At 33.6% G+C, this 57,671-nt stretch carries 39 protein-coding genes (2 of these 39 running past the window's edge); 32 read left to right on the forward strand and 7 right to left on the reverse strand.

Going from position 1 to position 57,671, the window contains the following annotated elements; genetic code table 11:
* Positions 1–1,705, reverse strand: partial view of a glycoside hydrolase family 38 N-terminal domain-containing protein gene (locus BMY96_RS08140; RefSeq protein WP_092851189.1) — the 5' portion only. The gene continues 1,892 nt to the left of window position 1, outside the view; only the first 1,705 of its 3,597 coding nucleotides appear in the window; it begins with the start codon at positions 1,703–1,705; the stop codon falls past the left edge of the window.
* 423 nt (positions 1,706–2,128) lie between these two features.
* On the opposite strand from BMY96_RS08140, the gene BMY96_RS08145 reads away from it, so the two are divergent.
* The 20 genes from BMY96_RS08145 (at position 2,129) to BMY96_RS08240 (ending at position 32,618) form a co-directional block, all read left to right on the forward strand.
* Positions 2,129–3,331: a CaiB/BaiF CoA transferase family protein gene (locus tag BMY96_RS08145; protein WP_092851191.1), complete on the forward strand. Its 1,203-nt coding sequence runs from the start codon at positions 2,129–2,131 to the stop codon at positions 3,329–3,331.
* A gap of 28 nt (positions 3,332–3,359) precedes the next feature.
* Positions 3,360–6,053 (forward strand): GH92 family glycosyl hydrolase, encoded by a 2,694-nt coding sequence (locus tag BMY96_RS08150; protein ID WP_092851193.1) that lies wholly within the window; start codon positions 3,360–3,362, stop codon positions 6,051–6,053.
* A 43-nt stretch (positions 6,054–6,096) separates the two neighbouring features.
* Positions 6,097–8,427 carry a GH92 family glycosyl hydrolase gene (locus BMY96_RS08155; protein ID WP_092851195.1) on the forward strand — a complete coding sequence of 777 codons (2,331 nt, stop codon included), beginning with the start codon at positions 6,097–6,099 and terminating at the stop codon, positions 8,425–8,427.
* Between the two features lie 122 nt (positions 8,428–8,549).
* Entirely contained in the window at positions 8,550–9,569 is a 1,020-nt protein-coding gene (locus BMY96_RS08160) for a LacI family DNA-binding transcriptional regulator (RefSeq protein ID WP_092851197.1), read from the forward strand.
* 218 nt (positions 9,570–9,787) lie between these two features.
* A complete protein-coding gene (locus BMY96_RS08165) occupies positions 9,788–10,492 on the forward strand; it encodes an RraA family protein (protein ID WP_092851199.1) in 705 nt (234 codons plus the stop codon).
* A gap of 37 nt (positions 10,493–10,529) precedes the next feature.
* Positions 10,530–11,990, forward strand: a complete 1,461-nt coding sequence (locus BMY96_RS08170) for a sugar porter family MFS transporter (RefSeq protein ID WP_139205232.1) — start codon at positions 10,530–10,532, stop codon at positions 11,988–11,990.
* Between the two features lies 1 nt (position 11,991).
* Entirely contained in the window at positions 11,992–12,408 is a 417-nt protein-coding gene (locus BMY96_RS08175; protein ID WP_092851203.1) for a hypothetical protein, read from the forward strand.
* Positions 12,409–12,419: 11 nt separating this feature from the next.
* The gene (locus BMY96_RS08180) at positions 12,420–13,217 is read left to right on the forward strand and encodes an SDR family NAD(P)-dependent oxidoreductase (RefSeq protein ID WP_092851205.1); all 798 of its coding nucleotides are present in this window, start codon (positions 12,420–12,422) and stop codon (positions 13,215–13,217) included.
* 17 nt (positions 13,218–13,234) lie between these two features.
* Positions 13,235–14,323 (forward strand): lactonase family protein, encoded by a 1,089-nt coding sequence (locus BMY96_RS08185; RefSeq protein WP_092851207.1) that lies wholly within the window; start codon positions 13,235–13,237, stop codon positions 14,321–14,323.
* Positions 14,324–14,352: 29 nt separating this feature from the next.
* Positions 14,353–15,507 (forward strand): extracellular solute-binding protein, encoded by a 1,155-nt coding sequence (locus tag BMY96_RS08190; RefSeq protein ID WP_092851209.1) that lies wholly within the window; start codon positions 14,353–14,355, stop codon positions 15,505–15,507.
* Positions 15,494–16,273 (forward strand): enoyl-CoA hydratase/isomerase family protein, encoded by a 780-nt coding sequence (locus BMY96_RS08195; protein WP_092851211.1) that lies wholly within the window; start codon positions 15,494–15,496, stop codon positions 16,271–16,273. Before BMY96_RS08190 ends, BMY96_RS08195 begins: the two co-directional genes overlap by 14 nt.
* Positions 16,263–17,450, forward strand: a complete 1,188-nt coding sequence (locus BMY96_RS08200) for a CaiB/BaiF CoA transferase family protein (protein ID WP_092851213.1) — start codon at positions 16,263–16,265, stop codon at positions 17,448–17,450. The genes BMY96_RS08195 and BMY96_RS08200 overlap by 11 nt, the downstream gene beginning before the upstream one ends.
* 6 nt (positions 17,451–17,456) lie before the next feature.
* On the forward strand, positions 17,457–18,527 hold the full coding sequence (locus BMY96_RS08205) for a mannonate dehydratase (RefSeq protein ID WP_092851214.1): 1,071 nt from the start codon (positions 17,457–17,459) through the stop codon (positions 18,525–18,527).
* 452 nt (positions 18,528–18,979) lie between these two features.
* Positions 18,980–20,911, forward strand: a complete 1,932-nt coding sequence (locus tag BMY96_RS08210; RefSeq protein WP_092851215.1) for an endo-beta-N-acetylglucosaminidase — start codon at positions 18,980–18,982, stop codon at positions 20,909–20,911.
* Positions 20,912–21,553: a copper homeostasis protein CutC gene (locus tag BMY96_RS08215; RefSeq protein ID WP_245750568.1), complete on the forward strand. Its 642-nt coding sequence runs from the start codon at positions 20,912–20,914 to the stop codon at positions 21,551–21,553.
* Positions 21,554–22,586: 1,033 nt separating this feature from the next.
* A complete protein-coding gene (locus BMY96_RS08220) occupies positions 22,587–25,268 on the forward strand; it encodes a glycoside hydrolase family 3 protein (RefSeq protein WP_092851217.1) in 2,682 nt (893 codons plus the stop codon).
* Between the two features lie 40 nt (positions 25,269–25,308).
* Positions 25,309–28,464, forward strand: coding sequence for a SusC/RagA family TonB-linked outer membrane protein (locus BMY96_RS08225; RefSeq protein ID WP_092851218.1), 3,156 nt, complete (start codon positions 25,309–25,311; stop codon positions 28,462–28,464).
* Positions 28,465–28,484: 20 nt separating this feature from the next.
* Positions 28,485–30,002, forward strand: a complete 1,518-nt coding sequence (locus BMY96_RS08230; RefSeq protein WP_084063154.1) for a RagB/SusD family nutrient uptake outer membrane protein — start codon at positions 28,485–28,487, stop codon at positions 30,000–30,002.
* A gap of 9 nt (positions 30,003–30,011) precedes the next feature.
* Positions 30,012–31,142 (forward strand): IPT/TIG domain-containing protein, encoded by a 1,131-nt coding sequence (locus BMY96_RS08235; protein WP_139205233.1) that lies wholly within the window; start codon positions 30,012–30,014, stop codon positions 31,140–31,142.
* Between the two features lie 69 nt (positions 31,143–31,211).
* Positions 31,212–32,618 (forward strand): endo-1,4-beta-xylanase, encoded by a 1,407-nt coding sequence (locus BMY96_RS08240; RefSeq protein ID WP_245750570.1) that lies wholly within the window; start codon positions 31,212–31,214, stop codon positions 32,616–32,618.
* A gap of 160 nt (positions 32,619–32,778) precedes the next feature.
* On the opposite strand, the gene BMY96_RS08245 is transcribed toward BMY96_RS08240, so the two are convergent.
* On the reverse strand, positions 32,779–35,010 hold the full coding sequence (locus tag BMY96_RS08245; RefSeq protein WP_092851220.1) for a beta-glucosidase family protein: 2,232 nt from the start codon (positions 35,008–35,010) through the stop codon (positions 32,779–32,781).
* Between the two features lie 979 nt (positions 35,011–35,989).
* On the opposite strand from BMY96_RS08245, the gene BMY96_RS08250 reads away from it, so the two are divergent.
* The 3 genes from BMY96_RS08250 (at position 35,990) to BMY96_RS08260 (ending at position 43,165) form a co-directional block, all read left to right on the forward strand.
* Positions 35,990–39,055, forward strand: coding sequence for a SusC/RagA family TonB-linked outer membrane protein (locus tag BMY96_RS08250; protein ID WP_092851222.1), 3,066 nt, complete (start codon positions 35,990–35,992; stop codon positions 39,053–39,055).
* Between the two features lie 44 nt (positions 39,056–39,099).
* The gene (locus BMY96_RS08255; RefSeq protein ID WP_092851223.1) at positions 39,100–40,647 is read left to right on the forward strand and encodes a RagB/SusD family nutrient uptake outer membrane protein; all 1,548 of its coding nucleotides are present in this window, start codon (positions 39,100–39,102) and stop codon (positions 40,645–40,647) included.
* 301 nt (positions 40,648–40,948) lie between these two features.
* Complete coding sequence (locus BMY96_RS08260; protein ID WP_092851224.1) at positions 40,949–43,165, forward strand: FUSC family protein; 2,217 nt, start codon at positions 40,949–40,951, stop codon at positions 43,163–43,165.
* 13 nt (positions 43,166–43,178) lie between these two features.
* Here BMY96_RS08260 and BMY96_RS08265 read toward each other — a convergent pair whose 3' ends face one another.
* A complete protein-coding gene (locus tag BMY96_RS08265) occupies positions 43,179–44,237 on the reverse strand; it encodes a LacI family DNA-binding transcriptional regulator (protein WP_092851310.1) in 1,059 nt (352 codons plus the stop codon).
* Between the two features lie 116 nt (positions 44,238–44,353).
* On the opposite strand from BMY96_RS08265, the gene BMY96_RS08270 reads away from it, so the two are divergent.
* The 5 genes from BMY96_RS08270 (at position 44,354) to BMY96_RS08290 (ending at position 49,632) form a co-directional block, all read left to right on the forward strand.
* Positions 44,354–45,400, forward strand: a complete 1,047-nt coding sequence (locus BMY96_RS08270; RefSeq protein ID WP_092851225.1) for a sugar kinase — start codon at positions 44,354–44,356, stop codon at positions 45,398–45,400.
* A gap of 88 nt (positions 45,401–45,488) precedes the next feature.
* Complete coding sequence (locus BMY96_RS08275; RefSeq protein ID WP_092851226.1) at positions 45,489–46,157, forward strand: bifunctional 4-hydroxy-2-oxoglutarate aldolase/2-dehydro-3-deoxy-phosphogluconate aldolase; 669 nt, start codon at positions 45,489–45,491, stop codon at positions 46,155–46,157.
* Positions 46,158–46,328: 171 nt separating this feature from the next.
* The gene (gene bamJ / locus BMY96_RS08280; RefSeq protein WP_092851228.1) at positions 46,329–47,030 is read left to right on the forward strand and encodes a BamJ family beta-barrel-assembly machinery protein; all 702 of its coding nucleotides are present in this window, start codon (positions 46,329–46,331) and stop codon (positions 47,028–47,030) included.
* A 121-nt stretch (positions 47,031–47,151) separates the two neighbouring features.
* Positions 47,152–48,033 (forward strand): GTPase Era, encoded by an 882-nt coding sequence (gene era / locus BMY96_RS08285; RefSeq protein ID WP_092851229.1) that lies wholly within the window; start codon positions 47,152–47,154, stop codon positions 48,031–48,033.
* 81 nt (positions 48,034–48,114) lie between these two features.
* Positions 48,115–49,632, forward strand: a complete 1,518-nt coding sequence (locus BMY96_RS08290) for a choice-of-anchor I family protein (RefSeq protein ID WP_092851231.1) — start codon at positions 48,115–48,117, stop codon at positions 49,630–49,632.
* Positions 49,633–49,680: 48 nt separating this feature from the next.
* Here BMY96_RS08290 and BMY96_RS08295 read toward each other — a convergent pair whose 3' ends face one another.
* The gene (locus BMY96_RS08295) at positions 49,681–50,193 is read right to left on the reverse strand and encodes a GTP-binding protein (protein WP_092851233.1); all 513 of its coding nucleotides are present in this window, start codon (positions 50,191–50,193) and stop codon (positions 49,681–49,683) included.
* 167 nt (positions 50,194–50,360) lie between these two features.
* On the opposite strand from BMY96_RS08295, the gene der reads away from it, so the two are divergent.
* From der to BMY96_RS08310, 4 genes are all read left to right on the forward strand, one after another.
* Complete coding sequence (gene der / locus BMY96_RS08300) at positions 50,361–51,665, forward strand: ribosome biogenesis GTPase Der (RefSeq protein ID WP_092851235.1); 1,305 nt, start codon at positions 50,361–50,363, stop codon at positions 51,663–51,665.
* Between the two features lie 175 nt (positions 51,666–51,840).
* Positions 51,841–53,460, forward strand: a complete 1,620-nt coding sequence (locus BMY96_RS16195) for a carboxypeptidase-like regulatory domain-containing protein (RefSeq protein ID WP_349267202.1) — start codon at positions 51,841–51,843, stop codon at positions 53,458–53,460.
* A gap of 93 nt (positions 53,461–53,553) precedes the next feature.
* Entirely contained in the window at positions 53,554–54,624 is a 1,071-nt protein-coding gene (locus BMY96_RS16200; protein ID WP_349267203.1) for an outer membrane beta-barrel protein, read from the forward strand.
* A 90-nt stretch (positions 54,625–54,714) separates the two neighbouring features.
* Positions 54,715–55,719, forward strand: a complete 1,005-nt coding sequence (locus BMY96_RS08310; protein WP_092851236.1) for a sugar kinase — start codon at positions 54,715–54,717, stop codon at positions 55,717–55,719.
* 109 nt (positions 55,720–55,828) lie between these two features.
* On the opposite strand, the gene BMY96_RS08315 is transcribed toward BMY96_RS08310, so the two are convergent.
* The 3 genes in view from BMY96_RS08315 to BMY96_RS08325 are tightly spaced (at most 9 nt apart) and all read right to left on the reverse strand, a layout consistent with a single transcriptional unit that may run on beyond the window.
* Positions 55,829–56,671 carry a TPM domain-containing protein gene (locus BMY96_RS08315; protein WP_092851238.1) on the reverse strand — a complete coding sequence of 281 codons (843 nt, stop codon included), beginning with the start codon at positions 56,669–56,671 and terminating at the stop codon, positions 55,829–55,831.
* A 9-nt stretch (positions 56,672–56,680) separates the two neighbouring features.
* Positions 56,681–57,124, reverse strand: a complete 444-nt coding sequence (locus tag BMY96_RS08320) for a TPM domain-containing protein (RefSeq protein WP_092851239.1) — start codon at positions 57,122–57,124, stop codon at positions 56,681–56,683.
* Positions 57,125–57,129: 5 nt separating this feature from the next.
* A protein-coding gene (locus tag BMY96_RS08325) for a LemA family protein (RefSeq protein ID WP_092851241.1) crosses the window boundary here: on the reverse strand, positions 57,130–57,671 show its 3' portion. It continues 46 nt past the right edge of the window; 542 of the gene's 588 nt are visible here — the last part of the coding sequence; the start codon falls outside the window, past its right edge — the gene reads right to left on this strand; the stop codon is at positions 57,130–57,132.

Consider the following 57,671-nt stretch of genomic DNA (forward strand, 5'->3'; position numbering starts at 1 on the left):
GTAGTGGTGTTTGTACTTTACCATCTTCAAAGTTCTTCTCCCAAAACTTTATTTGTTCAGCACCATATTTTATTTTAGAGTTCATGTCGCCTCGCCTTAGCATAGTTTCATCAACACCATAATGCCCAGGGGAATATGTAAAAACAGAACTTCCATCTGGACTTGCCCAATGAAACATCCCTCTAGAATGTCTACTAATTACCATATAATCTACACCTGCTTTTTTGAGTATTTGTGGTAGTTGTAGCGTTTTTCCGGGTACATCTACGTTCCAGTATACCTTAGAATTGTACCCCCCAAAGGTTTTTTTAACCCATTTTTTACCAAGATATAATTGACGTACTTGATCTTCGGCATCATACATATCTTCGTACGGGCAATTGTATGTAGCGCCAACAGAGATTAATTTGTTATTTAAAAGTGTTGTAATTTTTTCTTGAGATTCTGGGTGTCTATTAAGATATTCTCTTAGCATTAAACCATCTTCAATATCAAAACCATAATCGTCTCTTATAAAAGCATCTTTAATAACAGGTGTTAAAAGCATCGTATCTCTTAATATAATGCAAACTTCTGGCCTGTCTACCCATGCAATGTCTTGATGACTAGAGTTCATGATGGAAATCCCTCCATCTGCATATTTTTTATCAAAGAAATCGTCGTACGTATCAAAATATTCTGGACGATACATTTTTGTTAAAGAAGCTCGCCAACCATTTTTATAGTTAGTTTTATTATGGTATAAATAATGCCCTTCAATATCGGTTTTTGATGTTGTACCATCGTTGTTTTCAAAAAGTAAAGACAGAGCTTCATTTCCATAAACAATTTTGAAGTCATTTTTAGGAGGCGCGATAGTGAATGATGCTTTCGATTGTTCGCCCAACACCTCAAATGTTTTTACTTTACTTTTTAGACCGTCGCTTATAACGTATACTTTTTTACCAGAAAAATGTGCTGGAGCGTCTACATAAAGTTTTCCATTTTTTTCTTTAATATCAAAAGCAGCTTCTGTATTTGCCGATTTTTTAATATGCTCTACAGCATCAATAGCTGTAAAAATCATAAGCCACGCATTATCGTTTTTTCTAAGGCCTTCTATTTTAATTTTTGCAGATTCTCCTTTTTCTAAAAACGAAATTGGTATGGTTAGTCGCATGGCACCATAACCATCTCCATTACCATCACGCTTAGATAAAACAAATTCAGCCTTGCTTTTGGATATATTATCTGTAATATCTAAAGTTCCATCTTCATTGGCTTTGAACGTAAGTAGAAAGTTGTCGTTAACATGTACCTTAAAATGGTCTCTATGCTTTAGAGAAATATTACTTAACATAAAAAAAGTAACGGTCTCTTTATTATAATCTACAGGAACTGTACTCGTCAAAAAAACAATAGGCTCATCGTTGCTATTGGACCGGGTAAATAGTGAGCTATACAGCCCATCCCTAATTGACCCATAAGCTCCAAATTCTCGTCCGTTTAAAGATTTGCTATAACCCTCAATATCATTTTTGCAAATATTGAATAGCTTATAATTCATGTTCAGCTCTTGTATGTGGCTATTACCATTACCTTCATGAAATTCTATTGTAGTTTTAGTTATGTTAGGTTTAATTCCATGAGCATGAATATTAACTACCAAAAGCAGTATAAAACTAAGCTTAAAATAATTATAAAGTTTTTTAATATTCAAGTGCATAATTAATTAAATTTGAACAAATTTTTTAATAAAACTAAATCGGTTTAGTTATCAAATATATTAAATAATTTTAGTTTTTTAGCATTGTAAACGATAAGTACTTGCTTTATTTATAGCTATTTATAAGGTATATTTAAGTTTTTAGGTTTTTTGTAGCTTTAAAAGTGTTATTTAGGTATTTCAAGGAGGTGTTCGTCGAAATGTTAATTTTATTAAATATTTGAAAATTATATTTAGATAATAAACTATAATTCGTAAAAACTAGTAATAAATGGAATTTTAGGAGTATTTATTTTATTCTGCTTTAGTTAGAAATGAAGTTAAAATAGTAATTAAATATCTCAACAATGAAAATTTGAGCGAAGCTTTAAAAGTTTTTAAAATTAAGATTTTACATTAATATAAAATTATAAAATTACAAAAATGCAAGAAGCACTAGAAGGCGTTAAGGTTTTAGATTTTTCGCAATTACTGCAAGGGCCTTATGCAACCCAAATGATGGGTGATTTAGGTGCAGATATAATAAAAATAGAAAGAAACGGAACTGGAGATATTTATAGAGGTATGACATTTTTAAACAAATGGATTGCTAAAGATGAATCGCCTTGTTTTATGGCGTGGAATAGAAACAAACGCTCATTATCTATAGATATTAAATCTGAAGAAGGAAAAGAAATTATCTACAAACTTGTTAAAGATGCAGATGTAGTAGTTGAGAATTTTCGCCCGGGAGTAATGGCGCGTTTAGGTTTTGGATATGAAGACCTAAAAAAGATTAACCCAAGTATTATTTATTGTTCAGCAAGTGGTTGGGGTGCAGATGGCCCTTATGTAACTAGACCAGGGCAAGACTTGTTAGTGCAGAGTGTTAGTGGTGCTGCGATGACTAGTGGAAAAAAATCTGATAGCCCTGTGGTATTAGGAACATCGCTTTGCGACCAAGTAAACGGATTGAATTCTGTTTATGCTATTCTTGCAGCATTATATTTTAGAGAGAAAACAGGTAAAGGACAAGAAATAAAAACAAATTTATTGTCGTCTGCTATAGCTTTTCAAATGCAGGATTTTTTTGCAATTCAGAACTTAAATACCCCTTTTGTACGACCAGAATCAAATATAGGACACCCAGGAAGTGGAGCACCATTTGGAACATATAAAACAAGCGATGGCTATTTAACAATAGCCATGAATCCTTGGGCTAAGTTAGTTAAGGCATTAGGAGAACCTAAGCTCATGCAATATGATGATGCGCAAGTACTTTATGATAAACGTGATGAAGTTCATGCAGCTATAGAAGCTGTAACAATAACCAAAACTGCAGATGAGTGGTTAGATATTATGTTGGAAATGGATTTGTGGGTGGCCAAAGTACACGACCAATCTGAGGTAGAACATAATCCGCAAGTTATTCACAATAAAACATTTGTAGAGGTAGAGCACCCTAAGGCAGGAAAAGTAAAGGTTACTAATATTCCTTTTTATATGAGTGAAACACCTGGGCAAATAAAACGACCATCGCCAATGTTGGGCGAACACGGAGAAGAGATTTTAGCAGAATTAGGACTGAGTAAACAAGAAATTCAAGAGTTAATTGATAAGAATGTTATAACAATTGAGAGGCTTTAAAAGCAGTTTGTTAAACCTTTAGAAATATATGAAAAGCGTAACCTTTACAATATCCTCAAAATTAATATATACATTAGTAATAGGTACGCTTTTAACAGTAAGTTGTAATCTTAATAAAACTCAAGATTCACTTACCGAAGTAAATTCTCCAATAGATTACATTGATACACGAATAGGAACAAAATCATGGTCTGGTAAATCTACCTTAAGTCAAGCCGAATTACCGCAAGGGCATGTTTATCCTGGTGTTGGAGCGCCTTTTGCAATGACGCAGATTAGCCCACAAACCACAAAAAAAGATATTCCGTATTGGTGGGAGCATGAAAAAATTCAAGGATTCCGGAGTACACATTATCCAAACGGAGCCTCTATGTCTGAATATGGTCCGCTAACTATAATGCCTATGGTTGGAGATTTAAAAATTACGCCAGAAGAACGCGCATCCACATTTAACCATGCAAATGAAATAGCAAAACCACATTATTATTCGGTTACTTTAAACGATTACAATATTAAAGCAGAATTAACTGCTGTTGCTAAAGCCAAGTTTTTACAGTTTAGCTACCCAAAATCTAATGCATCTCATATTGTTATAGATAATCCCTTTGCACATGGTTATTTTAAAGTGAATCCAGAAAAAAACGAAATTGAAGGCTACACAGATAATTCAGGTAGAGCAGGTAATATGGGCTATACAGGTAGAGAATTTGCATCGTATTTTGTGGCAAAATTTAGTAAGCCTTTTGATAGTTTTATGATAGTACCAAAACCTGACATAACAAAGACACCTCTTCTGTTTCCTGAAGGATTTACAGGTAAATTTTATAACAATCTAAACTTATCTGGTAAGCCAAGTGTTACAAGAAATGATGCTATTATAGATTTTGAATGGAGCGAATCTCCTGCAAAAGGTATAAAACCCAATCAATTTTCAGCAAAATACATTGGTGAACTCGTAACAACACAAGCAGGAGTTTATACATTTTATGTTACTAGCGATGATGGCGTACGATTATTTTTAGATGATAAATTAGTTATAGATTCTTGGTATAATCGAGGTGCAACTACTAATACGTATAGTGTTTCTTTAGAAGCCACTAAAACATATAGCATTAAAATTGAATATTTTGATAGTGGTGGCGGTGCTACATTAAAGTTTGGTTGCGCACCTCCAGTAACACATACGCCAGAACAAATTAGTCTAATGGCAACTAAAGGTGCTCAGGCTAATGCGGTTCATGTATCTTTTAAAACTAATAAAGACGAAAAAGTACAAGTTAAAATTGGGACTTCTTTTATAAGTATAGACCAAGCAAGAAAAAATCTAAATAGTGAAATTAATCATTGGGATTTTGAAAAAACAGCAGAAGAGACTAAAAATAAATGGAATCAAGCATTAAGTAAAATCAAGATTGAAGCCTCAGAAACAGATAAGAAAATTTTCTACACCGCTTTACAACGTTGTATGCTTTTACCAAGAAATATAACAGAAGATGGGTATCATTATAGTGCGTTTAATGGCAAAGTAGTGCCAGGAGTTATGTATACTGATTTTTCATTGTGGGATACATTTCGTTCGGAACATCCACTGCTTATACTTCTTGAACCTGAAAGGGTTTCAGTAATGATTGAAGCGTTGCTTAACTCTTACGATGAAGGCGGTTGGATTCCAAAATGGCCAAGTCCAGGCTATTCAAACATTATGCATGGTACACATGGCGATGCTGTAATTGCGGATGCATACATAAAAGGAATCAAAGGCTATAATGTTGATAAAGCGTTTGAAGCCATGATTAAAAATGCAACTACTAAAAGTACTGGTCGTTATGTGGCGCGTGCAGGAATTTTAGAGTATCAAAAATTAGGGTATGTACCTACTGATAAATATGGAGAATCGGCAATAAGAACCATGGAGTTTGCCTATGATGATTATTGTATTGCACAAATGGCGAAAGCTATAGGTAAAACAGATGTCTATAATGAATTCATAAAACGTGCTCTATATTATAAAAATATGCTAGACCCCGAAACAAAATTGGTTAGAGGAAGAAATTCCGATGGTTCTTGGCGAGATGCTAACGACCCATCAATTAGTGGGTGGGCGTATGGAAGCGACAAGGACAGAGAAAATTATTTTAGGAACATTACACTTTTTGCCCCGCATGATGTGCAAGGATTAGCCAATTTTATGGGAGGCAATCATAAACTAGAGGAATACTTAGACCATTTCTTTAAAAACGACTTCTATTACGTAGGCGATGAATATTCGATGCATTCCCCATATTTATACAATTACGTTGGAGCGCCATGGAAAACTCAAAAGCTTATCCGAGAATTAATTAATGATAATTTTGAAGAGACACCTGGTGGCTTACCAGGTAATGAGGACTGTGGACAAATGTCATCATGGTATATTTTTGGAGCCATGGGATTTTATCCTACCTGCCCAGGTAGTCCTACTTATCAAATAGGAAGCCCCGCTTTTAATAAGGGGAGTATTAATCTTGCAAATGGTAAAGTCTTTACTATAATAGCGAATAACAACTCAAAAGAAAATGTGTACATACAATCTGCGACTTTAAATGGAGAAGCTTACACAAAATCTTGGATTCATCATGATGCTATTATGAACGGTAGTACTTTAGAATTTGAAATGGGGCCAAAGCCTAATAAAAATTGGGGAGACTTGAAAGGAGATAGACATGTTTCAATTAGTGAATAATTGAAGCGAAAAAATAGTATTGTTTATAATTAAAAAAACTTTTATGAAGACTAGAATAATAAATATAAAACTCATTTTATTGATGGTTTTTTTCGTGTCGAGTTGCACAAAAAAATCAAAACAAAAAGCACCAATTCACGCAGTGGATTACACCCAATATGTAAACCCATTTATAGGAACCCAAAACGAAGGACATACATTTCCAGGAGCAACAACGCCCTTAGGAATGGTGCAACCAAGTCCAGAATCTTATAATATTCATTACAAAGGCTATGAAATGGATCATATTGCTGGTTATCAGTACAACGATCCCTGGTTAATAGGCTTTACTCAAACACATTTAAATGGGGTTGGGTGTCCTTCTATGTCCGATATTTTATTACAACCTTTAAATACAGATACTATTAATAGTGAATCTAGATTTAACTATAAATCTACATACACCAAAGACTCTGAAATAGCCAAACCAGGTTATTACAAGGTGTATTTAGATAATTTTAAAGTGCAGGTAGAGTTAACTGCTACAGAACGAGTGGCGTATCATAGGTACACTTATGACAATGAAAAAAATGCAAAACTATTGATAGATTTACAATACGGCGTCTCTTGGGATATCAATGAAATTCCTTTAAATATTTTAGAAGCTAATCAACAATTTGAAGACGACTATACGTTAACTGGCTATAGAAAAGCTAGGGTATGGGCGCCCAGAGATTTGTATTATGTAATCAAATTCAATAAGAAAATTGTAAAAAAGCAAGAGCTAACACCACCAGAAAACAAAGGTGAAAAGGCACCACGCTATATTCTTGATTTTGATATGCAAGGTGCTACAGTTCTTGAAGTAAAAATTGGAGTATCTACAGTAGGAATAGCAGAGGCTAAAAAGAACTTAGATACAGAAATAAGTACATGGAATAGTTTTGATTCCATTAGAGCAGCAACCAACAAAAAATGGAATGACATATTAGCAAAGTTTCACTTAAAAGCAAACGAAGATAAAAAAGTAGCGTTTTATACTAGCTTGTACCATCTTTATATTCAACCTAATAATATTGCAGATGTAGATGGAAGATTTAGAAGTGCCGATTCGGGTGTGCAAAATGCAGCCAGTGGTAAATACTATTCAACATTGTCTCTCTGGGATACGTATCGTGCGGCAAACCCTATGTACACAATTCTTAGTCCAGATTTAGTAAGCGATATTAATACCTCTATGCTTGATAGTTATAAATTTATGACTGTTGATTCATTAAATCCTAAAGAAGCTAATAAATACTTACCAAGATGGCAACTTTGGGGACAAGAAACACATACTATGGTTGGTAATCATGCTGTACCTGTAATTGTTGATGCTTATTTAAAAGGCATAAAACCAAAAGGTTATAGTGATCAGGAAATTTTTGATGCTGTTTGGACATCTTTAACCAAACCACATTATCGCAATCATGTAGAATTGATAGATTCCTTTGGATACATTCCTTACGATGTTAAACTGTCTAGTATTGATGATGGTAGAGAAACGGTGTCACGTCTTTTGGAGAATACATACGACGATTATGCAGGGGCTTTACTTGCTGAAAAACTAGGAAAACAAAAAGAGGCTGACTTCCTTAAAAAAAGAGCTACTTATTATAAAAATGTATATAATAAAGAAAGTGGTTTTATGCGAGGTAAAAATGCTAAAGGAGAATTTAAAAAAGACATAGATTTATCTGAGGTGGTTGGCGAATGGCTAAAAGGTTCAGATTTTACAGAAGGTAATGCATACCATTATCAATTTCATGTCTTACACGATATTTCAGGTTTGGTTGATATTATGGGGGGTAAAACAGAATTTGGAAAAAAACTAGACAATCTATTTTATTCAGAATTTAAGCCAGAGGTTAAAACTCTGGTTTGGAATATTCATGGTACGTACGGGCAATATTGGCATGGAAATGAACCTTGTCACCATTTGCCTTATTTGTACAAATATTCAGATAAACCCTATAAAACAGATAAAATCATAAAAACACTAATTGATGAATATTATTACACAAAACCAGATGGTTTGATGGGGAATGACGATTGTGGGCAAATGTCTGCATGGTATATGTTTGGTGTACTTGGTTTTTATCCAGTAAATCCAACTGGAGGACAATATATTTTAGGAGCACCGCAGGTAGAGCAAGTGAAAATTAACCTTCCAAATAGAAATACATTTACCATAAAAGCTAAAAATTTAAGTGATACCAGTTTTATTGTTGAATCTGTAACCCTGAATGGGGAGGTATTAAATAGAAATTATATCACCCACGAAGAAATTATAAATGGAGGCGAGTTAGTATTTGAAATGACAGAGGAAGCCCCTTTGCTTAAATATTTAAATTAATAAGCAATAATATTTAAGGTGTTAGATATGAATAAGTTAAATTTAAATACATTTTTTTGGGAAATTAAAATCAAATTTACTTTATTTGTATAACTTTAACTAAACCGTTTTAGTTCTACTTAATGAAAAAAGTGTACCTTAAGGATATTGCAAAAGACTTGAATGTTTCCAAGACAGCTGTTTCGCTAGTTTTGAATGGTAAAGGAAACGAAAATAAAATAAGTCAAGAGACACAACAAAAAATTATAGAATATGCTAAAAAGCATAATTATATACCAAATCAGTTGGCTCGAGGCCTTAGTAGAGGTAAAAGTGAAACTATAGGTTTAATTATTCCTAATATTTCGGATACGTTTTATTCCAAAGTAGCAGGTGTAATTGAAAGAAAGGCTAAAGAAAACGGATATACGGTGCTTTTTAGTAGTTCTTATGAAAATCCTGAAAAGGAGGGAGAATTGATACAATCTATGTTGAATAGGCAAGTAGATGGGTTAATTATAGCTTCGACGCAACAAAACCAAAAAGAGATTGATTTTTTGAAAAAAGAAAAATTTCCGTTTGTTCTTTTTGATAGACATTACCCTAGTAAGAATACGGATTATGTGGTTGTAGATAATTACGATGGAACTAGAAAGATTACAGAGCACCTTTTAAATCTTGGGAGAAAAAAAATAGGGCTAATTACGTTAAAACCAGGTTTAGAGCCGATAGCACAAAGGTTATTAGGTTATAAAGATGCATTAGCTACATTTAATATAGACCTAGATAAAGATTATATTTTCGAAATTGAACGCGAAGAATATATACATGAGATTGAAAAGGCTATACAAAGTTTAGTTTTAGGTAAAAATCCTATAGATGCGATTGTTTTTTCAACTCATTATTTGGCATCTCAAGGTCTAAGATTACTTAAAAAATTAAACATAAGCGTACCAGAAAAGGTTGCTATTGTAAGTTTCGACGAACTAAGTGCTTTTGATATTGTAGATCCACCTATTACATCTGTAATTCAGCCTATTAATAAAATAGGTTGTTCAGTAATAGATATTTTGTTAAATAAAATAGAAGGAATTTCAGAACAAGGAACTAAAGGCATCGTTTTAGAAACAAAACTCGAAATTAGGCAGTCTTGTGGTCAATAAGAACGGTAAATCAATAATTTTAAACCTTAACTAAACCGATTTAGTTAAATGTAGGTTATTTTTATGAAAGCTTATAAAATAAGGATGTAAAAGCATTTTTAGAAATTTAGAACTATAGCTAGAAGTTAATAATGTAAGTCTTAAAATTAGAATTAGTGTTATTAAACCTTCTATAATAATATAAAAACAACTAAGTAACATTTCTTAATTAAACTAATATGAGCAGTACAAAGAAAATATGGAAAAATGATAAAGAGCTATTCAGTATAGCTAAATCAGAATTATTCGTTGCCTTAGTAGGCGATATTTTAGATACACTTGGTTATCAACATCAATTTCTTCCACCAAGTATAAAACCTTTAAATACAGATTTTGTTTTAATAGGAAGAGCTATGCCTGTGCTAGAAGCGGATGTTTTTGAAGAGTCTTCTAAAAATACTAATAACCCTATGATGAAAAAGCCTTTCGGGATTATGTTCGAAGCTTTAGACGATTTAAAGGAAGATGAAGTTTATATCTGTTCAGGGTCGTCTCCAAGATACGCACTTTGGGGCGGGTTAATGAGTACAAGGGCTTTAAAGCTTAAAGCAGCAGGTGCTGTACTTCATGGCTATTCTAGAGATACTAATGAAGTTTTAGAACTTAATTTTCCAACCTTCTCTTATGGCGGGTATGCACAAGATCAAGGACCACGAGGAAAAGTGATAGATTATAGAGTGCCAATTGAAATTGAAGGTACACGCATAAATCCAGGAGATATTATTTATGGAGATAGGGATGGTGTAATTGTAGTGCCTAAAGCTGTTGAAGAAGAGGCATTTATGGGTGCTATAGGAAAAGCTAGAGGCGAACAGTTAGTTAAAAAAGCTTTAGAAGAAGGTATGAGTACTGTTGACGCTTATAATAAATTCGGCATTATGTAAAGTAAAATGCAAACTAACTAAACTAAAACCACATATTATGAGTACTAAAAAATCTAATTATTTATTAGGTATCAGTTTTGTGTCTACCATTGGAGGATTTCTGTTTGGATACGACACAGCTATAATTTCTGGCTGTAATTCGTTTCTAGAACAGCATTTTCAATTGTCTGCAGCCATGTTAGGTTGGGTAGTATCATCAGCACTATTAGGAACCATTTTGGGCTGCGTAGTGGCAGGGTCTATAACAGATAAATTTGGAAGGAAAAAGGCACTTATTTTAGCGGCACTTTGTTTAACAATATCTGCTTTTGGTTCCATGTTGCCGCCACAATTTTTAGGTAATTTGGATAACAATTTTTGGATAACATCAGATGTTACTACATCTTTTAATTTCTTAATAGTAGTCAGATTAATAGGCGGTATTGGTGTTGGTATAACATCTGTAGTGGCACCAATTTATATTTCAGAACTTTCTAAACCAGAGAATAGAGGTAAAATGGTGTCTTTATATCAGTTGTCCATTACTTTAGGTATTTTATTAGCCTTTTTAATAGATTGGATTGTATTAAGTAGTGCAGGCGATGCGGCAGGGGTGATTACTAACGAGCCATCTTCATTTTGGAACTGGTTATTTGTAGATGAGTTATGGCGTGGTATGTTTGGTACAGAAGTGCCTATTGCATTACTATTCTTAGGCTTACTTTTTATAGTGCCAGAAACCCCTAGATGGTTAATTACTAAAGGGAGAAAAGTTGAAGCGTTAGCGATAATGGAAAAGATACTTGGAAAAGAAGAAGCACAACTGGAGATGAAAGAAATAGAGGCTCTAGAAAAAGAAGAGACAGGAGGTTTTAAAGAATTATTTCAACCGTTTTTAAGAATTCCACTTTTAATAGGTATTCTACTTCCAATGTTTGCGCATTTAAGCGGTATTGCAGCAATAATGTACTATGCACCAAATATTATTAACGAATCTGTAAAAAGTGTAGAAAGTGCTTTTTTAGGTGCGGTTTTAGTGGGGGTTGTTAATAGTGCATTTACGTTTGTAGCCATTTCTCAGATTGAAAAGTTTGGTAGAAAAAAACTACTACTTATAGGAGTTGTAGGCGCTTTTATTTCACTATCTGGTGTTGGTATATTGTTCGCTATGGGGTCACAATATGTTATCATACCGTTACTAATGTACGTTGCAAGTTTCGCATTCTCATTTGGTCCAATTGTTTGGGTTATTATTAGTGAGATTTTCCCTACTAGAATACGAGGTTTAGCGGTATCTATCGGAAGTTTCTCATTAATGGTTACTGGTTTTGTAGTCACGCTTACCAATCCTGTTTTAATAGAAACTATTAATGCTTCTGGAACCTTCTTTTTGTATGCCTTTTTAACCATGCCAGCCATTTGGTTTATATGGAAATTTGTTCCAGAAACAAAAGGAAAAACTTTAGAAGACATAGAAAAACACTGGCATTCATTAATTAAGTCTAGAAACAAATCATAATATGATAGAAATATATAAAATAGAGGGCGATGGGTACCATCCTTTTTTAATACGAGAAGGATGGCAAGTAGCTCAGCTTAACTATCAGGAAGAACAGCATATTGATAATATAAAAAAACTAGATGTTCATCTAGAAACAGATGAGGTTTTTGTTTTAACAAAAGGAAACTCAGTATTAATTGCTGCCAAAATAGAAGATGGAGAGCCCGTTTTTGAATTGCAACTCATGGAACAACATAAAGTTTATAATATCCCACAAGATATGTGGCATAATATAGCCATGGAAAAAGGTAGTGAAGTTATAATTATAGAAAAATCGAACACACACATTTCTGATTTTGAGTTTTTTCCATTAAATAACGATAAACAAATTGAATTAAAGGAAAAGGTTAAAACTCTTTTTAATACAGTAAAGTAAACATAAGCAACATGAAACATATTGATTTAGCTGGAAAAACAGCTTTAATTACTGGGGGAAGCCAAGGTATAGGAGCCGAAATTTGTAAGCAACTAGCAGCTTGTGGTGCAAATGTTTTTATAAATTATTACAGTAATAAAGAAAAGGCAGAAGTTGTTGCCGAAGAGATAAGAAAGTCTTTTAATGTAAAAGTAGCCATAGGTAGAGCAAACGTATCTAAATCTAAAGAGGTTAAAGCTATGTTTAATAAACTAGATGAAGAACTTGGCAGTTTAGATATTTTAGTAAATAATGCTGGAAGTGAAAGCGTAGAGCATGTTTTAGATTTAGAAGAAGACGAATGGGATAGAGTGCTTAATATTAATTTAAAAGGTCCTTTTTTGTGTGCTAAAGAAGCGGGGCGAAGAATGGAATTAAAAAAATCTGGGGTTATCATAAATATTTCATCCATTCATGATGCTGTACCAAGAAAAGGATTAATTCATTACTGTTCTGCAAAAGCGGGTTTAAAAATGTTTTCAAAATGCTTGTCTCTAGAATTAGCAGAAAGTAATATAAGAGTGGTTTCGGTAGCTCCCGGAGCTATAGAAACTAATATGAATAGAGAAGAAATTAACAAATTTGGTCGAGAAAAATTCAACAATTGGATTCCATCTGGTCGCGTTGGCAATGTTACAGAAGTTGCAAATACTGTAGCCTTTCTTGCTAGTGATATGGCAGCCTATATAAATGGTTCAGACCTTTATATAGATGGTGCGTATATGAATCATACCATACAGTATGACCCCAGACCGCCACGTAAAAAATAATAAATCATAATTTATTTATGAAACTGATTCTCTTAACATTAACGCTACAAAGTATGGCAATATTCTATACAGGAAGTTACACGCAAGCGGGTGCACCTGCCGAAAACCCAACAGGTAAAGGTATAGGGTGCTTTCAACTAAATTTAGAAACAGGAGAAATTAAAAACCTGCACTATACAAAACAGCGTAATCCTAGTTATCTTACAATTTCTGAAGACAAAAAATATCTATATGCTCTTGAGGAAATGTTTGAAAACTTAAACCCTAAAGTGTATGCGTATAAAATTGAAAAAGATGGGGCATTAACGCTTTTAAACTCACAAAAAATAAATGGGGATTATGCATGTCATTTAGATATAATTGAGGATAAACTAGTGTTAGCTAATTATGTTTCAGGAAATTTATTGTCTTTTCCAATTTTAAACGATGGGAGTTTAGCACCTTGTTCGCAAGAGATTAAACACAAAGGTACAGGGCCTAATACAGAACGACAGGAAGCTGCACATGCCCATATGGTATATCCTTTTGGAAAAGATAAAATGTACGGAGTAGACTTAACTTTAGATACGGCCAAGGCATATCAACTAAATCCTATTTCTAAAAAATGGGAGGCTAAGCCAAATCTTGATATTACCATTGAGAAGGGTAGCGGTTCAAGGCACATGGTTATGGATAACACCGAAGATTTTGCTTATATATTAGGAGAGTTAACAGGTGGAATTTCTGTGGCTAATCTACAAGGAAGTAAACCCGAAATTGTGCAAAAACTAAGTTTTATTCCAGAAAATCATACAGGAGCTATTGGTGGCGCAGCTATTAAAATGCATCCAAACGGCAAGTTTTTGTACGCTTCAAACCGAGGCTCAGAAACTATTACAATATTTAGAATTGATGATACCTCTAAACAATTGAGTTTATTAGGATATCAACCTACTTTAGGAAAAACAGCAAGAGATTTTAATATAGATAAAACTGGAAATTGGCTTATTGTAGCAAATCAAGATTCAAATGTATTGGTAGTATTTCAAATTCATTCAAACACTGGAATGCTTAAAGAAAAATCTAAGCTAGAAGTACAAACACCAGTAAATATTTGCTGGTTGTAAATTAAAAAATTAAATAATCATAATATAAAATGATTGAACTTAAAGGTATAGCATGGGACCACCCACGAGGGTATGAACCTCTAATTGCAGCATCAAAGGCATTCAAAAAAGTAAATCCGATGATAAACATCCAGTGGGATGTGCGCTCGCTAAAAGAATTTGGTGACATGCCGATAGAGGATTTAATTGGTAAGTACGATTTTATAACTATTGACCATCCTTATATGGGGCAAGCCGATAAAAATGGATTGTTACTTAAATTAGAAACATGTGTATCTTCAGAAGCATTAGAACTATTAAAATCTGACGCTTTAGGTAAATGTTATGATATTTACCATTACAATAGCTGTTTCTATGCAACGCCTATAGATGCGGCGGCTTTAGTGGCTTCATATAGAAAAGATCTTCTTAAAAACACAGGTTTAAGCTTGCCAAAAAACCGTGATGAACTTAAAGGGTTTTATAAAAAACTACCATCAGAGTTTTCAATAGCATGGGCACTATGTCCAACCGATATTTGGTGTACATTTCTAAGCCTTTGTGCTCAGAATTATGGTAAAGATTTTATTCAAAATCAACATATAAATTCGCAAGTTGGAGTGGAGGTATTAGACGATATAAAATTTCATGTAGCGCATAGTCATCCAGAGTCTTTAAATTGGAATCCTATTCAAATATTAGACAGCATGGGTAATGAAGATAAAATCATTTATTCACCCTATTTATTTGGATACACCAACTATTCCCGAAAAAGTTACACCAAAAATATCGTGCATTTCACCAATAGTCCAGTTGGCCAGCAGCAAAACGTGTCAACGATAATGGGAGGTGTAGGACTAGCAGTATCAGCTTTATGTAAGCAACCTTCTTTAGCTGCAAATTTTGTCATGTATGCGGCAAGTGCAAATATTCAAAAAGGTGTTTTTACTTTAAATGGGGGGCAACCTGCAAGTAAAACTGCTTGGGAAAATGCAGAGAACAATGAGCTATGTAATAACTTTTTTAAAGACACTAAGTTAACTATTGAAAACGCTTATATACGTCCACAGCATCCAGGGTGGAATCAATTTCAGGAGCATGGTGCAGACATTATTCATGAAGGGATATTGAAAAATATCAGCTCTGAAATTATTATGAAAGACTTAAACGAACTTTATAAATCAGTTGGTAATGAAGACATTTAAAACTATAAAGGTTGAAACCACAGGTAAAATAGCGGTGTTAAAATTTAACCGCTCCTTACAATTAAATGCCATGAATCGGCTAATGATGGATGAAATTGTTGAAGGTATTAAATGGATTAATTCAAATAATGAAGTAAATGTCGCTGTTATAACGGGAGAAGGAAGAGCGTTTATGGCGGGAGCCGATATAAAAGAGTATGGTAGTCAAACTGCAGAAGAGTTTGATGCATTTCAAGAAAAAGGGATGCAATTGTATGATGCTATAGAACATGCATCAAAACCATGGATTGCTGCCGTAAACGGTTTTGCGCTAGGGGGCGGCTTTGAAATTGCTTTGTCTTGTGACATGATTGTAGCTTCAGAAGATGCCAAAATGGGATTACCAGAAGTGTTTTTAAGTTTAATTCCTGGTGGAGGTGGCACACAACGCCTAATTCAAAAGGTAGGCGTTAATCGAGTTAAAGAAATGTTGTTTTTAGGAGGGCAATATGATGCTAAAACTTTAAACAATTGGGGTGTTGTTAACACTATATTTCCAAGTGATAATTTTCAATCTCAAGCCATGGATTATGCAGGTAAATTATCAAGGCGACCACAACAATCTATTGCGCAGTTAAAACGCTTAGTAAACTTAAGTATGACGGCTACCCCTTTTGAAGAACGTATAAACAATGAAGCACGCACCGTTAAAAAATTGTACTTACATGATGATGCTCAAAAAGCTATTCAAAATTTTATAAAAAAATCAGAAAACAATGGAAAATAACGGACCATTAAAAGGATTGGTTGTTGCCGATTTTTCACAATTAGCACAAGGCCCTTGGGCAACGCAGATGTTAGGAGACATGGGTGCAGAAATCATAAAAATAGAGCCTCCCAAAGGCGATTGGATGCGTCACTATGCTTATGGAAATCTGTATCCAAAAGGCGAAAGTATTTCATTTATTAGTTTCAACAGAAATAAAAAAAGTATTGCACTCGATATCAAAACAGATGAGGGCAAACAAATAGCAAAAGACATTATTGCTAAGGCCGATATTCTTTTAGAAAATTTCCGTCCAGGAGTTATGGAGCGTTTGGGTTTAGGCTATGACAATATGAAAGTACTAAACCCTAAATTGGTGTATTGTTCAAGCTCGGGTTACGGTGCATCTGGCCCTTATTTAAAACGACCAGGACAAGATTTACTGGCGCAATCTATAAGCGGTGGCCCATTTTTAAATGGAAAAAAAGGAGATTTACCAGTAGTGACTGCCGTTGGACAAGCAGACTTATTAACGAGTTTGTTTATTGTACAGTCGGTTTTGGCAGCTATTTATTCGCGTAGCGTTACAGGAAAAGGTCAAAAAATAGAAGCTAATTTACTGAGTTCGGCAGTAGGGTTTCATACTCAAGAAATTACGGCGTTTTTACATAAAGGCGAAAACCCTGAACGTAGTGAAAGTGGTATTCCAAATCCTTGGCTTGGAGCGCCTTATGGATTGTACGATACAAGTGATGGCTATATTGCTATAGGCATGAATACTGTGCGCAAATTAGCCCAGGTCATCGGTTTGGATAAATATGATAACGAAGCATTTAATTCAAATAATATTATAGAAGGAAGGGATGATATTCGTAATGATTTCAATGCTGTTTTTAAAACAAAAACTACTACCGAATGGTTAGATATATTATTAGCAGAAGATATTTGGTGTTCCCAAGTTAATAGTTTTAAAGAGATGGTAGAAGATCCACAAATAAAGCATAATAATATGATTTTGGAGTACGAACACCCAACAATAGGTAAAGTAAAAACTACAGGTTTTCCTGTGCAATTTAGTGATACGCCACAAAAAATTGATAAACCTGCTCCACTATTAAATCAACACGCCGAAGAGATATTACAACACTTTAGTAGCTATACAGATGAAGAGATTAAAGCATTTTTAAAACAAAAATAGTATAAGATGAAATTAGGATTTGGATTATACCGTCACATGCTCAATGAGCAGCATTATAAGTTTGCAAAACAATGTGGTGCTACACATTTAGTGGTACACATGGTAGATTATTTTGGTAATACAGACAACAGTAAATCTAACGCCAACCAGCCTATTGGTGGCGATAGAGGTTGGGGTAAAGCAGGTAATGGCGAGCTATGGACTTTAGAAGACCTTCTTAAAATTAAAAAAGAGATAAATAGTCACGGTTTAGAATGGTATGCTATAGAAAATTTCGACCCTTCTATTTGGCATGATATTCTTTTGGATGGCCCCAAAAAAGAAGCACAAATAGAATTGGTTAAAGAGCAGATTCGTATAGTTGGAAAAGCAGGAATACCTGTTTTTGGATACAATTTTTCTTTGGCTGGCGTATCTAGTAGAGTTGAAAAACCATTTGCTAGGGGAGGCGCTGTTTCTGTTGGGATGGAAGGTTCAGTAGACGAAAAACCAATACCCAATGGCATGGTTTGGAATATGGTTTACGATGAAAATGCGCCAGAAGGCACCGTAGAACGCGTATCTCATGATACACTATGGGAACGCTTGCAGTATTTTCTAGATGAAATTATTCCTGTTGCAGAAGAAGCGGGTGTTAAAATGGCTGCTCACCCAGATGACCCACCAATGCCCTATGTTAGAAACACACCACGATTGGTATACCAACCAGATATGTACCAACGTCTTATAGACATGCAACCTAGCGAAAGTAATAATCTTGAATTTTGCTTAGGAACCATTGCAGAAATGACCGATGGTAATGTATACGAAGCAACAAAACAGTACAGTAAACAAAATAAAATTGCTTATATTCATTTTAGAAATGTAGTAGGCAAAGTACCTAATTATAAAGAAGTATTTGTGGATGAAGGAGATATAGATATGTTTAAAATATTAGAAATTTTAAAACAGAATAGTTTTGAAGGTATTCTAATTCCAGACCATACACCGCAAATGAGTTGCGATGGTTCATGGTACGCAGGTATGGCTTATGCTATGGGATTCATGAAAGCAGCTTTAAGGGCTGTGAATGAATAGTAATTGCAAAATCTAAAATTATCCTTTTGGAAAGATTTAAATCGATGTTATGTGAACAAGAAAATGTAAACACAACATATATTTATTTGGAATACCTTTAATAAGTGTTTCTCGTCTATTTTCTGCGGAATATTTTAGTGTTAATTGATTTATAAATAACTTGTTAAACGACCAAACGCTTTTAAAAAAATTAGTATTTTAATGATTTTTTTAAAATAGGAAATATCTTTGAGGTGTTTTGTTTTTGCGTTACAAGAGCGTTGGTTAGAAACCAGTAAAAAAGTACTATTTATAAAAAAGTTGTAGGTGTGCTAGAGGAAAATTTAATCTTTTTCCGTAACTACTAGAAAAAAAACACCAACCCTAGGTAAGAAGATGGTTTGGACTAGAAATCAAATAAGGTAAAGTGTCGCCGTAGTATATATGTAAACTATTAAGAATGTATTATTAGTATGAAGCAATTTAAAACTCCATTTCAGATACTTGTACTAGTTGTTTTCTTTAATTTTTCAAATGCTCAAAGAAAACTTAGTAAGCATCAGCCATTTTCGTCATATTGGTTTATAGATGAATTATTGAAATGGCAACCAGAAACGGATATCGATACCAAATTCAATATAAGTCATTTGCCGCTACAAGAACGATTTATAGATAGTACAACACAACTACGTCCAGTACTTAGTACAAAGCCATCTATAGTTTCGTTAATTGCACCTTACACTACAAGTAATAATCCATCACAGGGGTTTCAATCTGTAGCGCAATATGCATTTCCATATTGGCAATATATAGATTATTTGGTGCAATGGGGAGGTTCAGCTTTTGAGGGGATTATAGTTACACCTACGTCGTATTGGATAGAATCTGCTCACCAGAATGGTGTTGAAATTTTAGGAACTGTCTTTTTTCCGCCAAATGTTTATGGCGGTAAAGAGGAGTGGGTTCGGGAATTTTTACAACAAGATGCTAATGGCAATTTTCTAGTGGCCGATAAACTCATTGAGGTTGCCCAGATTTATGGTTTTGAAGGCTGGTTTATCAATCAAGAAACCAATGGTATGCAACAAAAAGAAGCAAATTTGATGCAAGATTTTTTAAAATACTATAAAAAAAAATCAAGCAAATCACTAAAAATTATGTGGTATGATGCGATGATAGAAGACGGGCGTGTTATTTGGCAAGATGAGTTAAATCATCATAATAGTATGTATTTTCAAAATGAAGATGAAAAACTATCAGATATTATGTTCCTGGATTTTGGTTGGAGCGAAACACAATTGGAAGATTCTCATAAACGTGCAAAAGAAATTAATAGAAGTCCGTGGGAGTTGTTTTCAGGCATAGATGTGCAAGGTAAAAGCTATAAAACGCCAACGAACTGGAAAGGGCTGTATAAAAACGAAAAGCCTTATACAACATCTATTGGTTTGTATTGGCCAAATTCTACATTCAATATAGCTAAAGACAAACAACCAGAATCCGTTTATGTTGAGGAACAAAAATTTTGGAACGGTACTATTATAGAAGAAGATGTTCCTGCTTGGCAATCTAAAGAATGGAAAGGGTTTTCAAAATATATTCCTGCACGTTCGGTAATTAGAGAGCTTCCTTTTATTACAAATTTTAATTATGGGTTAGGTCGGTTTTATAATGAAGAAGGTTTTTCCGTATCAAATAAAGAATGGCATAATTTAAGTATTCAAGATATTTTACCTACATGGCAGTGGCAGGTTGATACAACTATGGTTAAAGCTAATTTCGATTTTACAGAAAGTTATACGGGAGGATCTTCTGTTAAGTTTCAGGCAGTAAAAAGTGTTAAAAACATTAAAATACCTTTATATAAAACAGCACTAGAATTATCGGGTAACGAAATGTTGTCTTTTGCCACTAAAGGTTCAGGAACATTAAGTATAGTAATTTATACCAATAACGGTTCTCAACAGTCTTTTTTAGCAGGACCATATCAAGATTGGACTAAAAGTCAATTTAGTTTATCAGAATTAAAAGGAAGTAGAATTATTAAAATTGAAGCTATGTTTACAGGAAATAAAGATGAGTTTGTAAACCTAGGTTCACTCACAGTGACAAAAGCTAAGGAGCTATCTATAAAAAAGCCAAAGATAAAGGTAACTCCCTTTATTAATAAAAATGAAATAGAGATTTATGTGCATATAGACGGTGATAAACGAGCTAAATTTCACAATATTTATTACCTAAATAATAATCAAAAAATATGGCTAGGTAAAACAAGAAGTACAGATTATTACGTGGCTCCTTTTGAAATAAAAAACAGTATAAACGCTATAAAAATTCTTGTAGAATCCATAGCAAAAGATGGAACAAAAAGTAAGGTTTCAAGAAGTGCAGTTTACTTAAAATAAATGAATCAAATTAATTATTCATACATTAAAGAAGCTTGTGTAGAAGGTTTACAACAAGCCATTAATGCAGAAAAACAAGGAGCAAATAGAATTGAATTGTGCGCCTGTTTAAATTTGGATGGACTAACGCCAAAGATAAGAACAATAAAAGCTGTTAAAAAAGCATGTAGCATTCCAATTAGAGTCATTATTAGGCCCCGTGGTGGCAATTTTATATACTCTAAAACGGAGTTAGACATAATCAAATCAGAAATACAACAATGTAAGTCTATAGGAGTTGAAGGCGTTGTGTTTGGATTAACAACTACTACAGCTGAATTAGATATATCTAAAATTGAATTATTGACAGAGCTTGCCTTTCCTATGAAAGTTACCATTCATAAAGCTATAGATACAGTAAAAGACCCAATAGAAGCCACAAAACAACTTATGAAAATAAAAGGTGTTAATACGGTACTAACCTCTGGAAAGGGAAATACATGGCACGAGGGGAAAAACTTAATAAAACAAATGATGAAAGTAGCAGGAGATAAATTACAGATTATGCCCTGTGGAAAAGTAACAAACTTAAATTTAGCATTAGCACACGAAATTTTGAAGGCTAAAGCGTATCATGGTAAGTTAATTGTTGGAGAGCTATAAAAGTAACTCAATTAAGTAGGTATACAGTTAGTGATGATAATTTTTATATTGGCTATGATATTGTTATTTACTTTTAAAATAGAATAATACTATCCAATAGAAAAGGAGTTAAAAAAAGATTATATTTATCGATAAGATTAAAGAAGATTAGCCCTTTTTTATTTTAATGCTTTTTAAGTAGTGATTAGGGAAATCTACTTTTACATCTCACAGTTAGTTTTATTAGTTGTCAAATTAAAGAAAAGAAAGATATAGGAAGTGAGATTTCTAATGCCTTAAAATTCCATTGTTAAAGTTGAAAATGTTATTTCTGCAATATGGTATTTGTGAGGATGGTTTAAAACTAATAACAAAGAGCTATAGGAATTATTTTGTAAAAAACTAATAAGTAGGAAAGTAATACCAAGGGTTTGCCGGTGTTAGTTTATTCCATAAAAATAGTGTTAAATAAAAACTAGCATTAGTTTAAACCTGTATAGGGAATTTATATTAGGCGTACTTAAATAGAACAGCTTCAAAGCAGCTTACCAAAAACGATTGTTTGTCTCTAATCAAATAATTTAAAAGTATTTTTAAACAACAATTAAGGACTAAACTAAAAGGAAATAATCCAAATGTTTAATTAATTTAAGCTAAAAATTGGTTGAAGGCCAAATAATAATCAATCAAAAATTGTAGGGTTAATATTGGTGTTTTTTAACTTGAAAATAGTAATGTTTCTTAAGGATTTAACTTTTTAATAACACATTTGTAATATTAAATAGGTAATTATAACATATGTAGCATTTTATATCTCTAGTGATGCGTTTGGCCTTTTTAATGACTAATTGCAACAATTCTTTTAGTACTTGCTCTATAAGTATTATTTCTATCCTTATATATTATATACATTTATTTTAATATTTTTTGTGAAAATAGAAGGCATTAAAAAAAGAGCTTTTAAAGATTTTCTTATAAAGGTTTGTGTTTTCTATTAAACCAAAAGTATAGAAACTAACAATTAATTTATTTACAATAAAAAACATTTCATTAAATGAACATTAGTAATTACTATAACCCACAGTTTTTAATTAAGCTTTCAAAAATTTGTTTAATAATTTTTGCCTTTTTTTTTGTTTCGTGTAATAAAACCAAAACAGACGAGCAAACAACAAATTTTACTGCTTTTAAATTTTATAACACCTCTTTGCCTATTCAAGAAAGGGTAAGTGATTTAATAAACCAAATGACACTAACAGAGAAAGTATCACAAATGAGATACGACGCTCCTGCTATTAGTAGGCTAGGAGTGCCTGCTTATAATTGGTGGAACGAGTGTTTACACGGTGTTGCAAGAGCTGGTGAGGCGACCGTTTTTCCGCAAGGTATTGGCATGGGGGCTACATGGAATACATCTCTAATTTTTGAGATGGGGACTGCAGTATCCGACGAAGCTAGAGCAAAACATCACAAATTTATTTCTGAAGATAAAAGAGGTATTTACCAAGGTTTAACATTTTGGACACCAAACATTAATATTTTTAGAGATCCACGTTGGGGAAGAGGTCAAGAAACTTATGGCGAAGATCCGTATTTAACTAGTAGAATAGGAGTTAATTATATAAAAGGACTTCAAGGAGACGATTCTAAATATTTAAAAGTTGTAGCCACGGCAAAACACTTTGCTGTACATAGTGGACCAGAAAAATCTAGACATCAAGATAATTATCAAACTTCTAATAAAGATTTATTCGAAACTTATTTACCTGCATTTGAAGCCGCAGTAAAGGAGGCCAAAGTACATTCTGTAATGTGTGCTTATAACCGCTTTAGGGACCAGGCCTGTTGCGGTAGTAATCTGTTGTTACAAAAAATTCTTCGAGACGATTGGAGTTTTGAAGGTTACGTAGTTTCCGATTGTTGGGCGATTAATGATTTTTGGGAACCAGAAAAACACGAGCTTGTAAAAACCCCAGCAGAGGCCAGTGCCTTAGCAGTTTCTAGAGGAACAGATTTAAATTGTGGAGATTGTTATGATCCAAATTTAAAAGAAGCTGTTTTAAAAAAAATGGTAGATGAAGAAAAAATTGATTTAGCGCTAACTAGGTTAATGACAGCGCGATTTAAACTAGGTATGTTTGATCCTGAAAAAGATGTAAAATGGTCGAAAATCCCTTATAACGTCGTCGCTAGCCAAAAGCACTATGATTTGTCTGAAAAAATAGCAAAAGAATCGATAGTGTTGCTAAAAAACCAAAATAATACGTTGCCTTTAGGTAAAAACATTAAATCTATTGCAGTAATTGGGCCTAACGCAAATTCTAAGCAAGCTTTACTAGGCAATTATCATGGTACCCCAAAAAAATACAATACACCATTATATGCTATAAAAGAAAAGTTACCCAATGCAACTATAAATTATGCGTTAGGAAGTGATATTGCTATTGGCTGGCCAATGTTGAATACAATACCTTCTGCAGTGTTAAAAAATGGTGAAAAAAATGGTTTAAAAGGAGAGTATTTTAGAAACAAAAATTGGGAAGGAATTCCAGAAGTTATTAAAAACGATACTATTGTAGATTTTATTTGGACCTTAAAAAGACCTTTAGAGAACTTAAAAACCGATGAGTTTTCAGTAAAATGGACAGGGCAATTAGTACCTAACGAAAGTGGTAAATATAGAATAGGGCTAAAAGCTAGTAGCGCAGGTAAACTTTATTTTAACAATGAGTTGAAGTTTGATTTTAAAGACGACCACGAACCAAAAACGAAGTATTTCGATATTGCTTTAAAAGCAGGAGAAGCTCACGATATAAGAATAGAATACTATAACTACCACTCAGATCCTCAAGCACAATTTGTTTGGGCAAAAATGGATCAAGATTTATTAACACCAGCTCTAGAAGCCGCAAAAAAATCGGAAGTTGTTGTACTGTGCTTGGGACTATCTCCAGACATTGAAGGAGAGGAAATGCCTGTGCTATTGGAAGGTTTTGATAAAGGAGACCGTTCAGACATTACGCTTCCTAAAACACAAATTGAATTAATGAAAAAAGTTTATGCCCTTGGTAAACCAACAATCTTAGTTTTAATGAACGGTAGTGCGTTGGCAGTTAATTGGGCCGCAGATAATGTTCCTGCAATTATAGAAGCATGGTACCCGGGCGAATTTGGAGGAAATGCTCTTGCAGATATTTTGTTTGGAGACTACAACCCTGCAGGACGACTACCAATAACATTCTATAAGTCTGTAAAGGATTTGCCAGATTTTAAAAACTATAGTATGAAAAACAGAACCTATAAATACTTTAAAGGAGATCCTCTTTTCCCTTTTGGACATGGTTTAAGCTACACAAATTTTACATATAGTAAATTAAATATTCCGGATACCATTAGTATAAATAATAACTTAAATATTAAAGTAGAGGTTAAAAATACAGGATTAGTTGATGGTGATGAAGTTGTTCAGTTATACATTTCACATAAGCAACAAGAAGATGCAGCAATAAGAACTTTGGTAGGTTTTGAAAGAATTCATTTAAAAGCTGGAGAAACTAAAACAATAAGTTTTAGTATTAGTCCAAAACAGTACGCTTTAATTAATAATGAAGGTGTTAATGTGCTAAACACAGGGTCATTAAACGTAAGTGTTGGAGGAAAACAACCGGGCTTTAAGGGTGTAGCAGATACTACTACTAGTAATGTATTAATAAAAGATGTTACATTAATAAACTAACAATAAACAAACTAAATTAATAACTTAAACTATAATTAACATGAAGATGAAGTTTAAATTGGCAGTCATTACCATAGTAATGATTTGTACACAAAGTGCTTTTTCACAAACAAAAACTGTATCGGGGTCTGTTACCGATGAGTCTGGAATGCCCTTGCCTGGGGTAAACATTCTAGTTAAAGGAACATCAACAGGAAACATAACCGATTTTGATGGAAAATATACTATTAGTAACGCTAGCCTTAATAATATTCTTGTATTTACTTACTTAGGATTTGCAAAAAAAGAAGTGCTATACAAAGGTCAAAGTATATTAAATGTTACCTTGTTAGAAGATACGTCAGAATTAGACGAAGTTGTGGTAATTGGTTATGGTACATCTAAAAGAAAAGATTTAACAGGGGCTATTTCCTCTGTATCTGCAGATGAGATTAGAGATCAGCCTTTTACATCTGTCGATCAAGCTTTAATTGGTAAAGCAGCAGGTGTTACGGTTTCCCAAAACTCAGGAGCCCCTGGTGGTGGTGTCTCTTTAAAAATAAGAGGTGTTACATCCATTAATGGTAATGAACCATTATACGTAGTTGACGGGACACCAATTTTTGCAGATAGAAATAACACATCTTTAGATTTAGGTACGGCTACAGGAGGTGGATCCGGCCAAAATGTTAATTCTGCTTTAGCAGGTTTAAATATGTCCGATATAGAGTCTATTGATATATTGAAGGACGCATCTGCTACAGCAATTTATGGTGCCAATGGCTCAAATGGTGTTGTTTTAATAACCACTAAAAAAGGAAGTAAAGGTAAGTCAACGGTTTCGGTTGATAACTATACAGGTATACAGTCGGTCGTAAAACATATTGATATGATGGATTTACAACAATACGCTCAATACACGAGCGACCTGCTAAAATCTGATAATAGAGAGGTTCCTTTTGAGTTCCAAAACCCTAGTTTGCTAGGTAAGGGTACAAATTGGCAAGAAGAAATTTTTAGAAAAGCATTAATAACCAATAATCAGGTTTCTATTTCCGGAGGAAAAGATAATACGCGTTATTATACATCCTTAGGTTATTTTAAACAAGATGGAGTTATTGTTAATACTAGCTTTGAAAGAATTTCTATGCGTCTAAATATAGATACAAAAGTTAACGACTGGCTTAAGGTTGGTAACAATGTATCCTTAAGCAGCATAAATCAACGTATTGTTAAAAACGACGATAGAGGCGGTATAGTATCATCGGCTTTACGTTTAAGCCCATTAATACCAGTAAGATATCCCGATGGCAGTTTTGGAGCTCCCGGTGGTGGGGTAAATGGAGCAGCCAATAATTACGAAGCTGTAAACCCAGTTGCATATTCAGAATTTGTAAACAATCGAGATAAAAAGTTCAAAATAAACGGAAATTTATTTGCAGAAATTAAACTTTTAAAACCGTTAACTTTTAGAACAGAACTTGGTTACGATTTAAATGCTGGAGATGGTCGAGTTTTTATTCCTACTTACAATAACATAGGTACTGCTGCCAATGAGGTAAATTCTTCGCTTAAGCAACAGGATCAAGGTTATTATTGGAACGTTAAAAATTATTTAACTTACAATCAAAATTTTGATAAACATAGTTTAAATGTGGTTTTGGGACAAGAAAGGCAAAAAAGTGATTTTGAATACATACGAGGGTCCAGAAGAGGACTTGAAGGAAACAACCAATTTGATAACTTAGTGTTGGGTTTAAAATCTACCTCTGAGGTAGATAATCAAAGTTTTGCTTGGGCTATGCAGTCTTACATTGCGAGAGCTAATTATAATTATAACGATAAATATTATTTAACAGCATCGTTAAGAGCTGATGCATCTTCAAACTTTGGGCCTAATAATAAATGGGGGTATTTTCCTGCCGTTTCAGGTGCATGGACAATATCCAACGAAAATTTTATGAAGTCGTCATCAAGTACCATAAATTATTTAAAATTGCGTGGAGGCTATGGTGAGGTAGGTAATCAAAATATTCCAAGTTTTTTATATCAAACACAGTTTTCAGCGGTACCTTCATCGAGTGGGCTATCTTATATTTATTCTGTAGATGGAAACCCAGATATAAAATGGGAAACTCTAAAATCAGTAAATATTGGTTTGGAAATTGGTTTGTTAGATGATGCCATTAAATTGGACCTAGATGTATATCAAAAAAAATCTTCAGACCTACTAATTCAAAGACCGGCTGACGACAGAACCGCTGGTAGAGTTTTACCTTTTGAAAATGTAGGTGAAATGCTTAATAAAGGTATTGATATAACTTTAAATACTAGAAATTACCAAACAGAAGATGTATCGTGGAATTCCACTTTTATATTCTCAACATTTAGCAACAAACTAACAAAGTTTTATGATGGTACAAAACCACTTACAGCAAACATTCCGCAGTCAGATGGAGAATTGCTTTATAGTTATGTAGAACAAGGAAAGGCGTTAGGGCAAATATATGGTTTTGTAACCGATGGGATTTTTAGAACTCAAGAAGAAGTAGATGAAAGTGCAGTTCAGGTGCCAGGAAAAACCAGTGTAGGAGATATTAAATTTAAAGACTTAAATAACGACGGAGAGATTACTCTAGCAGATAGAACCTATATTGGTTCTGCGCTTCCAAAATTTACTTTTAGTATCAACAATAGTTTTAGCTATAAGAATTTCGATTTAAGTGTGGTATTAAACGGTTCTTATGGAAATAAAATATACAATCAAAATAGGTTTTATACCGAAGCACTACGTTTTATAGGAGAAAATCAAACAACAGATGCATTAAACCATTTTGTTGTAAATTATTTGCCAGACGGAGTTACTCTAGATGACGCCGCAAATTTAGCTCAAAACACAAATATTCCAAGAATTGATTTAGGAAATGGAAACTCAAATACTCGCGTTTCCGATCGATTTGTAGAGGATGGATCTTATATTAGAATTCAAAACATAACCATGGGGTATAATATTAATCAAGGTATTTTGAGTAAAACAAACTTCTTTACTAAAGCAAGAATATATCTTTCAGGACAAAACTTATTTACGTTTACAAAATACTCTGGTCTAGATCCAGAAATTGGAAGCCGAAATTCAGATATAAGATACGCTGGCTTAGACGTGGGTAGATACCCTTTAGCAAAAACAATAACGCTAGGTGTTAATCTAGCTTTTTAATAACATTAAAATTGATTATTATGAGAAAGCACTTAAAAAAAGCACTAATGCTAGTTACCACGATTCTTTTCTTTGCATCGTGTTCAGGAGACTTTACAGATTTGAGGTCTGAGAATACATTATGCGTAGATTGTTTACCGCCAGGAGCATCACCTTATGAAGGCATTCAAAACGGAATGTACACTAAAGGGTGGTTTGATTATAATTTTAAAGGTATGATAACCCAAGGAGATACCTATGCAGGAAATGTATGGGCAAACGATGGTGAATTTAGGCCTTTTGCAGAAGCCTCTGTATTGAATGATAATGCCGTTTTAAATAGTAACTGGACAGGGCTATTTTCTGTAGTAAATCAAGCAAATTCTCTAATGCAAGATTTAATTAATGACAAAGAAAATATTCCAGAGGATGCTTATATTCAAGGGATTGGTGTTTCTAAATTTATGAGAGCTACGGCTTACTTCTATTTAGTACGAATATGGGGGCCAGTTCCAATTTATGATGAAAACTCTTCCGGTATAAATGCTTTTAGAAATTTAGAGTCGGACGTTTATAAATTCATTGAGATGGATTTGGAAGATGCTTCTGAAAAGTTGACGGAGAACCCAAAAATAGGAAGAGTTGGAAAATACTCGGCAATGGGAATGCTTGCAAAAGTAAAATTAAATTTACAAAAATATGATGAGGCCGCCCAATTATGCAGAGAGGTAATAAATAGTGGAAAGTACGATTTATTGGAAGACTATGGGAATTTGTTTAATAATCCTAATTTTAATAATAGTAAGGAAAGTTTGTTTTCATTACAATGGACGGTAAACTGTAATGAATGGGGTACTCAAAACACCGAACAAGCTTTTATTGTTCCGTCAGGTTCTGGTATTACTGGTGGTGGCGATGGTTGGGGGTCTTACATGCCAACTATTGATTTACCTGGGTTGTACGAATTGGGAGATAAAAGAAGAAAACCATCCATTATGGTTGATGGCGATGTTTATCCAGAATTATTAAGTAAAAAAGGAGGTTATACTTTTGATAAATTACCATCTCAAACCGCACTAAATTTTCGAAAATATATTGTAGGTTCTGCCGAAGATGGCTATAATGTTTGCTTTATGAGAACAGAACAAAATACAAATGTACTGCGTTTTGCTGATATATTATTAATGCTAGCTGAAGCCAAGTTAGGAGCAAGTGTTTCTACTTCAGATGGTGAAGCATTATTAGCTTTTAATAGAGTTCGCTCTCGTGCAGGCTTAGGGGCAGTAACCGAAATTACTCAAACTAGCTTGTTTAAAGAAAGAAGAATTGAATTTCTGTTAGAAGGACAATACTATTTTGATTTACAACGAAGAAATAGAGCAGACGCATTAGCAGAAATTGCCGCGCAAGAAAGAGGTTTTTATGGCGATGGGGCCAGAACCGAGTTAGTTTCTATAAAGGTATCACCTACTGATGATTACTTTACTTTGCCTTTACCAGCAGGTGCTATAAGTATTAATGTTAATTTAACTGCTGAGCCAGTTCCGTTTAATTTTTAAATAATAATTATGAAAAATATTTTCAAAATAAATCTTGTAATAATAATGTTTGTTGCTGTACTGTTTTCGTGTTCAGAAGATAATGTTCAATTACCAACAATAACAACTTTTGTTTCGCAAACAAATCCAAATGCTTCGGGTACGCCGGGTGAGTTACTAAAGGTTGAAGGAGTAAATTTATCTGGCTTAAAGCAAATTATTCTAGATAATAATCTAGATGTTTCTTTTAATCCTAATTTAAATTCGGATGTTGCTATTTTTTTCAATATACCTAGTTTTGATTTTGAAAACCCCTATAATTTTGGCGTTCAACCTATAAAGTTTGTTACAGCAAATGGGGTAATTGATTCTCAAATAAATATTATACAACCTGCTCCTGTTTTTGCAAATTTTAGTGCACTAAACCCTAAATTAGGAGACAAAGTAACAATAAAAGGAGATTGGTTTATTGATATTTTATCGGTTACATTTGGAGGAGAACCGTTAGATTATACATTAGTTTCAGATAAAGAAATGTACTTTATTGTACCAACCAGTGCTACAGAAGGAGCTCACGTTGTTATTACTACAAGCGCAGGTAGTACTGAGCTTGTTCCTGCTGGGCCAGGGGTTTCAAATACTACATTTCTAGATATTAATTTTGGTTTTGTAGATTATTTGTTTGAAGATTTTGATGGTAATGGTTTGTATACCAGTACTTGGGGGTTTTATGGAGATGCAGGTGCATTGTCTGTAACAGCAACAGGGCAAACCGGTAATAGTGCTCAATATGATTATAACGGAGATACAACAAACGGATACAACGGCTGTCAAAATAACGAAGCTGGAGCATTTTTACCAAGTACAGCTACTACAGCTTCTAAAGTTATTTTTAAAATGATGGTAAATGCAGATGTAGGTACAACGTTTGATGTAATTTTAGATACTTGGGCTTATAATTTTAGTGTTTCTACAAGTGGATGGCAGGAAGTCTCTGCACCGTTAGATCAATTTGGGTCGGGTTATACACCTGGAAATGCAGCTACCGATACAAAAAAGGTAGATCCTTCGGAGATTTTGCAAGTAAAGGTTTCGTTACCTAATAATGGTACATCTTCTAGCGTTAAATTCGACGATATTAAATTTAGAATACAAGAATAACTTAATTGAAAATAATATAATAAAAAGGTTACCTCTATAAAAAGGGTAACCTTTTTTAAACAAAAAAATATGAAAACACTTAATTTAAAAGTTAGTATTGCCTTTTTTTTAATGGCTGCACTACTAAATTGTAGTAAGGATGACACCAGCTCTCCAGAAATTTCGACTATGTTAAACATCCCATTTGCTTCAACAGCTAGTAATATTACAGATTATTCTTTTCAAGCTAATTGGGTTTTGGTGTCCGAAGCAGACAGTTATTTAATTGATGTTTCAGAGTTTAGCGATTTTTCTACTATTCTTAATGAATATAAGGGGGTTGCTGTTCAAGAAAACACACTTGTTGTTACAGGTCTTTTACCAGCAACAAACTATTATTATAGAGTAAGTGCTAAACGAGGTGCCGAAATAACTAGCCATTCAAATGTTATAACGGTTACAACTACAGGGGTTATGTCAGAAGAACCCGAAGACCCCACTTTTCTTAAAGTTAAAGCTAATGCTTTAGCTAATCCTTTTTTTGTAGGTGTAGCTGTTAAATCGAATCAATTAACCGAAGGTAGTTCGTATAATACGGTTCTTAAAAATGAATTTAGTAGTATTACGGCGGAGTATGAAATGAAAATGGATCCAATTTCTACAGGAAGTGGAACCTACAATTGGCAGGCCTCCGATAAGATAGTTAAATATGGTAATGACAATGGAATAAATGTTCATGGGCATGCATTAGTTTGGCATAATGCAGTACCTAATTGGTTGTCTACTTTTTCGGGTACAGATGTAGAGTTTGCATTAGAAGTAAAAAAGTATATCACCGATGTGGTTACACGTTATGCAGGAAAAGTAAGATCATGGGATGTTGTAAATGAGGCTGTTGCTGATAATGGTGACATGAGAAACACTATTTTTCTTCAAAAAATGGGTGCTAATTATATAAAAGATTGTTATCAGTGGGCCAGAGATGCTGCAAATGCTGCTGGTGATACAGATTTATTATTATTTTATAATGATTATGCAACGTCAACTAATATACCTAAACAGAATAAAGTGTTTACAATAGTAGATGATTTAAAAGCAAGTAACCTCATTGATGGTGTAGGTTTTCAAATGCATAATACGTATCTAAGTCCAACTAAAATGCAAATAGAAACCGATATTAATAGAGCTGTAGCTAAAGGTTTAAAAGTTCACGTTTCAGAGTTGGATATCCAAGTAAATCAAAATAATGATATCACTTTCCTTACAGAAGAAAGAAATTTAGCCCAAAAAGCAAAATATAAAGAAATAGTGAAAATTTATAATGCACTTCCCGCTGTAAATAAATATGCTTTAACTGTATGGGGGTTTAAAGACAATGAATCTTGGATTCCTTATAGTACAGATTTAAACCATCCGGGGAATGACTGGCCGTTACTATACAATAATAAATTCGAACTAAAAAGTGCTCATACTGGATTTTTAGAAGGATTAGATTAAGGTAGTTTATTTGTTTTTACTGTAAAAACATCGTTTAAAAAGCAATTTTTAAACGATGTTTTTTTATAAATTAAATTTTATTAAGGTGGTAACTTTAAAATATATTAGTAAATATTACTAGACTTAATAGAGCTTATATGTTTGTAATTTAACTCAATAATTATTTAATACTTACTTTTAGTTGTTTGGTTATGTTATTAGATGCGTTGCCAACGTATACAATATAATCTCCTTTTTCTATATTCCAGTTAGCCATAGAGTCATCATAATATGCTAAGCTACTTACGGGTATATTAATATTTACATTTTTAGAGCTTCCGCTATTAAGTAGTATTTTATGAAACCCTTTTAGTTCTTTTAAAGCTCGCTTAACTTTAGATTTTGGTTTGCCAACATATACTTGTACAACCTCGGCGCCTTCAAGTTTACCTATATTGGTTACATTACAAGTTACAGTAATAGTATCATTTATACTGTATTTGGTGTTATCTGTTTTTATATTAGATATACTAAATTCTGTATAAGATAATCCATAACCAAAGGCATATTGTGGCTCAATTTTTTTAGTGTCAAACCATCTATAACCAACTAAAATATCTTCTTTATAATATTGGTTAGTGCCATCGCCAGGATATGATAATTCGCCATAAGAATGTGCCCCATTATCATCCAATTTTTTTGGGAAGGAGAAAGGTAGTTTACCAGAAGGATTTACATCTCCACTTACTACATCTGCGATAGCATATCCAGCCATGCTACCTAAATACCAAGTTTGTATTAAACCATTAACTTGATTTAGCCAAGGAGTTTTAACAGCATTTCCGGTAACCAATAACATACCTAAATTTGGATTTACTGCTTTTAATTGATTAATAAACTCTTCTTGTTCATATGGTAAATAATAAGACTGTCTGTCGTCGCCTTCGCAATCCTGTAAATGACTTTTATTTAAACCGCCAACATATAGGACAATATCTGCTTTTTTAGCTGTTTCAATAGCTTCTATTCTAAGGGAATCTTGGTTTAATTTAGATGGTATAATATTATCGTAAACAGATGGACCGGTGTGATAGCCCATAGCGTGAATAATTTTAGCTTTTTTATAACGCTGCTTTAAACCTTCAAGAGGAGAGATTTCAAACTTAGGTTTTAGTTCAGAAGATCCTCCTCCTGCTGTCATAGAGCGCGTTGCATTTTCACCAATAACCGCAATAGTAAGCCCTTCTTTATCTTCAATAGGGAAGAAGTTGTTGGTGTTTTTTAATAAAGTAATACCCTCTTGTGCAACCTTTCTAGCTACATCGTGGTGCTCTTTATTGTTTATGCGACCATAACCTCTATTTGGTTTCATGTTAGTACGATACATTAATCTTAAAATACGTCTTACTTTATCATTAACAACAGACTCTTCAATAGTTCCTTCCTTGATGGCTTTTAAAAACGGGGAAGCCAAATAGTAATACTCGTAGTGATTTAGTGTTGTAGTACCTAGACCATCGGTGCCAGTTCCCATTTCCATATCTAATCCGTTAACTGCGGCTTCCATAGTATTGTGTGCAGAACTCCAATCACTAATAACAACACCATCAAATCCCCAATCTTTTTTAAGGATATTTTTTGTAAGTAATTCGTGGTGTGTTGTGTATTGCCCTCTAAATTTATTATAAGCTCCCATAATTGCCCAAACACCAGCATCTTGTACAGCAGCTTTAAAAGCAGGTAAGTAGATTTCGTGTAACGCTCTATCACTAGCCTCAACATTAATAGAGCTCCGCCAGTGTTCTTGGTTATTTAAAGCAAAATGTTTAACACAAGCAGCTACGTTATTTTTTTGTACGCCTTTAATATACGGTACAACTAATGTAGAGGCTAAAAAAGGATCTTCTCCTAAATATTCAAAATTTCGACCGTTTAAAGGCGTTCTATATATATTTACACCAGGACCTAGTAAAACATCTTTTTCTCTATAGAGGGCTTCTTCTCCAATACTTTTACCAAATTGGGCAGCCATATCAGGATTAAATGATGCTGCTAAGCAAGTAAGCGCGGGGAAAGCAGTAATAGAATCGTTAGTCCAACCAGCGTAATCCCAAGAGTCCCAGCTTATTTCGGCTCTTACGCCATGCGGACCATCAGACATCCATATTTCTGGAATACCTAGCCTTTCAACACCTTTGGTGCTAAATTTAGATTGCGCATGACACATAGCTACTTTTTCTTCTAAAGTAAGCAAGGGTAAAATGCTGTCTATTTTAGATTCTATGACACCGTTATCGTTTTTAATTAATTTAGAACGTTTTTTTTGAGCAAAGCCAAAAGGGATTATTGAGAAAACACAAATTAAAATTAGTGCTTTTCTAACGGTTTTTTTAAGTGTTTTTTTTCTATTCATTTATAAAAATATTTAGTAGTGTAAAACTACCTTCTTGTTGCCAATAAAATAAATATTTATGAAGCATTAAGTAGAACATATGTTGCAATTAATACATTTTATATTGTTTAATGGTGTTAGTGTCGTGTTTTAAAATTTTTACAACATACTTTTTTAAGTGCTTAGTTTCTAAGACAAAATAATTAACTTATTTTTTAAACAAGGTTTTTAACTTGTTTTGGTGTTTGGTTTCTTAATTGAGTGCGATCAGGTATGGCATAAAAATCTTCAATAATTATAATGTTCTTTTATGGTTTTATGTATTAGTAATTATGGCTTTATTTTTAATGACTTTATGAATGTTAAAATTACATTCGAATTGATAAAAAAAGTGATAACATACTAAATAGGGTTATGTAAGTTATTTAATAAAATATCTGTCTTTTAATCTATTGTATATGCAAGTGCAGGAAGATGAAGTCTACTACTATTTTAGCATCCATCAAATTAGAAATAGAGGTTTGTTAGGCTAGTAGATGCTTTATAATTTTTGTAAATTAAAAATTTTGGTGGTTTACTTATAATGTTAATTAGACCATTGTAAGTAGTGCATTGTAATATTAAAGTAAAAAATAAATGTCAAATTAAAAACCTCATTATAAACGACTTTTCTGTGTTAGTAATTCATCTATCAAACAATGTAGTTAATGCTTGTTTTTTACTTCAACACAAGTCTAGCGTCATTTTTTGTTTATTCTTATAGAAGTAAAATAATTGTTAAAAAAAATAGTGTTGTTTAAGTTCTTTGTGTCTAGACCTTACAGTTGTTTAGTTGTTATACGCGTTTTATTTTCAAGAGTTTTTCTGCTAAATATCTAAAACACAACTAAAAATCTGAAAAAAAAATTTTGTTATAAAATACTTTTAACATATATTTGGCAAACCAAAGTGGTTTACCAGTTTGGTTTTCCAGAACTAATATTAAACAAATACTAAATTAATGAGACAAATAAGAAACTTAAAAAAGACGCTTCTATTATTAATAGGGTTTTGTTTTGCATTAAATTTAAATGCACAACAAAAGACAATAACTGGTGTGGTTACCTCTGAAGCAGATGGTATAGGACTTCCAGGTGTTAATGTTATTGTTAAAGGAACAACTACAGGAGCATCAACAGATTTTGATGGTAATTACTCTATAAACGTAAGTGGTAGCGATGCCGTTTTATCTTTTAGTTATGTTGGATACGTCGCTAGAGAGGTTAAAGTAGGAAGTAATAATACAATTAATGTTGCCTTAGTTGAAGATTTAGCGGCGCTAGATGAGGTTGTGGTTGTAGGGTATGGTGCCAGAAAAAAGAGTGATTTAACGGGATCTGTATCTGCAGTTAAATCAGATGAGCTAACGGCTTTTCCTGTCTTAGATGCCGAACAAGCATTGCAAGGTAGAGCAGCCGGTGTTAACGTGCAATCTAATAATGGTGGTGAGCCAGGTGCTCCTATTAGTATTTCTATTAGAGGTAATACGTCTATTAATGCGAGTAGTTCACCTCTTATTGTTGTAGATGGTTTTGTTGGTGGAAGTATGCCTCAAGCAGGAGATATTGAAAACCTTCAAGTTTTAAAAGATGCATCTGCAACTGCTATTTATGGTTCACGAGGTTCAAACGGTGTTATTTTGGTAACTACAAAAAAAGGTAGAAAGGGTAAACTAAATGTTGAATTCAATTCTACTTATGCTATTCAGAATACTTCAAATAGATTAGATTTATTGAATGCAAACGATTTTGCAGATTATCAAAACCAGATAAGAGCAAATCAAGGTAATACGAATCTTTTTCCTCAAGGATCAGCAGATACAGACTGGCAAGATGAAATATACAGATCTGGAAATACTTCAAATAATCAACTGTCTTTTTCTGGAGGTTCTGAAAAAGTAAATTATTATGCTTCTGGTACTTATTTTCAGCAAGATGGTATACTGGTTAATTCTGGTTTTGAAAGAGCAGTATTCCTATCAAATTTAGATGCACAAGTAACCGATAAATTAAAATTAGGACTTAATTTAACGGGTACTTTAAGTAAGAAGAATGGAGTTGCTACGCAATCTACAGGTGCAAACGGTGTTGGTGCAGGTGGTGATGATGTTGTGGCTTTAGCTATGCGTTTTGCTCCAGACCAAGGCGTATATAACGATGATGGTACTTTTTCTGTAAACGACAGAATTGGAGATCCAGTAGATAATCCATGGGCTGTTGCAACACAAAGAGATGATGATACGGAAACAGAAAAATTTAGAGCAAACTTTTATGCTAATTACGAAATTGCTGAAGGCTTAACTTTTAAAACAACCTTTGGTTTAAGTAGTGATAATAATTTTAGAGGACTTTATTTGCCTCGTACCTTACAAGTTACAGCTGGAGGCGTTGGTGGAAGAGCTATTATGACTCAAGATAAAACTAAAAATATCTTGAGTGAAAATTACTTAACGTATAACAAAGACATTGGAAATGGAAATTTAACTTTATTGGCTGGTTATTCGTATCAAAAAACGACTAATAAAGGGTTTTATAGTGAAGGTACTGGGACCATTTCAGACACTTTTTCTTATTATGGATTATATACTGCTACAAATTTACTTAATGGTGAAGCTGGTGATATTTATACAAATGAAACAGAAATTCAATCTGTATTTGGAAGGGTTAATTATGATTGGAATGATAAATATTTATTTACTGCAACAGTAAGACGTGATGGAGCTTCTAACTTTGCCGAAAATGAAAAATATGCGCTTTTCCCATCTGCAGCTTTAGGATGGAAAATTTCTAACGAAGATTTTTTAAGTGATAGCGAAACAATTTCTAATTTGAAATTAAGAGCTAGTTATGGTGTTACCGGTAACCCATCAATTAGTGCATATCAATCTTTAGCCAGTTTAGCTAGTATTTATGCGTCCAACAATGGCGAAACAGTTGCTTCAGTTACTCCAAACCAGCCGGCCAACCCAGATTTAAAGTGGGAGTCGTCTTATCAAACAAATGTAGGTTTAGATTTAGGTTTACTAAACAATAAAGTGTCACTTTCTTTAGATTATTATAATATCGATACCAAAGATTTAATAATGATAGATAGAGGGTTGCCTTGGTATTTAGGTTTCTACAATGATGAAATATTAAAAAACGTTGGAGAAATTAACAATAAAGGATTTGAAATTTCTTTAAATACAAGAAATATTACAAACGATGATTTTAGTTGGACTACTGATTTTGTTTTCTCAAAAAATAAAAATACTGTAGAGAAATTAATAAACGGCGATGATTATTTTCAAAATGGTGCTCCAAGTTATTTTAGTGTTAATAACAATGTTTTATTAAGAGAGGGTGAAGAAGTAGGTCAATTTTGGGGATATGATTACGCAGGTGTATATCAAGGTGGGGCGTTTCCGGAAGGTACTGCAACAATTGAAGACGGTGTAGCTGGTGACCCTTTATTTTTAGATTTAGATGAAAGTGGTGATATTACTAATGATGATAGAAAAATTATTGGTAACCCTAACCCCGATTTTACGTGGGGTATCACAAATAGCTTTAGGTATAAAAACTTTGATGCAAACATATTTTTTCAAGGTTCTCAAGGTGGAGAAATCTTTAATATGACTGAAGTACAGTTAAACAATGGTGATGCTAATACGACTTATGGGTATTTTAATAATGCTTGGACACCTACAAATACGAGCACTAACCAACCTCGAGTAGGTAACAATAGTTTTAGAGAAGTGTCTTCTCGTTTTGTTGAAGATGGAAGTTATATTAGATTGAAAAATATAGCCATAGGCTACAATTTTCCTTCTGAAGCTATTGAAAAAATAGGTGTTGAGAGACTAAGATTGTCTATTAGCGCTCAAAATTTATTGACTATTACAAATTATTCTGGTTTAGACCCTGAAGTTAATTATTTTGGTTCTGCTGGAAATAATAACACAGCAAGTAATACGGTTAGAGGTTTTGATTTTGGTAATTATCCAACGGTAAAATCGGTGAATTTTAGTCTAAATGTTACATTTTAAATGTAAACTAAATAAAAAATATTTTAATTTTAAAAGAAAAAATTATGAAAGCACACAAATTGTTATTGTTATTGATAGGGTTATCAATAATGGGATGTTCAGATTTGGAAGAAGAGCCTGTAGGCTTATTGTCCCCTGAAGGATTCTTTCAAACTCCAGATGACATACAAGTAGCGGTAAACGCCTCTTTAACTCACGCCATTAACGAAGAGGTATGGGGAAGAAAGCTGTCTGTAGCATTAATGTTACGTTCTGATATGGTTAATCTTAATTCAACTCAGACAAGAAGAGTAGAGATGAATATGCACACCATTACTGGAGATAATGAAATGGTATTTGATCCATGGACAAGAATGTATCTAGGTATCGCTGCTGCAAATAACGCTATTGCAGGAGCAGAACAAGTTGCTGTAGATGATGCTGTTAAAAACCCAGTAACAGCTCAAGCATATTTTGCAAGAGCATTTTATTATTTTCATTTAGTAAGACTGTTTGGTGATGTTCCTTATATAGATGAACCTATTTCTGATTTATCCGAAATAGCCACAGCTTCTAATGTAAATAATACTCCAGAAGCTGAAGTTTATGAAAAAATTATTTCAGATTTGGAATTTGCTGAGCAATGGTTAACGAATACATCGACTCTACAAAGAGGAACACCTTCTATAGCTGCTGCAAAATCATATTTAGCATTAGTATATTTAACAATGGCAGGTGATACTTCTGGTAGTCCTTATTTTCAAATGGCTTATGATAAAGCTAAAGAAGTAATTACCAATAAAGGAACTTATCAAATAGATTTAGATCCTGATTTCCAAACGTTGTTTAATGCTGAGAAAATTGATGGTTCTCCAGAACCAATCTTTGTTTTAGATTATAATAATAATGAAGCTCCTGACAATGCTTATGACCAAATAGCACCTATGACAGGAATTAGAGGTGATGATGATGGCGGAAATGGAGGTTGGTCGGTTGCAACGCCTACTATAGCTGTATACAATTCTTTTGATCCAGACGATTATAGAAGACGAGTAAGCTTCCAAACAGAGGCATTAATTGCTGGAGAAACTGTAGATTTTACAGAATTTACAACTAGTGGACATGAGCATGCAGTTAATGCGCCATATATCGCTAAATATTTACGTTTCCCTGGAGCTTTCGCAAGAGGAAATAAAAGAGCAACTAGCCATAATTATTCTATGATGCGTTATGCAGAAGTATTATTAATTGCAGCCGAAGCAGGTGTAGAAATAGGAGCAGCCGATGCAATAGACTTTTTAAACGAAGTAAGAGGAAGAGCTAGAAATGGTGGAGAATCTACAAATGGAGGTTATGTTACAGAAACCATTGCACCAAGTGCGGTTCCTGCAGACCTAGTGTCTATAACAGTTGCCGATGTAATTGAAGAGCGTAGAATTGAATTAGCCTTTGAGTGCAAAAGATGGTACGATATTAAGAGAAGACAGTTAGGAGACCAAGTGTTCGGCGCTTCGGGTTATGAAGGTGCTAAACCAGACTGGAATGCTTCTGTTGATTATGATACACCAATTCCTCAAGATGAGATTGATAGAAACCCTAACTTAGGTAATTAGTAACCCTTTTTACATTAGTTGGTTTATATTAATTCTAAGTTTTATTGCGGGTTTTTTGTGAAGATTAAACCCAAAGAAACAGTTTAATTTAAATTAGTTTGATTTTTAGGTTATCCGGTCTGTTTAGGATCGGATAACCTTTTTTTATACCCTGTATTCAATGATTATGTTGCACACCGTTTTAAGTTTGTCTGGGCTCATTAAAAACTACGCTATATCCTTTTGGTTCGGGAATAATTATTATTCTAAATAAATAGTCTTAGCTAAAAAGACTTCTTAAATTTGAGGCATAAATTTAGGTATGATTAAAAATTTAATTAGATACTTTAAAAGCATACATTTTACTAAAGCCATTTTGGTTGCTTTAGCCATGGTTACGCCAGTATTAATATCTATTTATTTTTTTAATAGTTTTGAAGTAGGTTTTAGTATAGCTTTAGGTGCAATATTATGTGCCCCTTGCGATGTTCCTGGAAGTTTAAAACATAAGTTTTACGGTATTTTAACCTCTGTGGTGTTGGTGTTTGTTATTACCTTACTAATTGGGTATTTTAGTAGAACACTTCCAATAGTTATACCGCTACTAATCGTTTTGGTTTTTGCGGTTTCTTACATTTCGGTTTTTGGTTTTAGAGCCTCATTAATTTCATTGGCTGGTTTGCTTTCGTTTGTGTTAGCCTTTGCTTATGAAAGCAGTGAAATTACAGTTTTAGAACATGCCTTGTATCTCGCCCTAGGTGGCGTTTGGTATCTGTTTTTAACCATTTTAACCCAATTGTCTTTGCCACAAGTGCAAACCGATTATTTATTTGTCGAACTGTTATATAAAACATCAGAATTTATAAAAATAAGAGGGAAATTATTAGTTGAAACCAATAATAGAAATGAACTTTTAGATGCCAATTTTAAACTGCAAATAGAAATAAACGAACTTCAAGAAACCATAAGAGAGGTGATTTTAGAAAAAAGATTAAACTCTGGTTTTAGTAACAGAACAAGACGACAACAATTGTTTTTTTCTAGAGTTATGGAAATATATGAATTGGCTATTTCCAACACAATTGATTATGATAAGTTTGATGCTTTATTTAAAGATCACCCCGAAAAAATAGATGAGTTTAAAGTATTAATTTTTGAAATTTCAGATAGACTAGCTTTTATTGCTAAGGTGGTTTTAAAGGAAGAGAAGCTTACGTTTAATGATAATTTTAAAGTGCTTCTTAAAAAAATACAGAACCATATTGATATTTACAAGGTAAAAGTAGGTTTGCCAGAATCAAGAGAAGGTGCCATTCTTTTATTAAACTTTAAAGCTTATCAAGAACGGCAGGTTAGCAACCTAAATGATATCGCTAGAATTTTAGAGAATTATTCAAAAAACAATAAAATTAGAGGCATAAAGGATGCCGAACAATTTATAACCCAACAGGATTATGATATAAAAAAACTAAAAGCCAATTTTAGCTTTAAATCTCCAATATTTAGGCATTCGTTACGGTTAACGCTTACTATGCTCATTGGATTTTTAATTGGCTATGCTATGGAAATGCAACAATCGTATTGGATTTTGCTAACCATAGTGGTAATAATGCGACCTAGCTATGGGTTAACTAAACAACGCACAGTACAACGGTTGGTGGGCACATTAATTGGTGCCGCTATTGGTGTGGGTATTGTTTTTTTAACGCAAAACACTATGGTGTATGCCGTAATTGCAGCCTTATCTTTAATAATTGGATTTTCAATTTTAAAACAGAATTATAGAAATGGCGCAGCCTTTATTACCTTGTATGTTGTTTTTATGTATGCTTTAATCCATCCAAATGTTTTAATGGCTATTCAGTTTAGGGTATTCGATACCCTTATTGGAGCTGCTTTAGCTTACGCTGGAAATTATTTATTTTGGCCTGCTTGGGAATCTAAAAATATTAAAGAGTTTTTTGTTAATTCTATTAATGGCATTGCCGATTTTTTAAAACAAATAGATATTTTGTATCATGAAAAAGGCGAAGTGTCTACAGCTTACAAGTTGGCCCGAAAAGAAACATTTTTGCAAGTCGCCAATTTAAATGCCTCATATCAAAGATTGGTACAAGAGCCTAAATCGAAACAACAGAATATAGTTGTTGTTTACGATTTAATTGCCATTTGTAATACCTACTTGTCTTCGTTAGCATCCTTAGGTATTTATATTCGAACAAATAAAACGAGCAACGTGCCAAAGGAATTCGAAATTTATGTAACTCATATTTTATCAAATCTGGAAAAAGCTGTAGATATATTAGAAAATAAAGAGTCTAATATTAATTTGGTTCACGAAGATTTGGATAAGGCGACCAAGAATTACGAAAATGATTTTAAAAGTTTAGTATCTCAACGCGGCGAAGAAATTAAAAAAGGAGTGCCTATTTCTAACGAAATGCGTGCACAATTACATGAAACAAAACTAATATTCGAGCAGTTAAGCTGGTTATTTAATCTATCGGAAAGTTTAGTAAAAAAAGTAAAACGTATTTAAATAACTTACTTGTTTATGGGTTTTTTGAGGATTCTCGTATAACCAATTCGGCATCCAAAATTATTTTATTTAAACTTTGTTTTACTGTTTTTTTCTTGGTGTAACCTAAAAAGGTTAAGGCTGCCTGTTTGCCAATTTCGGCACTGTGCTGGTTAATACTAGTAATAGATGGTGTTACTACTGCGGTAAAAGGTTCGTCGCCAAAGCCAACTAAAGCAATATCATCTGGTACCTTTATTTGTCGTTCTTTTAAAGCTTGTAAGGCACCTAAAGCAGCATAATCACTGGCAACGTAAACGGCATCTGGTCTTTCTTTTAACTGTAGTAATTGTTCCATTTTTTCTTTACCATCTTCGGTAGTTAGACTACTTTCTATTAAAAGCTCGGGTTCTAGCGGTAATTGGTGCTTATTTACAGCATCAATATAACCTCTAATTCTATTGTTAAAAATGCGGGTACGTTTATAACCGCCAATATGCGCAATTCTTTTTCGACCTTGCTTTACAAGATGCTCAATAATATCTTGACTGCTTTTGTAATCATTAATACCAATATAATCTACATTTAAATCATTTTCACCACGATCAAATAAAATTAAAGGAATGCCTTTTGCTTTAACTTTTTCATAATAATCTAAATCTACAGTTTCATTGGCCATAGATGCAATTATACCATCAACTTGAGTGAACAATAAAGTATCAATACTATCGCACTCTTTTTTAAACGATTCGTTAGATTGTGTTATAATAATGTTATAGCCTTCTTTGTTCAACACCTCTTCAATATTTTGAATAACAGAAGAAAAAAAGTTACTATTTGTTCTGGGCACAATAACCCCAACCAATTTGCTTTTTCCTTTTCTTAAGGCACTAGCAAGATGGTTTGGTTGATAATTAAGATTTTCGGCAACTTGCTTAACCGCTTTTTTAGTTTTTTTACTAATTCTAGAGTCGTCGTTAAGTGCCTTAGAAACCGCTGCAGCAGAGATATTTAAAACATTAGCAATATCTTTTATAGTAGTTTTCTTTTTGATATTCAGTTTTTTTATATATTTGCTTAAACGTTTAAGCAAATATATAGTTTTAACCAATTCAATCAAAATCTTAAGTAAATAATAGATTTTGATTTATTTTTTATTTTTTGGTTAAACGTTTAAGCAAAACTAATTTTTTAATAATACTAAATAGGATGAGTAAAGTAGTAACTTTCGGAGAAATCATGTTAAGATTAGCTCCACAAGGATTTTTAAGGTTTTCGCAAGCAAATAATTTCGACGTTGTGTACGGTGGTGGCGAATCTAACGTAGCTGTTTCTTTAGCTAATTACGGTGTGTCTTGTGATTTTGTAACACGTTTACCAAAAAATGATATTGGTGAGTGTGCTATGATGGAAATGCGCAAAAGAGGCGTTGGTGTCGATAAAATTGTTTGGGGTGGCGATCGTTTAGGAATTTATTTCTTAGAAACTGGAGCTGTATCTAGAGGCTCTAAAGTGGTATATGATAGAGCACATTCTGCAATAGCAGAAATCGAATCTGGAATGATTGATTGGGATGCTGTTTTTGAAGGTGTTGAGTGGTTTCACTGGACAGGTATTACCCCAGCAATTTCTCAAGGTGCTGCCGATGTGTGTTTAGAAGCTGTTAAAGCTGCAAGCGCTAAAGGTATTACTATTTCTACCGATTTAAATTACCGTGCTAAACTTTGGAAATATTGTAGCGATGCACATAGAGAAAAAGTAATGACTGAAATTACATCATATTGCGATATTGTACTTGGTAATGAAGAAGATGCCGAAATGCATTTTGGTATTAAGCCAGAAGGAATTTCTGTGCAAACCCAAGGACACGATGTAAAAGCAGAGGCTTTCTTATCGGTTTGTCAGCAAATGATGGAAAAATTCCCAAGAGCTAAAAAGGTAATTACAACTTTAAGAGGGTCTATTTCGGCATCTCATAATACATGGGCTGGAGTTTTATATGATGGGAAGAAAATGTACGAAACACGCCAATATCAAATAACAGATATCGTTGATAGAGTAGGTGGTGGAGATTCATTTATGGGAGGATTAATCTACGGATTATTAAAATACCCAGAAAACGATCAAAACGCATTAGATTTTGCTGTTGCAGCATCTTGTTTAAAACACACTATTAAAGGCGACGCTAACTTAGTAACTGTTGCCGAGGTTGAAAAACTAATGGGTGGCGATGCTTCTGGACGTGTAGCAAGATAATATATAAGTTTATTTGTTGAGTTGTTGGGTCGTTTATTCGATAATAACAGCTTAACAAATTTACAACTTAACAAATAATAATTATAAAATGGCACAATTTTCAAGATTAGAAGTAGCGCAAGCAATGAAAGATACAGGCATGATTCCTTTATTTTTTCATAGCGATATAGAATTAAGTAAAAAAGTATTAAAAGCATGTTACGATGGTGGAGCTCGTTTAATGGAGTTTACCGCTCGTGGCGATTTTGCTCACGAAGTTTTTGGAGAATTAACTAAATATGCGATTGCCGAATTACCAGGTATGATAATGGGTGTAGGGTCTGTTACAGATGCAGCTGCTGCATCATTATACATGGCTTTGGGAGCAAACTTTATTGTAACTCCAGTTTTAAGAGAGGATATTGCAATTGCTTGTAACCGTAAAAAAGTACTATGGTCTCCAGGATGTGGTACTTTAACAGAAATTACAAGAGCAGAAGAACTAGGATGCGAAATCGTTAAATTATTCCCTGGCGATATCTACGGACCTCAATTTGTAAAAGGTATTAAAGGCCCACAACCATGGACGTCGGTTATGCCAACAGGTGGTGTTTCGCCTACCGAAGAAAACCTAAAAGGATGGTTTGATGCTGGTGTAACTTGTGTTGGAATGGGATCTAAATTGATTTCAAAAGAAATTATTGCAAACAAAGATTACGCAAAATTAGAGAAGGATGTTGCGGCAGCCTTAGCTATTGTAAAAGCTGTTAGAAAATAATTTGCAATATATACTATTTTAAAGAGCCGCTATATAGTGGCTCTTTTATTTTGTATAAGCCGTTTGGTATACTAGTTTGAAGAATTTTAGAGTGAATTAAGTGTTTTTATTTTCTTTTTTTACTCTCTATAAAATTTATTACATTTGGCGACACAATAAAAAAATATAAAAATGAAAATAATGAAAGTTTTAAGTTTGCTAGCAGTAATTATACTTGTAGCATCATGCAATCAAAACGGAGCAACACAAAAGGCATTAACAACAGAGATTGACTCGGTAAGTTATGCTATAGGTATGGATGTTGCCAAAAATGTTAAAGCTAGTTTTGATGAGTTTGATGGCGATTTATTCATGCAAGGTTTTAATAATGTTTCAGATTCTACAAACATTTTACTTGATGAAGCTAAAGCGCAACAAGTAGTAAGAGCTTATTTTCAAAAGAAACAACAAGCAGATGCTGCTAAGTTAAAAGAAGAAGGTGAAAAAAATAAAATTGAAGGAGAAAAGTTTTTAGCCGAAAATAAAACTAAAGATGGTGTTGTAACTACCGAAAGTGGTTTACAATATATCGTTTTAAAAGAAGGAACAGGAGCAAAACCAACTACAGCTTCAAAAGTAAAAGTACATTATCATGGAACTTTAATTGATGGAACTGTTTTTGATAGTTCTGTTGATAGAGGAGAACCAACTGAGTTTGGAGTAACTCAAGTTATTAAAGGTTGGACTGAAGGTTTACAATTAATGAAAGAAGGTGCTAAGTATAAATTTTTTATTCCTAGTAATATTGCATACGGTGCTAATCCAAGACCAGGAGGACCAATTAAGCCAAATTCAACATTAATTTTCGATGTAGAACTATTAGAAGTAAAGTAATTTTATCTTCAATATTTTAAAAAAAAACAGGAAGCTATGCTTCCTGTTTTTTTTGTTTTTACATTTTTAGTATATTAAAATATTCAAGTTGTAACTTTGCACCATCTTAAATAAAAATATCATGAGCCATAAAGCAGGTTTTGTAAATATAATTGGTAATCCTAATGTTGGTAAATCCACATTAATGAATGCCTTTGTTGGAGAAAAGCTTTCCATAATCACATCTAAAGCACAAACCACAAGACACCGAATTTTAGGTATTGTAAATGGCGATGATTTTCAGGTGGTACTAAGTGATACTCCAGGTATTATTAAGCCCGCGTACGAGCTTCAAGAATCTATGATGGGGTTTGTTAAATCGGCTTTCGAGGATGCCGATGTGCTTATTTACATGGTAGAAATTGGAGAAAAGGAGTTAAAAGATGAAGCTTTTTTTAATAAAATCACCAATTCAAACATACCGGTTTTGCTTTTGCTTAATAAAATTGATAAATCAGATCAAGAGCAGTTAGAAAGCCAAGTACAAACCTGGGCAGAAAAAGTACCAAATGCCGAAATTTTTCCAGTCTCAGCGTTAGAAGGCTTTAATGTAAAAGAAGTTTTTAATAGAATATTAGACTTACTTCCAGAGTCGCCACCGTTTTACCCAAAAGACCAGTTAACCGATAAGCCAGAGCGTTTCTTTATAAACGAAACCATTCGCGAAAAAATCTTGATGCATTACAAAAAAGAAATTCCTTATGCTGTAGAGGTTGACACCGAAGAGTTTTTTGAAGAAGAACAAATTATTAGAGTAAGATCGGTAATTATGGTGGAGCGCGAAACTCAAAAAGGCATAATTATTGGCCATAAAGGAAGTGCCTTAAAGCGAGTAGGTGTAGAGTCTAGAAAGGATTTAGAAAAGTTTTTTGGTAAACAAATCCATATCGAATTATACGTAAAAGTGAATAAAAATTGGAGAAGCAATCAAAACCAGCTGAAACGTTTTGGTTACAATAGCTAGTAAATGCTAATCATAGCTTTTTAATTAATTAACATTAGCTTAAAATAAGAGTTCCATATTTGCCAAAACAAATAATCAAATATGAAGCTTAATAAATTACTCTTCAGCGCGGTATGTATTGCTGCCATTTTCGGTTGTCAGAACGATGACGATAATACGGTTAAACCACCAATAAATACCGAAATCAATTTTCAGTACAAAACAAGCATTAATGTTGGAGGAGAAGGCGCCTCAGAAATTTCTGCCTTCGATGCTATTACAAAAAAGCTATTCACGGTTAATGTTGAGTCAAATCAAATATCTGTAAATAATATTTCAAACTTAGATGCACCGGTATTGGATACACCAATAGACTTATCGGTTTACGGTGCGCCAAATAGTGTTGCCATTTACGATGGTAAATTAGCAGTAGCTGTAGAAGCAGATCCAAAGCAAAATCCAGGAAAAATTTTAGTGTACAATACATCTGATAATTCATTGTTAAATGAATATACAGTTGGTGCTTTACCAGATATGGTAACGTTTTCTAAAGATGGGAAATTAATTATTTCTGCTAACGAAGGCGAGCCAAATGATGACTATACTATAGATCCACTTGGTACCATAAGTATTATAGATTTGTCTGATGACTCTGTAACGACCTTAGACTTTACATCTTTCAATAACCAGGAAGCAGCACTAGAGGCGCAGGGCTTTAGAGTATTTGGTCCTGGAGCAACTTTAGCACAAGATGTAGAACCGGAGTATGTTGCTGTTTCAGAAGACTCTAATACCGCATGGGTATCATTGCAAGAAAATAATGGTATTGCTAAAGTAAATTTAGTTGCAAAAACTATAGAGGCTATTTATCCTTTAGGGTATAAAGATCATAACGCTGTTGGAAACGAAATGGATGCCAGCGATAAAGATGATGTTACGGCTCTTAAAAACTGGCCGGTTTTAGGTATGTATCAGCCAGATGCCATAACCACAGTAAATATTGGAGGAACAGATTATATCTTTTCGGCAAACGAAGGTGATTCTAGAGATTATGATGGCTTTAGTGAAGAAGAACGTGTTGAGGATTTAACTTTAGACGAAACTGCGTATCCTGCTTCTAGCGATTTTCAAAATGAAGTGAACTTAGGACGTTTAAAAACAACATCTACATTAGGCGATATAGATAACGATGGCGACGTCGATCAAATTTATAGTTATGGAGCACGTTCATTTAGCGTTTGGTCTGGCTCAGGAAGCTTGCTTTACGATAGCGGAAATAGCATTGCTACAGAAACACTTAATGAAACCCCAACTCGTTTTAACGATGAAGATGGTAGAAGCGATGATAAAGGTGCAGAACCAGAAGCTGTCGAAATTTTAAATATAGGTAATGAACGTTATATCTTGTTTGTAGGTTTAGAGCGTACAGATCAAGTTATGGTATATGATGTTACTAATCCTATGGCACCAAAATTTATTAGTATTCTATCGCATGCCGGAGACGAAGCCCCAGAAGGCTTGTTGGTTATACCTGCAGCAGATAGTCCTAATGGTAAAGATTTATTAGTAGTATCTAACGAGGATAGTGGTACCGTTAGTTTCTACGAAAATATTCAATAGTGAATTTAATATTGAATTTGAGTTAGTTGAAGAGCGCTTTAATGTTTATTAAGGCGCTTTTTCGTTTTCAATACCCAAAACCGAGTTCATAAAGGCGTTTAGTAAACGCATGTCTTTTATACTTGATGCTTTACCTAAACTACCTGCAAAATATAGGGTAACCCAAAGTAATATCATTAGTATGGTAATGCTAGCTTGTACAGCATAACTCTGTTTTAAACTAATGCTGGTATAGGTCCAAATAGCAAAGGCTATAAAAATAACTGCAACAAGAAAATGGAGAAACATAAAAAGTGTCCAAACCGTAGGGTTTGGTCCAAACAACCCATGTATTGTACAAGAGTTATCGTTTACTTTATTAATTTCTAAATGCAACTGTGGCGACCAAAAGTGCTGTTGTTCTTTAGGGAATTTAATAAAAACATGGTCGTCTACCCGAGTAACTATAAACTCTTTTTGGCTAAGCTTCGCATTTTCAAAATCGCTTAAAACAGCTTCATTTAGCCTTGGAATTTCTAGTTTAAACCTTGGGCGCAGTACAATATCGTTACTTAAAGGCATTCATATTTAGTTTAGTATAGTAAAATACTGTTTTTTATTTAAAATTAAAATACTTTCAATCTTTATTAAAAAAGAACTTTGCGTCATCTATATTTCCTATTTTTGCAAAATGTTTCGGATAGAAATATTAAGGCATCAGATAAGGTGTAACAGATAAGATAAAGATTATGAGTAATATAGTAGCTATTGTAGGAAGACCAAATGTTGGTAAATCAACGTTTTTTAATCGTTTAATTCAACGTAGAGAAGCCATTGTTGATGCCGTTAGTGGTGTGACCAGAGACCGCCATTATGGTAAAAGTGATTGGAACGGAAAAGAGTTTTCTTTAATAGATACCGGAGGTTATGTTTTAGGAAGTGATGATGTTTTTGAAGCCGAAATTGATAAGCAAGTAGAATTGGCTATAGATGAGGCCGATGCTATTATTTTCATGGTCGATGTAGAATCTGGTGTAACCGGAATGGATGAGGATGTTGCAAAGTTGCTTCGTAAAGTAAGTAAACCTGTATTTCTTGTAGTTAATAAAGTAGATAATGGTAAACGTGCAGAAGATGCTGTAGAGTTTTATGCCTTGGGTTTAGGCGAATATTATACCGTTGCTAGTATTAACGGAAGTGGAACAGGAGAATTACTGGATGCTTTGGTTGAAGCTTTACCAGAAAAGGAAGAAGTTGTAGAGGAAGCGTTACCTAGGTTTGCCGTAGTGGGTCGTCCAAACGCAGGAAAATCATCTTTTATAAATGCGCTTATTGGAGAAGATAGATATATTGTTACCGATATTGCAGGAACAACAAGAGATTCTATAGATACTAAATACAACCGTTTTGGTTTTGAGTTTAACTTGGTTGATACTGCCGGAATTAGAAGAAAATCTAAAGTAAAAGAAGATTTAGAATTTTACTCGGTAATGCGTAGTGTTAGAGCTATCGAGCATGCCGATGTGTGTTTAGTCGTATTAGATGCCAACCGTGGTTTTGACGGACAAGTACAAAATATTTTCTGGCTTGCAGAACGTAACCGTAAAGGTATTGTAGTACTAGTTAACAAATGGGATTTGGTTGAAAAAGACCATAAGTCGGTTAAGGAATACGAAAGAGTAATAAGAAAACAAATGGAGCCTTTTACCGATGTGCCAATTGTATTTATATCTGCATTAACCAAACAACGTATTTTTAAGGCTATTGAAACAGCTGTAGAGGTGTACCAAAACCGCTCTAAAAAAATTAAAACAAGTCAGCTTAACGAAGTGCTACTTCCAATTATAGAAAACTATCCACCACCAGCATACAAGGCAAAATTTGTTAAAATTAAGTATATTATGCAGTTGCCAACACCGCAACCACAATTTGCTTTCTTTTGTAATTTGCCACAATATGTAAAGGAGCCTTACAAGCGTTTCTTAGAGAATAAATTAAGAGAAAAATTTGGCTTTAACGGAGTACCTATTAGTGTGTATATGCGTAAGAAGTAATACATATCTTGGATAAGAATTCCTTATCTAAGTCAAATTTTAAGTTTATTTAAAGTCTTAAAGCATAAAAATCTAAATACTAGTTTTTTAAGTTTTAAGATATTTTTAAGAAAACTCTTATGATGTTCAAGCTATATTAGAGGTTTTAAATAAAAACCAACCAAAAATCAATACAATGAAGTCTATTATTTTAGTAATAGTCATTTTGTTTGCATCGTTATCTTTTTCTCAATCTAAATCATTCGAAATCTCTGGTACACTACTATCCGAGGAAGATGCTGTTCCTTTGGAGTCTGCAACGGTTTATTTACAACGCGTTACCGATAGTAGCTTAGTTACTTATGGGTTAACCAATAAAGAAGGTAAATTTACTTTAGAAGGAAAACTGGCGCGTAAAAAAGTTAATCTATTTATTTCTTACGTTGGGTATCAAACCTATTTCCGTGAGGTTAATATTGATAAAAAAATCATGGATTTAGGAACTATAAATTTACAAATAAGCTCTGATGCTTTGGATGCTATAATTATTAAATCAACAGCTCCAATAACCATTAAAAAGGATACTTTAGAGTTTAATGTAAAGTCTTTTAAAACAAAAAAGGATGCCAATGTAGAAGACTTGTTAAAACAGCTTCCTGGAGTAGAAATTGATGAAGAAGGTAATATTAAAGTTAATGGAAAAGAAGTAAACAAAATACTCGTTAATGGAAAACCATTTTTTGGAGACGATCCCACAATAACAACCAGAAATCTAACCAAAGATATTGTGGAGAAAATACAAGTTTTAGATACTAAAACTAAAGATCAAGCATTTACAGGCGCAACTGCCGATGGCGAAAATAAAACCGTAAACCTTGTTATAAAAGAAGAAAACAATAAAGGTGATTTTGGTAGGCTAGCTGCAGGAAAAGGAACCGATAACCATTATGAGTTTGCAGGGATGTATAATCATTTTGATAACGACCAACGCGTTAGCGTTTTGGCAGGTGGTAACGATATTAACTCACCAGGTTTTAGCTTTGGCGAAATTCGTAAAATGTTTGGTGGCGGTAACAGTGTCCGGTTTAATGGAAATGGTTCTTTTTCTATAGATGGTAGGTCTTTTGGAGGTGGTCAAGGTATTACAGAATCTCAAAATTATGGTGCTAATTATGCCGATGAGTATGGTGAAGGTAAAGAGATAGCAGCTAACTATTTTTATTCTGGAAGTAGTTCAGAAAATAGAAGTAAAAGAGATCGAGAAAATATTTTATCTGATTCGAGATATTTTACATCTTCAAACTCCAGTTCTTTTAGTGATAACGCAAGCCACAGCGCTAATGTGGAGTTTGATGTTAAGGTAGATTCTACACTTTTAATTAATTTTGAGCCATCATTCAGCTATACAAAAAGTAAAAATTATTATAATGAAGATGAGTCTTCAACCAACGATTCGAATGCATTAATTAACGAATCAACTTCCAATTCTAACGTAGAAAATATCGGTAAAAATTTTAGTAGTGATCTTGATATTACTAAAAAAATTGGTTCTAATGGTGCGTTTATAAAGTTTAGTTTTGATAATGATATTAGAACACGAGAACTGGATGATTATTTAGTTTCAAAAACAAATATTTACGGAGATTCGCCCGAAGAAATTAACAGAAATCAGTATACTGAAGGTGAAAATAAAGTCAATAATTTTAGATCCAATTTTACTTATAGACTACCCTTAGTAGGAAAAACGTTTTTCTTCGAATTTAAATATGGGTACACGCGAAACAAGCAACAAGACAGACGAAGCACTTTTGATTAAGAAGACCCAAATGCTGAAGATTATACCATTTTTAATAACGAGTTAAGTACAGATTTTGAGTATATTAATGAAATATCAACGCCCGCATTAGAGTTGGAGTATAAAAATGAAAAAATATCTGCAAGGTTTGAAACCACCTATGTATTTAGAACCTTAGAAAATAATGATATTTTAAGGCCAACCTTAAGTTTAAAACGAAATTTTGAAGCTATCGAATTTCGATCAAGATTTCGTTATAAATTTAGTGATAAAGCGTCCATACGAATGGGGTATAACTTAGATAATAATCCGCCGCAATTATCTCAATTACAACCGTTTTTAAATGTGTCTAATCCTTTAAACACTGTAATTGGAAATCCTAATTTGGTACCTCAAAATAACCATAGAGTTTATGCGAGTTACAATACCTTCGATTTTCAAAAAGGTTCTGGTTTTTACGGATATTTAAGTGCTAATTTTGATAATAATAAAGTCGTTTCTAAAACGATTATTGATGAGGATTTGGTGAGAGAAACAACCTATGCCAACGTAAACGGTTCTTATAATGTAAATGGTTATTTATCGGTTAACAAGAAGGTGAAAGTAGATAGTTTACGTACGGTTACATTTTACTTAGGCGTTGGGCCAAGTATTAGAAAATCAATAAACTTCAATAACGGTGTTAAATATTCTAGTACTAATAATTCGGCTTCTCCAAAGGTGGGCTTACGTTTTAACTGGAAAGATGTTTTAGAGTTTAACCCTAATTATAAACTGTCTTTTACCAGAAATACATTTGATTTAGAAGCTTTCGAAAATCAAGAGTTTGTCAGTCATTCACTTAATTTGGATACAGCTACTTTTTTGCCAAAAGGTTTCGAATGGCGAAATGATATGAGATATAGTTACAATCCTAATATTGCAGACGGGTTTCAAAAAAGTGCATGGTTTTGGAACGCTACACTAGCATACTCGATGCTTAAGGATAAAGGTACGCTTACTTTAAAGGCTTACGATTTACTAAACCAAAACACCAATGCCAGACGAATTGCCACAGCCAACTATATAGAAGATTCTCAAAGCACTGTATTGCAACAATATTTCATGCTTAGTTTTAGTTGGAAATTTAATAGCTTAGGTAAGGCCGGAGAAACAGGAGGCGGTTCTAGGTATTATAGACATTAATTCAGGCAAAGTAAAACTTTATAAATATTCTTCCAGTTTCAGTGTAATATTTAAACTGATATTTCCTATTTTAGTTTAAAATAGAATACTATGAGTCAGATTATTACATTTGGTGAAGTGCTTATGCGTATATCGCCACGCGGAAATAGAAAATTTATTCAGTCTAACACCGTAGAATTTTATTTTGGAGGTACAGAACTTAATGTAGGACTTTCTATTGCTCATTTTGGTGAAAGCGTAAAACATATTACTTGTATTTCTAATGATTTTATAGGCAATACCGCCTTGGCTTACCTTAATAAATTCGATTTAGATACCACGGCTATTGTACGTTCAAATAGGCCTTTAGGGGTTTATTTCTTAGAGGTTGGAGCCGTTATGCGTCCTAGTCAAATTTCATATAACAGGTCGCATTCTGCTTTTTCCGAAATTAAACCAAGTATGGTAGATTGGGAAACATCGTTAGCAAATGGCAGCTGGTTTCATTGGACGGGTATTACACCTGCATTAACCCAAGGCAGTTTCGATACTTTAAAAGAAGGCTTAAAACTGGCTAGAAAAAAAGGGATGCAAGTATCGGCAGACCCAACATATAGAAGTGGCTTATGGAAATATGGTGTAGAACCTAAAGAGGCTTTAACCGAATTACTGCATTGCTCTACTATTTTTATAGGAGGTATTAATGAAATGAATGAGGTTTTAGGTACCGATTTTGGCTATAGTAACGATGAGTTTATTGAAGCTAGTAAGTTACTTATTGAAAAATTCCCAACTATAGTTAAAGTGTTCGATAAAATTAGAACATCCATAAATTCTTCATGGCATAAAATTAGAGCAAGAATGTGGAATGGTAAAAAATTCTACGAAACTCAAGATTTCGATATTACACATATTGTAGACCGAATTGGAACAGGCGATGCCTTTGCAGCAGGTTTAATTTATGGTTTGCAACACTTTAAGGATACCAAATCTATGGAGTTCGCAAGTGCAGCCTGTGCTTTAAAACACACGTATGTAGGCGATGTTAATTACGCCACTATCGATGAGGTAATGCGTATTGTTGAAGGTAATGTGTCCGGACGTTTTAATAGATAATAAACGCAGTATTTAAGCAAAAAAGAGTTAGGTTTTTTTGAGTTTCACACCATTTGTACAGTGCACTGAAACTGAAACAGAAACTGAGACTGAGACTGCAAACTAAACCTTACCAACCTCCAGAAGCACCGCCGCCGCCAAAGCCGCCACCACCGAAACCGCCACCAAAGCCGCCGCCGCCAAAACCACCACCGCCAGAACTTCCGCCCCAACCGCTAGATCCGCTTCGGTAACTACCACGGCCCATATTACTTAAAATTATGGCTTCTAAAATATCGCTTCCTGTCGATCTACGACCGCCATTGCGTCCGCCTCCACCGCGTCTGTTTTTCGATATGGATATTAGAATAATAATAAAAATAAAGATGAGGATAAAGATAATGCCAATAGGAAATTCGCCTTCGCTAGATTGACGCGTACCTGTGTATTCGCCATTTAGTACTTCAAAAATGGCATCGGCACCTCGGTTTAAGCCGCCAGGGTAGTCATTCTGTCTAAAATAAGGAATAATGTCTCGTTCTATAATTCGCTTAGACATGGCATCGGTTAATAAATGCTCTACGCCATAACCTGTGCTAATGGCTATTTTTCTATCGTTTCTAGCTAGTAAAATTAATACGCCATTGTCTTTCTCCTTACTACCGCCAATTTCCCATTTCTGACCCCATTTAGCACCTAAGTAACTAATGTTTTCACCGTTGGTGGAATTTATAATAGCCACAACAATTTGTGTTGAGGTAGTATCGGAGTATTTTATAAGTTTTTGTTCTAAGCTTGATTTTTCTGAAGCACTTAATAAATTAATATAATCGTATACACTAGTTTGAAACTTGGGTGTTTCAGGAATTTCGAATTGAGCATGAGCAACATTCAAAACAAAGCATAACATTAAAAAACTAATAATGCTTTTTGTTTTTAAAAATGCTGGTAAACTGAATATTGAAAACTGCATACTAGCTATTTATCCTTTAGAAATTTCGTTTGTTAACTCGTTAGTGTCAGTATCAGAATAAGGAAAATACCTTTTAAGTTCTTCGCCAGATTTTAAAATGCCTTCAATTAACCCTTTTTTAAAATCACCTTGTTTAAAATGCATCTGCATCACATTTTTAGTGCTATCCCAAAACGTGCTTTCCACTTTATCGTTTATACCTTTATCGCCATAAATGGCAAAGGCTTTATCATCAATAGCTACATAAATTAACACGCCATTTTGAAGTTTTGTGTTATCCATTTTTAAGGTGTGAAATAAATCTAAAGCACGAGTGGTAATGCCGTCGCCTTTGCAGGTTTGTTCGATGTGCACGCGTATTTCTCCCGAAGTATTTAGTTCGGCAACTCGAATAGCTTCAACAATCTCTTGCTCTTCGCTAGTGCTTAAGAAATCTTCAACGTTATTTGGCATATGGTTTAGTTAAAATCGAAATTAACATCTGGTGCTTTTTCACTTCCAGCTTCAGATTCAAAATAAGCTTTCTTTTCAAAGCCCATAAGGCCCGCAAAGATGTTATTAGGAAATGATCTTATTACTTTATTGTATGGTTTTACCGTTTCGTTAAATCGATCTCTAGCCACATTAATGCGGTTTTCTGTGCCTTCTAATTGGCTTTGTAATTCTAAAAAGTTTTGGTTTGCTTTTAATTCTGGGTAACGCTCTACAGTTACTAATAAACTTTTTAGTGCGCCAGATAAACCACCTTGTACTTCATTAAACTTCGCTAATTGTTCAGGTGTTATATTAGATGGGTCAATATTTATCGATGTAGCTTTTGCTCGTGCGTTTATTACAGCTTCAAGTGTTCCTTTTTCGTAATCGGCTGCTCCTTTAACAGTGCTAACTAAATTGTCAATTAAATCAGCACGTCTTTGGTATGAACTTTCGACTTTACCCCAGGCTTCTGATACGTTTTCATCTAGTCCAACCATAGAGTTGTAGCTTTTGATACCCAATA

Source organism: Algibacter pectinivorans, assembly GCF_900112595.1.
GTDB classification, from domain to species: Bacteria; Bacteroidota; Bacteroidia; order Flavobacteriales; family Flavobacteriaceae; genus Algibacter_B; species Algibacter_B pectinivorans.

What these genes read in the sequence shown, in the direction of transcription:
- BMY96_RS08175 (WP_092851203.1), top strand. Translation starts at nt 11,992, where the DNA reads ATGATAGAAATATATAAAATAGAGGGCGATGGGTACCATCCTTTTTTA.
- BMY96_RS08165 (WP_092851199.1), top strand. Translation starts at nt 9,788, where the DNA reads ATGAGCAGTACAAAGAAAATATGGAAAAATGATAAAGAGCTATTCAGT.
- BMY96_RS08260 (WP_092851224.1), top strand. Translation starts at nt 40,949, where the DNA reads ATGATTAAAAATTTAATTAGATACTTTAAAAGCATACATTTTACTAAA.
- BMY96_RS08255 (WP_092851223.1), top strand. Translation starts at nt 39,100, where the DNA reads ATGAAAGCACACAAATTGTTATTGTTATTGATAGGGTTATCAATAATG.
- BMY96_RS08155 (WP_092851195.1), top strand. Translation starts at nt 6,097, where the DNA reads ATGAAGACTAGAATAATAAATATAAAACTCATTTTATTGATGGTTTTT.
- BMY96_RS08235 (WP_139205233.1), top strand. Translation starts at nt 30,012, where the DNA reads ATGAAAAATATTTTCAAAATAAATCTTGTAATAATAATGTTTGTTGCT.
- BMY96_RS08210 (WP_092851215.1), top strand. Translation starts at nt 18,980, where the DNA reads ATGAAGCAATTTAAAACTCCATTTCAGATACTTGTACTAGTTGTTTTC.
- BMY96_RS08205 (WP_092851214.1), top strand. Translation starts at nt 17,457, where the DNA reads ATGAAATTAGGATTTGGATTATACCGTCACATGCTCAATGAGCAGCAT.
- BMY96_RS08275 (WP_092851226.1), top strand. Translation starts at nt 45,489, where the DNA reads ATGGCACAATTTTCAAGATTAGAAGTAGCGCAAGCAATGAAAGATACA.
- BMY96_RS08240 (WP_245750570.1), top strand. Translation starts at nt 31,212, where the DNA reads ATGAAAACACTTAATTTAAAAGTTAGTATTGCCTTTTTTTTAATGGCT.
- BMY96_RS08290 (WP_092851231.1), top strand. Translation starts at nt 48,115, where the DNA reads ATGAAGCTTAATAAATTACTCTTCAGCGCGGTATGTATTGCTGCCATT.
- BMY96_RS08145 (WP_092851191.1), top strand. Translation starts at nt 2,129, where the DNA reads ATGCAAGAAGCACTAGAAGGCGTTAAGGTTTTAGATTTTTCGCAATTA.
- BMY96_RS08230 (WP_084063154.1), top strand. Translation starts at nt 28,485, where the DNA reads ATGAGAAAGCACTTAAAAAAAGCACTAATGCTAGTTACCACGATTCTT.
- BMY96_RS08295 (WP_092851233.1), bottom strand. Translation starts at nt 50,193, where the DNA reads ATGCCTTTAAGTAACGATATTGTACTGCGCCCAAGGTTTAAACTAGAA.
- BMY96_RS08195 (WP_092851211.1), top strand. Translation starts at nt 15,494, where the DNA reads ATGAAGACATTTAAAACTATAAAGGTTGAAACCACAGGTAAAATAGCG.
- BMY96_RS08310 (WP_092851236.1), top strand. Translation starts at nt 54,715, where the DNA reads ATGAGTCAGATTATTACATTTGGTGAAGTGCTTATGCGTATATCGCCA.
- BMY96_RS08250 (WP_092851222.1), top strand. Translation starts at nt 35,990, where the DNA reads ATGAGACAAATAAGAAACTTAAAAAAGACGCTTCTATTATTAATAGGG.
- BMY96_RS08160 (WP_092851197.1), top strand. Translation starts at nt 8,550, where the DNA reads ATGAAAAAAGTGTACCTTAAGGATATTGCAAAAGACTTGAATGTTTCC.
- BMY96_RS08315 (WP_092851238.1), bottom strand. Translation starts at nt 56,671, where the DNA reads ATGCAGTTTTCAATATTCAGTTTACCAGCATTTTTAAAAACAAAAAGC.
- BMY96_RS08180 (WP_092851205.1), top strand. Translation starts at nt 12,420, where the DNA reads ATGAAACATATTGATTTAGCTGGAAAAACAGCTTTAATTACTGGGGGA.
- BMY96_RS08170 (WP_139205232.1), top strand. Translation starts at nt 10,530, where the DNA reads ATGAGTACTAAAAAATCTAATTATTTATTAGGTATCAGTTTTGTGTCT.
- BMY96_RS08220 (WP_092851217.1), top strand. Translation starts at nt 22,587, where the DNA reads ATGAACATTAGTAATTACTATAACCCACAGTTTTTAATTAAGCTTTCA.
- era (WP_092851229.1), top strand. Translation starts at nt 47,152, where the DNA reads ATGAGCCATAAAGCAGGTTTTGTAAATATAATTGGTAATCCTAATGTT.
- BMY96_RS08200 (WP_092851213.1), top strand. Translation starts at nt 16,263, where the DNA reads ATGGAAAATAACGGACCATTAAAAGGATTGGTTGTTGCCGATTTTTCA.
- BMY96_RS08225 (WP_092851218.1), top strand. Translation starts at nt 25,309, where the DNA reads ATGAAGATGAAGTTTAAATTGGCAGTCATTACCATAGTAATGATTTGT.
- bamJ (WP_092851228.1), top strand. Translation starts at nt 46,329, where the DNA reads ATGAAAATAATGAAAGTTTTAAGTTTGCTAGCAGTAATTATACTTGTA.
- der (WP_092851235.1), top strand. Translation starts at nt 50,361, where the DNA reads ATGAGTAATATAGTAGCTATTGTAGGAAGACCAAATGTTGGTAAATCA.
- BMY96_RS08215 (WP_245750568.1), top strand. Translation starts at nt 20,912, where the DNA reads ATGAATCAAATTAATTATTCATACATTAAAGAAGCTTGTGTAGAAGGT.
- BMY96_RS08150 (WP_092851193.1), top strand. Translation starts at nt 3,360, where the DNA reads ATGAAAAGCGTAACCTTTACAATATCCTCAAAATTAATATATACATTA.
- BMY96_RS08190 (WP_092851209.1), top strand. Translation starts at nt 14,353, where the DNA reads ATGATTGAACTTAAAGGTATAGCATGGGACCACCCACGAGGGTATGAA.
- BMY96_RS08320 (WP_092851239.1), bottom strand. Translation starts at nt 57,124, where the DNA reads ATGCCAAATAACGTTGAAGATTTCTTAAGCACTAGCGAAGAGCAAGAG.
- BMY96_RS08245 (WP_092851220.1), bottom strand. Translation starts at nt 35,010, where the DNA reads ATGAATAGAAAAAAAACACTTAAAAAAACCGTTAGAAAAGCACTAATT.
- BMY96_RS08270 (WP_092851225.1), top strand. Translation starts at nt 44,354, where the DNA reads ATGAGTAAAGTAGTAACTTTCGGAGAAATCATGTTAAGATTAGCTCCA.
- BMY96_RS16195 (WP_349267202.1), top strand. Translation starts at nt 51,841, where the DNA reads ATGAAGTCTATTATTTTAGTAATAGTCATTTTGTTTGCATCGTTATCT.
- BMY96_RS08185 (WP_092851207.1), top strand. Translation starts at nt 13,235, where the DNA reads ATGAAACTGATTCTCTTAACATTAACGCTACAAAGTATGGCAATATTC.